The 54,315-nt window shown below is 35.9% G+C and carries 47 protein-coding genes and 1 riboswitch (2 of these 48 cut by a window edge); of the genes, 1 reads left to right on the top strand and 46 read right to left on the bottom strand.

Annotated features, from left to right (window positions below; all coding sequences use genetic code 11):
• From tsaD to ftsH, 23 genes are all read right to left on the bottom strand, one after another.
• Window positions 1–316: the start of a tRNA (adenosine(37)-N6)-threonylcarbamoyltransferase complex transferase subunit TsaD gene (gene tsaD, locus CC92_RS0101305; RefSeq protein WP_242841325.1), read on the bottom strand. It extends 800 nt beyond the left edge of the window; only the first 316 of its 1,116 coding nucleotides appear in the window; it begins with the start codon at window positions 314–316; its stop codon lies off the left edge, out of view.
• Window positions 317–432: 116 nt separating this feature from the next.
• Window positions 433–1,035 carry a DUF6715 family protein gene (locus CC92_RS0101300; protein ID WP_029502199.1) on the bottom strand — a complete coding sequence of 201 codons (603 nt, stop codon included), beginning with the start codon at window positions 1,033–1,035 and terminating at the stop codon, window positions 433–435.
• Window positions 1,036–1,265: 230 nt separating this feature from the next.
• Complete coding sequence (locus tag CC92_RS0101295) at window positions 1,266–2,180, bottom strand: ribonuclease Z (RefSeq protein WP_029502200.1); 915 nt, start codon at window positions 2,178–2,180, stop codon at window positions 1,266–1,268.
• A gap of 186 nt (window positions 2,181–2,366) precedes the next feature.
• The gene (locus CC92_RS0101290) at window positions 2,367–2,609 is read right to left on the bottom strand and encodes a hypothetical protein (protein WP_029502201.1); all 243 of its coding nucleotides are present in this window, start codon (window positions 2,607–2,609) and stop codon (window positions 2,367–2,369) included.
• 113 nt (window positions 2,610–2,722) lie between these two features.
• Window positions 2,723–3,157, bottom strand: a complete 435-nt coding sequence (rimI, locus tag CC92_RS0101285) for a ribosomal protein S18-alanine N-acetyltransferase (RefSeq protein ID WP_155998296.1) — start codon at window positions 3,155–3,157, stop codon at window positions 2,723–2,725.
• Window positions 3,129–3,869: a tRNA (adenosine(37)-N6)-threonylcarbamoyltransferase complex dimerization subunit type 1 TsaB gene (tsaB, locus tag CC92_RS0101280; RefSeq protein ID WP_029502203.1), complete on the bottom strand. Its 741-nt coding sequence runs from the start codon at window positions 3,867–3,869 to the stop codon at window positions 3,129–3,131. Before tsaB ends, rimI begins: the two co-directional genes overlap by 29 nt.
• 109 nt (window positions 3,870–3,978) lie before the next feature.
• Window positions 3,979–4,410 (bottom strand): tRNA (adenosine(37)-N6)-threonylcarbamoyltransferase complex ATPase subunit type 1 TsaE, encoded by a 432-nt coding sequence (tsaE, locus tag CC92_RS0101275; RefSeq protein ID WP_029502204.1) that lies wholly within the window; start codon window positions 4,408–4,410, stop codon window positions 3,979–3,981.
• Window positions 4,411–4,424: 14 nt separating this feature from the next.
• Window positions 4,425–4,931, bottom strand: a complete 507-nt coding sequence (locus tag CC92_RS0101270) for a YcxB family protein (protein ID WP_029502205.1) — start codon at window positions 4,929–4,931, stop codon at window positions 4,425–4,427.
• A gap of 187 nt (window positions 4,932–5,118) precedes the next feature.
• Entirely contained in the window at window positions 5,119–5,868 is a 750-nt protein-coding gene (locus CC92_RS0101265) for an ECF transporter S component (RefSeq protein ID WP_242841326.1), read from the bottom strand.
• 268 nt (window positions 5,869–6,136) lie between these two features.
• Window positions 6,137–6,274: riboswitch (FMN riboswitch) on the bottom strand.
• A gap of 166 nt (window positions 6,275–6,440) precedes the next feature.
• Window positions 6,441–6,551 (bottom strand): hypothetical protein, encoded by a 111-nt coding sequence (locus CC92_RS23560; RefSeq protein WP_420358855.1) that lies wholly within the window; start codon window positions 6,549–6,551, stop codon window positions 6,441–6,443.
• A 127-nt stretch (window positions 6,552–6,678) separates the two neighbouring features.
• Entirely contained in the window at window positions 6,679–9,051 is a 2,373-nt protein-coding gene (locus CC92_RS0101260; RefSeq protein WP_029502207.1) for a Tex family protein, read from the bottom strand.
• A 174-nt stretch (window positions 9,052–9,225) separates the two neighbouring features.
• On the bottom strand, window positions 9,226–10,974 hold the full coding sequence (locus CC92_RS0101255; RefSeq protein WP_029502208.1) for an ABC transporter ATP-binding protein: 1,749 nt from the start codon (window positions 10,972–10,974) through the stop codon (window positions 9,226–9,228).
• Between the two features lie 319 nt (window positions 10,975–11,293).
• Window positions 11,294–12,298, bottom strand: a complete 1,005-nt coding sequence (pfkA, locus tag CC92_RS0101250; protein WP_051650952.1) for a 6-phosphofructokinase — start codon at window positions 12,296–12,298, stop codon at window positions 11,294–11,296.
• Window positions 12,299–12,736: 438 nt separating this feature from the next.
• Entirely contained in the window at window positions 12,737–16,216 is a 3,480-nt protein-coding gene (locus CC92_RS0101240) for a DNA polymerase III subunit alpha (protein ID WP_029502210.1), read from the bottom strand.
• A gap of 91 nt (window positions 16,217–16,307) precedes the next feature.
• Window positions 16,308–17,702 carry a hypothetical protein gene (locus CC92_RS0101235; protein WP_029502211.1) on the bottom strand — a complete coding sequence of 465 codons (1,395 nt, stop codon included), beginning with the start codon at window positions 17,700–17,702 and terminating at the stop codon, window positions 16,308–16,310.
• Between the two features lie 278 nt (window positions 17,703–17,980).
• Window positions 17,981–18,238, bottom strand: coding sequence for an HPr family phosphocarrier protein (locus CC92_RS0101230; protein WP_029502212.1), 258 nt, complete (start codon window positions 18,236–18,238; stop codon window positions 17,981–17,983).
• Window positions 18,239–18,254: 16 nt separating this feature from the next.
• Complete coding sequence (gene whiA / locus CC92_RS0101225) at window positions 18,255–19,196, bottom strand: DNA-binding protein WhiA (protein WP_029502213.1); 942 nt, start codon at window positions 19,194–19,196, stop codon at window positions 18,255–18,257.
• A 6-nt stretch (window positions 19,197–19,202) separates the two neighbouring features.
• A complete protein-coding gene (gene rapZ, locus CC92_RS0101220; protein WP_029502214.1) occupies window positions 19,203–20,060 on the bottom strand; it encodes an RNase adapter RapZ in 858 nt (285 codons plus the stop codon).
• Between the two features lie 87 nt (window positions 20,061–20,147).
• Window positions 20,148–21,083, bottom strand: coding sequence for a UDP-N-acetylmuramate dehydrogenase (gene murB, locus CC92_RS0101215; RefSeq protein WP_029502215.1), 936 nt, complete (start codon window positions 21,081–21,083; stop codon window positions 20,148–20,150).
• A 161-nt stretch (window positions 21,084–21,244) separates the two neighbouring features.
• Window positions 21,245–22,183 carry an ROK family glucokinase gene (locus CC92_RS0101210; RefSeq protein ID WP_029502216.1) on the bottom strand — a complete coding sequence of 313 codons (939 nt, stop codon included), beginning with the start codon at window positions 22,181–22,183 and terminating at the stop codon, window positions 21,245–21,247.
• Between the two features lie 172 nt (window positions 22,184–22,355).
• A complete protein-coding gene (hprK, locus tag CC92_RS0101205) occupies window positions 22,356–23,285 on the bottom strand; it encodes an HPr(Ser) kinase/phosphatase (protein ID WP_029502217.1) in 930 nt (309 codons plus the stop codon).
• Between the two features lie 187 nt (window positions 23,286–23,472).
• Window positions 23,473–25,359, bottom strand: coding sequence for an excinuclease ABC subunit UvrC (gene uvrC / locus CC92_RS0101200; RefSeq protein WP_029502218.1), 1,887 nt, complete (start codon window positions 25,357–25,359; stop codon window positions 23,473–23,475).
• Window positions 25,360–25,490: 131 nt separating this feature from the next.
• The gene (ftsH, locus tag CC92_RS0101195) at window positions 25,491–27,542 is read right to left on the bottom strand and encodes an ATP-dependent zinc metalloprotease FtsH (RefSeq protein ID WP_029502219.1); all 2,052 of its coding nucleotides are present in this window, start codon (window positions 27,540–27,542) and stop codon (window positions 25,491–25,493) included.
• A 518-nt stretch (window positions 27,543–28,060) separates the two neighbouring features.
• Here ftsH and CC92_RS0101190 point away from each other — a divergent pair.
• Window positions 28,061–29,668 carry a CTP synthase gene (locus CC92_RS0101190; RefSeq protein ID WP_029502220.1) on the top strand — a complete coding sequence of 536 codons (1,608 nt, stop codon included), beginning with the start codon at window positions 28,061–28,063 and terminating at the stop codon, window positions 29,666–29,668.
• A gap of 231 nt (window positions 29,669–29,899) precedes the next feature.
• Here the strand turns inward: CC92_RS0101190 and CC92_RS0101185 are convergent, their stop codons facing one another.
• From CC92_RS0101185 to CC92_RS22375, 23 genes are all read right to left on the bottom strand, one after another.
• On the bottom strand, window positions 29,900–30,349 hold the full coding sequence (locus tag CC92_RS0101185; protein ID WP_029502221.1) for a signal peptidase II: 450 nt from the start codon (window positions 30,347–30,349) through the stop codon (window positions 29,900–29,902).
• A gap of 444 nt (window positions 30,350–30,793) precedes the next feature.
• Window positions 30,794–31,819 (bottom strand): glycosyltransferase family 2 protein, encoded by a 1,026-nt coding sequence (locus CC92_RS0101180; protein WP_029502222.1) that lies wholly within the window; start codon window positions 31,817–31,819, stop codon window positions 30,794–30,796.
• Window positions 31,820–31,919: 100 nt separating this feature from the next.
• On the bottom strand, window positions 31,920–32,288 hold the full coding sequence (locus CC92_RS0101175) for a DUF1667 domain-containing protein (RefSeq protein ID WP_029502223.1): 369 nt from the start codon (window positions 32,286–32,288) through the stop codon (window positions 31,920–31,922).
• A gap of 161 nt (window positions 32,289–32,449) precedes the next feature.
• Window positions 32,450–33,709, bottom strand: coding sequence for an NAD(P)/FAD-dependent oxidoreductase (locus CC92_RS0101170; protein ID WP_029502224.1), 1,260 nt, complete (start codon window positions 33,707–33,709; stop codon window positions 32,450–32,452).
• 44 nt (window positions 33,710–33,753) lie between these two features.
• Window positions 33,754–35,214 (bottom strand): NAD(P)/FAD-dependent oxidoreductase, encoded by a 1,461-nt coding sequence (locus CC92_RS0101165; protein WP_029502225.1) that lies wholly within the window; start codon window positions 35,212–35,214, stop codon window positions 33,754–33,756.
• 357 nt (window positions 35,215–35,571) lie between these two features.
• Window positions 35,572–36,138 carry a glycerol-3-phosphate responsive antiterminator gene (locus tag CC92_RS0101160; RefSeq protein WP_029502226.1) on the bottom strand — a complete coding sequence of 189 codons (567 nt, stop codon included), beginning with the start codon at window positions 36,136–36,138 and terminating at the stop codon, window positions 35,572–35,574.
• A 42-nt stretch (window positions 36,139–36,180) separates the two neighbouring features.
• Complete coding sequence (locus tag CC92_RS0101155) at window positions 36,181–37,584, bottom strand: amidophosphoribosyltransferase (RefSeq protein ID WP_029502227.1); 1,404 nt, start codon at window positions 37,582–37,584, stop codon at window positions 36,181–36,183.
• 237 nt (window positions 37,585–37,821) lie between these two features.
• Entirely contained in the window at window positions 37,822–39,612 is a 1,791-nt protein-coding gene (locus CC92_RS0101150; RefSeq protein WP_029502228.1) for a hypothetical protein, read from the bottom strand.
• Window positions 39,613–39,768: 156 nt separating this feature from the next.
• Window positions 39,769–40,842 carry a DUF2920 family protein gene (locus CC92_RS0101145; protein ID WP_029502229.1) on the bottom strand — a complete coding sequence of 358 codons (1,074 nt, stop codon included), beginning with the start codon at window positions 40,840–40,842 and terminating at the stop codon, window positions 39,769–39,771.
• A 120-nt stretch (window positions 40,843–40,962) separates the two neighbouring features.
• Window positions 40,963–42,027 (bottom strand): pseudaminic acid synthase, encoded by a 1,065-nt coding sequence (pseI, locus tag CC92_RS0101140; protein WP_029502230.1) that lies wholly within the window; start codon window positions 42,025–42,027, stop codon window positions 40,963–40,965.
• A gap of 88 nt (window positions 42,028–42,115) precedes the next feature.
• On the bottom strand, window positions 42,116–43,195 hold the full coding sequence (gene pseG / locus CC92_RS0101135; protein ID WP_051650647.1) for a UDP-2,4-diacetamido-2,4,6-trideoxy-beta-L-altropyranose hydrolase: 1,080 nt from the start codon (window positions 43,193–43,195) through the stop codon (window positions 42,116–42,118).
• 15 nt (window positions 43,196–43,210) lie between these two features.
• Window positions 43,211–44,824, bottom strand: coding sequence for a UDP-4-amino-4,6-dideoxy-N-acetyl-beta-L-altrosamine transaminase (pseC, locus tag CC92_RS0101130; RefSeq protein ID WP_162175510.1), 1,614 nt, complete (start codon window positions 44,822–44,824; stop codon window positions 43,211–43,213).
• 15 nt (window positions 44,825–44,839) lie between these two features.
• Window positions 44,840–45,538, bottom strand: coding sequence for a pseudaminic acid cytidylyltransferase (gene pseF, locus CC92_RS0101125; RefSeq protein ID WP_029502233.1), 699 nt, complete (start codon window positions 45,536–45,538; stop codon window positions 44,840–44,842).
• Between the two features lie 98 nt (window positions 45,539–45,636).
• A complete protein-coding gene (gene pseB / locus CC92_RS0101120) occupies window positions 45,637–46,635 on the bottom strand; it encodes a UDP-N-acetylglucosamine 4,6-dehydratase (inverting) (protein ID WP_029502234.1) in 999 nt (332 codons plus the stop codon).
• A 57-nt stretch (window positions 46,636–46,692) separates the two neighbouring features.
• A complete protein-coding gene (locus CC92_RS0101115; protein WP_029502235.1) occupies window positions 46,693–48,519 on the bottom strand; it encodes a motility associated factor glycosyltransferase family protein in 1,827 nt (608 codons plus the stop codon).
• Window positions 48,520–48,531: 12 nt separating this feature from the next.
• Entirely contained in the window at window positions 48,532–48,855 is a 324-nt protein-coding gene (locus CC92_RS0101110) for a hypothetical protein (protein WP_029502236.1), read from the bottom strand.
• A gap of 189 nt (window positions 48,856–49,044) precedes the next feature.
• A complete protein-coding gene (locus CC92_RS0101105; protein WP_029502237.1) occupies window positions 49,045–49,884 on the bottom strand; it encodes a flagellin in 840 nt (279 codons plus the stop codon).
• 191 nt (window positions 49,885–50,075) lie between these two features.
• On the bottom strand, window positions 50,076–50,546 hold the full coding sequence (locus tag CC92_RS0101100) for a flagellar protein FlgN (RefSeq protein WP_029502238.1): 471 nt from the start codon (window positions 50,544–50,546) through the stop codon (window positions 50,076–50,078).
• Between the two features lie 106 nt (window positions 50,547–50,652).
• Window positions 50,653–51,033, bottom strand: coding sequence for a flagellar export chaperone FliS (gene fliS / locus CC92_RS0101095; RefSeq protein WP_029502239.1), 381 nt, complete (start codon window positions 51,031–51,033; stop codon window positions 50,653–50,655).
• Between the two features lie 29 nt (window positions 51,034–51,062).
• Complete coding sequence (fliD, locus tag CC92_RS0101090) at window positions 51,063–53,129, bottom strand: flagellar filament capping protein FliD (RefSeq protein WP_029502240.1); 2,067 nt, start codon at window positions 53,127–53,129, stop codon at window positions 51,063–51,065.
• 14 nt (window positions 53,130–53,143) lie between these two features.
• A complete protein-coding gene (locus tag CC92_RS21320) occupies window positions 53,144–53,527 on the bottom strand; it encodes a flagellar protein FlaG (protein ID WP_051650648.1) in 384 nt (127 codons plus the stop codon).
• A 196-nt stretch (window positions 53,528–53,723) separates the two neighbouring features.
• Complete coding sequence (locus CC92_RS0101080; protein ID WP_029502242.1) at window positions 53,724–54,212, bottom strand: hypothetical protein; 489 nt, start codon at window positions 54,210–54,212, stop codon at window positions 53,724–53,726.
• Window positions 54,213–54,315, bottom strand: partial view of a hypothetical protein gene (locus CC92_RS22375; RefSeq protein ID WP_155998300.1) — the 3' portion only. It continues 47 nt past the right edge of the window; only the last 103 of its 150 coding nucleotides appear in the window; its start codon lies off the right edge, out of view; it ends in the stop codon at window positions 54,213–54,215. It abuts the gene before it with no gap.

Below are 54,315 nucleotides of genomic sequence, written 5' to 3'. Positions count from 1 at the left end.
TTAACTCCATATTTGCTACAGTTAACGCTTCTTCAATTACCTGATTAATTTTTTCCATATGCTTTCTTGAAGCTATCTCAGGAACTACACCACCGTACAAGGTATGCAAATCGATCTGAGATGATATAATATTCGATAAAATATCTCTACCATTTTTTACAACAGCAGCAGCCGTTTCATCACAGGATGACTCAATCGCTAAAATATAAATATCTTCTTTTTCTAAACCATCTTTTACGGTTGCATCTTCTTTTCCAAAACCATCTTTTATGGTTGCATCTTCTTTTATTATTACATTTTTTTGATACTCTTCCATCGAAACCTCCGTCAATTTAAACAATATATCGTATAAGCTAAGCTGTCATAAAGGACTTAATCTATCCTTAATGACAGCTCTATCATAATCTACCTATTATAAAATCATAATCGTAATTATTCGGCGTCTGATTTATCAGCTAATCTCCATCCAAGAATCTTATATAATCCAGCTTCATCCTTACGCAGTAAAAATTCATGACAGACTACATTGTACTCCTTCCCTTCTCTCATAGAGTATGTAGCAAGAAGTCTAGCAAACTCTTCCCCATCTTCTTTCCAAGTAATAATATTATCTCCAGAATCTATCGAATAGCTTTTAATCTCACGTTCCGATTTACGATATTCTGCTACCTCTGTCGCTAAATTCATAAGATACTCCTCCGAGGGATTTGCTTCTAATAACTCTTTGTCATATAAAATTCGAACTTTCTCTCCAAGCTTTTTAAACTCCTCGTCCGTAAGCTCATCATTATGAATACACATTGAAAATCTACTATATAACTTAACTACTTCCCTTGGCGTAGCTGGGTATGTACTCTCCAAATCCTTCTCCAGAAGTTTTTGCGCCTCTGTCTGTACAATTTCTGGCTCTGCTTTTTCTTTATCCTCTCGATTATACAGATAAGCAAACGTTCCAACAATCACACACCCTATCATAATCATCATTATCACTGTCACAACAGAATTTTTCTTTGAACTCTTTTTAGAACCCTTCATATAATCAGATCCTTTCCCAGATGCCACTCTTTGTGGCATAGTATACGAGAAGAAGATGCCCTGCATCACTCTGCATTTTTACAGACATTTCTTCCATTTCATTGATACTTCGTCTATGCTAACACCTAAGAACATTCTTAAAGCAATAGAAAGTTTTATGAAACCTTCTATTGCTTTTCTTTCTATCAACTTTGTTCAAATTCAACGTAATATTCTTTCTATCGCTTTTTCTATTCATTTTTGTCAAATTCTAGAGTAACACTCTTTCTATCCTTACCTGCCTTCGCGTTTGGGAATATTTCTTTTGTCTCTTTCATATATTCTTCCGGCCTTGTCAGGGAAGGACTATAATGAGTCAGCCACAATTCTTTTACTTTTGCTTGCCTTGCAAGCTCTGCTGCTTCATAAAAAGTCATATGTTTATTCTCTAAAGCATTGCTCTGCTTTTCCTTTTCTCCATACATACCCTCACAGATAAACAAATCAGACTCTTTCGCATGCTCTACTATCTGTGGAACTGGCCTGCTATCTGTACAATACGTAAGTTTTATTCCCTTTCGCTGTGGCCCTAATATCATATCCGGTGTGAATATTCGTCCATCCTTCTCTATTGTTTGTCCCTTTTGAAGGCGGCTCCACAACTCTTTTGGCACCTCATTCTCCATTGCCATTTCAGGAATAAATCTTCCTGTTCTCTTTACCTCTATCGTATATCCGTAACATATTACATTATGATTTACACGAAAAGCATGTATCACATAGTCATTAATCCGAATGGTTTCTAGTGGACTTGTAACTTCTATAAAGTTTAGTTCGAATGGTAATTCAGGAGCGATTACTCTAAGAGCACTTACTACTCGTTCAAGCCCTTTCGGACCAATCACAGTGACCGGTTGAGTTCGGTCTGCATTTCCCATTGATAATAATAATCCTGGCAAGCCACTAATGTGGTCTCCATGATAGTGTGTAAAACAAATCACATCAATTGAATGAAAACTCCAGCCTTTTTCACGGATTGCTACTTGTGTTCCTTCTCCACAATCTATCAATAAACTGCTTCCATTTAAACGAGTCATCAATGCTGTAAGCCAACGTCCTGGCAAAGGCATCATACCGCTTGTCCCTAATAAACATACATCAAGCATAATAATTTCTCCATATCAATATCTATTCCAATGCATGTTCTTCTTGCATGCAACATATTTTTAAAATTTTATATTACTAAAAGAAAGGAGTTTTAAACACTTTAAAACTCCTACTTATTTTTAATCTTAGCATATTATATACCCATAAGCAAGAAATAATTCAAGACAAAAGCCCTGTGACATACATCACAAGGCTTCTGACTTCCCAATAACCTCAATCGGTATTTTAAATTGTGCAATCAACTGATCATAGCAGCTTTCACAAATAGTAAACCTGTGGACTTCAAGATCTCTGCTTGAAAAAAAACCCCATTCCTTTGACACTATAAAGGCATCTTCTAGTAATATCCCTCTTTCCATACGCAATGCTCTGCCGCAGACATTACAAATAAGAGCATTTTTCTTTCGTTCCTTATTCAAATGAGCCATAGCACATTCCTCCACTTCCTCATTATACAATGAAACTAAGGTAAAACACAGTGGAAATCACTGTAAATACTCCTTTATTTCTGTTGAAGACTCCCCAAATATTTAGTAGAAATCTAAAAGTTTAGCCACATGATAATGGCATTTTCTATTGGATGTGCATAAAAATCTTTACGCTTACCTACACTATGAAATCCTAATTGCTCGTACAACTGGATTGCAGATTGATTACTTTCACGAACTTCTAAAGTTACCGCTTCTATCTTACATAACTTAGCTTGCTCTAAGAGGGACTCTAGCATTTGCTTTCCTATCCCTTGTCTTCGTTTTTCTTTTTTCACACAGACATTTGTAATATAACCTTCTCCAGCAATATTCCACATTCCACAATAAGCAATCAGATTTCCTGCATCTTCTACTACTAGATAAATATGATCTTTTTCAGTCGCTTCCTTAAAAAAGCTTTCTTCACTCCAAGGATCCGAAAAAGTTTCCTCCTCTATAACAGCCATCGCTTTACTATCACTTGGACGCATTCTGCGAATTATCAACTTGCTCTCCTTTCGAAAGAGCCTCTTCTCTTTCCCTCTCCGCTTGGGATTTTCTAAGATAGGTTGGAATATGTTCCATCGCAGATTCCAACTTTCCTTCCTTTATATAATGAAACGCAAGTGCTCCCAGAGCTCCAGCTCGTTGTTTTGATAGATGTGCTGGTGCAAAATAAAATGGTACCTTCGTATCTTCTATCAATTGCTTTTGATAAGCTTCTACCCCGTCTCCTAAATAAATGACAGGCTTTTGATAATCATTGACCAAATGTATCATCTCTTCTACATCACAAGCAGTTTGTTCTTTTATCACACAAAATTCATCTTGTTTGAAGGAATATAGTCCAGTATATACTTGGTTTCTCCTAGCATCCATCAAAGGACAAATGATAGATTCTGTTGCATACAAATTATAGGCTATTGCATCTACCGTTGGTACTGCTATAATCGGTTTGTTAAGTGCTAGCCCTAACCCCTTAGCAGTTGCGGAACCAATACGAAGTCCTGTAAAAGATCCTGGTCCCTTCGCTACTGCTATTGCATCAATTTCTGATATTTCTAGTCCTAACATTTTCACACATTCATCTAGCATTGGTAACAAAGTCTGTGAATGTGTTTTTTTATAGTTCATAGTATATTCCGCTAATAACGTTTCTTCTGTCATAATCGCAACAGAAGCAACTAATCCAGAACTATCTAGTACTAATATTTTCATACTAACCTCCACTTACACACATGCTTATTCCGTATATAAAATTATGTTGAAATTAAAGCATGCTATTAGGTTTACGACAAAAAAGATTCCTATCACCTTTTCTCCACCATTATAACTGGGTTTCTCCAATCGAAATTTTACGATAGTCAAATCCTTTATCCAAATCTTTTTCTATCGTTATCTGGATATAATCATTCGGTAATAATTCCTTGATACGAACAGCCCATTCTATTAGGCAAACACCGTTACCATAAAAGTAATCCTCATACCCGATCTCCTCCATCTCTTCAATATCCTCGATACGGTACACATCAAAATGATAGAGTGGAAGTTCTCCTTGTTCGTACTCCTGTACAATGGTAAAGGTAGGACTACTGATAGGCTCTGTTATTCCAAGTCCAGCAGCGAACCCTTTGGTAAACACCGTTTTTCCAACGCCTAGGTCCCCGCTCAAACAATATATTTGTCCTTTTTGTGCGTTTTGCCCCATTTGCTTTCCAAGATGGTAGGTATCCTTTTCCGTATAACTTTCGTATATCATACCATTTCTACCCTCTATTTCTTAAACTTTTTTCTCGCTTCAGGTGCATGCTCTATTACTAGTTTTTTTATTTCCTCTGCATGTTCTAAAAGAGCTTCCTTAGGTAAGATATAAGCACCCCGCATTGACAGATAGAAGTAGAAAGCATGCTTTGTTTCAACTGCCTTCCAGATATCTGTCCAATTAATCAGTATTTTCTCTTCTCCCTGAGTAACTAAGATTCCTTCCTCATTGATAAAATAATCAATTGGTTTTTGGAACATCGGCGTAAGTTTTACTTGTTTCGCTGCTTTGTAATAAAGCAAGATAGGATTAATAATAGTAAATAATGATGCAATTAATATGAGCATTAAATTACTAAAAGCTTGTCCACCACCTGCACCCGCAAAAAGAAGAACCAGTGCGCCCGCACTAATAAGCAAATTTATAATTCCGGATACACCAATGTATGCATGATGCATCAGGAAACGATACATATCGCTAACCTTTGTTTGGTATTGAAACATAATCTCTTTTCCCATGCTACCTCCTCGTTTCCTAAGTATTCCGAAAAAAGGGTGCCTTTAAACGTATTGTTCAACCATTTAAGGAGAAGCAATTGTATAAAGACACCCTCTTCCTTGCATTTTATAATGCAATTATAGCAGATTACATCGAAATTTCAAGTCTTAGCAAACGTAAGTTATCCGTTCTAAGACAGAAATCTAACTAATTGTTGTAATCTCCTTTTAGAATTTTACTAATGTTCTTATAAATTAAAATCGTAATTATCGATACCAATGCATATTTTATCAAATTAAACGGTGCAACTGCTAATACTACAAAAGAAAGCATACCCTTGATCGCAGAAATTTTCTCCGTTCCTTGTGCAATAAACGCTTCTATTGGTGTATGAAATGCCTCTGAATACTTTGGCAATAAGACAAAAGCATTTAAGAAACACCCAGCTAACGTCGTTGTTATTGTTCCAGTAAGAAGCCCAATAACTGCATTTTTCTTACTCTTTCTTAAGAAATAAAAGAAAGATGCTGGAATAACAAATGCACAACCCATCAAGAAATTTGCAAACTCCCCAACAAATGCTGTTGTAGTTCCATCCGTTAACAAATTAAGGACAACTTTAATCAACTCAATTGTTATCCCTGCTACCGGACCTAAAGTAAACGCTCCAATAATTACAGGAAGTTCGCTAAAGTCTAGTTTATAAAAGCCAGGGGCAAACCATAGTGGAAACTCAAAGAACATCAAAACGATTGCTATCGTAGACAGTACTGCTATAATAACCATCCTACGTACACTTTGTTTTCCTCTTCTTTTTTCTAATCCGATTTTCTTCCCGATGACACGCTCTGCTGCATAAGCAGATCCAACAATAATAGCTACAATAGCCACGCTTAGTAACAAAAATCCACCATTGGTTTTTGCTACTTCCATCAGTTTCTCCAAATTTTCCATCATATTCGTCTCCTTTTTAATAAAAGGAAGGTTCTAGGAGTAAGATAATGTGTACTGGTTCGCTGCCACTGTTGGCAAAAGCCACTGTATGCTATGTACCAACATAACGTAGTTTTTTATCATAAAAGTTATGATAATTTGCCTTTACATAAAAAAGCCCTGATAGTATCCTATCAGGGCGGCTTAAACTCACGTATCACATTACGTTTTAAGTGTTGTTGTGCTACAAAGAAAAGATTTGGGAATACCCCTAATCTTTCTAATTCATCACAAACTTCTTCTTTCATCCAGACTTTACTGTCGGTTTTGGAATTCAGTAATTTTTCTTTACTGTCACCAAATCAGCGAGATTAACTCGGTCGCGGACTATACCGCCGGTCGGGAACTGCCCCCTGCCCCGAAGAACTTCCTTATTTAATTTGCATAAGTATTCTATCCCTTTAGCCTATCAAATGTCAATAACTTTCTTACAATTAGTAATCTTTTTTATTCCATCCGATCACATAGCACCTAAAGTTTTGTTAGTGTTTCATCGTAAGTCTTTTACATAATCGTATTTTTTGCCAGTACAATCATTACACATACTCCCAATCCATATCCGAAGCAAAATAAAACTTTGGATAGCAGGGCTGATTATAACAATTATTCTGCCATGCAATTCCAGTGCGGTACTGTATGTCATGCATTAATATTATGACGTTAAAAAGCATTGGTATATAGAGAAATATAACAATACGCATTCAAACCATCTGGTATTTTAAATAAAATTAATTAATCTCTTTTTTTGATAACTATTTTGATATTGCATTTTTACTATAAAATCATAGAGAGCTGAATTCTTTTTTTCGCAATTTCGACACTGAGCACTTTTACTTCTACAATATCACCAACGCTGACAATATCAAGCGGGTGTTTTACAAATTTCTGTTTTGACATCTGTGAGATATGCACTAACCCATCCTGATGAACTCCAATATCGACAAATGCTCCAAAATCAATAACATTACGCACAGTTCCCTTTAAGATCATACCTTCTGTTAAATCCTTCATATCAAGGACATCGGTCCTTAAGATTGGTTTTGGCATCTCCTCTCTTGGGTCCCTACTTGGTTTTTCTAATTCCTTAATTATATCAGTTAACGTAATCTCACCAATTCCAAGTTCTTGCGCAACCTTCTTTTTATCTTTAATTTTCTGACTAAGATGAGATATACTTTCTGGTGTACTTACCATGTTAGTATCATTCTTATTCTCTTTCTCCTTAGTTGCATCCGTTACGCCACCTGCGTCCTTTATTGCAGAAAGTAATAGCTGTCCCATTGCTGAGTTCGAATTTTGAAGTTTAATTTTTTTATCTTCACGCTCATTTCTGTTTCTTCGTGGTTGCTTTTGCTCCTTGATCGTTTGTTCTTTCAGAGCATCCGCCTCTTTTGCCTTCGCTTGTAATTCTTTTAAATTATTCACATCATATCCAATCATCGCAAGAAGTTTTTCTGCAGCTTCATAGGACTCTGGATGTACACTCGTTCCATCTAGCGGATTGTTACCATCATTAATTCGTAAAAAACCTGCACATTGTTCAAATGCCTTTGGTCCTAGCTTAGGAACTTTTAACAATTGCTTACGATTCTCAAACTTACCATTTTCCTCGCGGTAAGTAACAATATTTTTTGCAATTGGTTTTGTAATTCCAGAAATATATTCAAGTAAGGATGCTGATGCGGTATTTAAATCAACACCAACTTTATTTACACAATCCTCAACTACACCGCCAAGGGCTTCGCTTAGCTTCTTTTGGTTCATATCATGCTGATACTGGCCAACACCGATTGACTTAGGATCAATTTTTACTAACTCAGCTAATGGATCTTGAATTCTTCTCGCTATAGAAGCGGCACTTCTTTGTCCCACATCAAAGTTCGGAAATTCCTCGGTTGCTAACTTACTTGCAGAATATACTGATGCACCAGCCTCATTAACAATTACATAAGAAATTGGCTCTGGTATTTCTTTTAATAAGTCTACAATAATCTGCTCAGATTCTCTGGATGCAGTGCCGTTACCTACAGAAATTAATGTAATCTGATATTTCTTAATTAATTTCTTTAATGTAGTCTTTGCTTCCTCAACCTTATTTTGTGGTGCTGTCGGATAGATTACTACCGTATCTAAAACTTTTCCAGTTGCATCCACTACAGCAAGCTTACAGCCAGTACGAAATGCTGGATCCCACCCAAGTACCACCTGCCCTGTAATTGGCGGTTGCATTAATAATTGGGTCAAATTCTGTCCAAATACTTTGATTGCACCATCTTCTGCTTTTTCAGTTAAATCATTTCTAATTTCACGTTCTATGGCTGGCGCAATTAATCGGTCATAGCTATCTGCTATCGCAGCAGCAAGATATTCACTCGTATATGGATTATTCTTCGTTATTACTTTACCTTTTAGGTAGTTCATAATTCTTTCTATTGGTGCAGTAATTTTTACTGTAAGAAATTTCTCATTTTCTCCACGGTTTAAAGCTAAGACACGGTGTCCTGCTACCTTGGAAATCTTTTCACTGTATTCATAATAAAGCTCATAAACAGATTCCGCTTCCGCATCTTTTGCAACTGAGGTAATACTTCCTTCTTCAAAGGTAAGCTTACGAATATGAATTCTGTAGTCTGCCTCATCGGAGATACTCTCTGCAATAATATCCAACGCTCCAGCCACAGCCTCTTTCGCAGAACTTACTTCCTTCTCTTCCGATACATAGTTCTCAGCTATTTCTAAAATATCACAAGAAACCTCCTGAGCAAGGATGATTTCTGACAGTGGCTCTAATCCCTTCTCTTTTGCTATCGTCGCTCTGGTTCTTCGTTTTGGTCGATAAGGGCGGTATAAGTCTTCTACTACCACTAAGGTTGCAGCAGCCTCGATCTGTGCCTTTAACTCTTCCGTTAATTTTCCCTGCTCTTCGATACTGGAAAGGACAGAAGCCTTTTTCTCTTCCAAGTTACGCAGATAAGTTAAACGCTCTGAAAGATTTCTCAATACCTCATCATTTAAGGAGCCAGTAACTTCTTTTCGATAACGTGCAATAAATGGTATCGTATTCCCCTCATCAATGAGCTTGACAGTAGCCTCTACTTGTTCTAGTTTAATACCTAACTCGTTTTTTAATTGCTCTAATATATTCATACGGATAACTCCTATTCCTGCACCTGTTTTTTCACTTTCCGCTTGCTCTAATCTTCATAGAAACAAGCTGTCCATAAAGTATTTTAATCTTGTGCAATCATTCGATTTATTTTATCATTCCAATGTTTAGAACGCAAGCTATTCCCCATTTTTTGACTTAATCACGTTGCGCTTTTATGCCTCTTGCTTTTTATAATTTAGGTGATAGAGAGCAGCATAGATACCATCTAAGGATAACAACTGTTCATGAGTACCTTGCTCTTTAATACCTTCTTCTGTTAATACAATAATGTTTCTCGCATTTTTTATCGTTGATAAACGGTGTGCAATAACAAAAGTTGTTCTGTTTTTCGCTAATTTCTCCAAAGATTCCTGAACTATTTTTTCACTCTCATTGTCAAGTGATGATGTCGCCTCATCAAAGATTAGGATAGGTGGATTCTTTAAAAATACTCTTGCAATACTTAATCTTTGTTTTTGTCCACCTGAAAGTTTCACACCTCGTTGTCCAATATAGGTATTATATCCATCTGGAAGATTCATAATGAATTCATGTGCATTCGCATTTTTTGCTGCTGCAATAACCTCCTCCATGGATGCATTTAAATCACCATAACGGATATTATCTGCAACCGTTCCAGCAAAAAGATAAACATCTTGTTGCACGATTCCAATGTTTTTTCTTAAGGATTTTAATGTTAGATTACGAATGTCTTGTCCGTCAATTGTAATTCTACCCGAGCTAACTTCATAGAATCTTGGAATTAAACTGCACATGGTTGTTTTTCCTACACCGGAAGAACCTACAAGTGCAATATATTCTCCAGCTGGTACATGGAGATTAATATTTCGGAACACTTCGCTTGTCGTATCCTTGTATTTAAAGGATACCTCTTCAAAACTAATATCCCCACGAACACTTTTTAAGTCTTTCGCATCCGGAGAATCTACGATGTCTGGATCAGTCTCTAAAATCTCCATAAATCTGCTAAACCCTGTGATACCATTTTGGAACTGCTCTGTAAAGTTAATCAATTTACGAATAGGCTCTATGATGTTATTGACATATAACATAAAGGTCAACATATCACTTAGTAGGATACCACTTGTAGCAATCAATATTCCACCACCGACAATCACAGCCACATTAATAAGATTGGTAAACATAGAAAGTCCGGAATGAAAGGTTGCCATCTGCCAATAAGCATGACTTTTACTGTCTACGAAGCGTCGATTGCCTTCATCAAACTTTTCTAGCTCACACTCTTCATTGGCAAAGGATTTTACTACACGAATACCGGATAGGTTATCCTCAATCTGTGCATTGATATCAGCAATTCGCTCACGATTCTTACGAAAGGCACGATTCATTCGGCTTTTCATAATGTAAGCAAATACAAACATCAGCGGAATGAAAAGGAATAGTAGGATCGTTAATCTCCAGTTAATTCGAACTAAGATAATAAACGCACCAACGAATTTAATTATTGAGATTACAATATCCTCAGGGCCATGGTGACATAGTTCCGTAATATCGAATAAGTCATTGGTGATACGTGTCATTAATTGCCCTGTTTTTTGATTATCATAGAAATTAAAGGACAGCTTTTGGAAATGTCCGAAGATATCATTCCTCATATCATATTCCATCTTTGCTCCCATGATATGGCCTTTATAAGAAATAAAGAAGTTACAGGCAAATTCGAGTAAAGCTAATCCGACTAGCACAGCTGCCAATCGTATGATAATTTGTATTGCTTGATTAATCTCATTATTTACTAAAACATCCTGCGTAATGTAACGAACAATTAACGGATATACCAAGGAAATACCGGCAGCAGTTAATGCACAAATCATATCTGCTAAAAATAGTTTCCTATACGGTTTGTAATAAGATAAGAATTTTTTTGCTCTGGGGTTCATATGTAGAGTCCTTTCTGAAAATGTAGTCCATAATCTACTATATCACAATTCAATCTCCAAATGTAATAGATGGCAAATGTAATAGATAGTAAATCTAATTAAGCAACAAGAAAGCCGTTAATAACGTAATCTGCCAGTGATTAGCATAATTAACATTATTAACAGCTTTTTTATATCTTCACTCTATTCTACTCATCTTTTATTTAAAAATCAATAGTCGAAAAAAACTATCGGTCAAAACTAAGTACTTAGCTTTTTGTTATACGAATAATCTCTTACCATAAATGGAAATGACATTTTACTTTATCAAGGCAAGAGCTTATCTAGATAACTTCTTTGACATCTGGTATAAATACTCATCCAAATCCTTTTTCATCGCAAGTGCTTCGTTAATATCATAGTCTACGAATTCACCATGCTTATAAGCAACCACTCGATTACTACCACCTCTGCATAGGATGTCTACCGCTTTAGCTCCCATAGCAGATGCATATACACGGTCCTTACAAGTCGGACTACCACCTCTTTGAATATGTCCTATAATAGTTGCACGAGTTTCTATACCGGTTGCAGCTTCAATTCTTTTTGCCATACCGTAGGAATCGCCGATTCCTTCTGCATTTACAATGATATGATGTTTCTTGCCAACCTTACGCTTCTCAATTATGTTATTAATAATTCTCTGTTCATCATGGTCATAACGCTCTGTTGTAAGAACATCCTCTGCTCCGTTTGCGATACCACACCATAATGCGATGTATCCAGCATTTCTACCCATAACCTCAATAATGCTGCAACGCTCATGAGAAGTTGATGTATCACGAACTTTATCAATGGATTCCATCGCAGTATTTACTGCTGTATCAAAACCAATCGTATAATCCGTACAAGCAATGTCAAGGTCTATCGTTCCTGGAAGCCCAACTGTGTTGATTCCTCTTGCTGCTAATTGCTTTGCTCCTTGGAAGGAACCGTCACCACCAATAACTACCAACCCATCAATTCCATGCTTTTTACAAATTTCAGCACCTTTATCCTGACCTTCTTTTGTCATAAACTCAGGACAACGTGCTGTATATAAAACTGTACCACCACGTTGGATGATATCAGAAACACTCTTTGCATCCATATCCACAATATCTTCTTCCAGAAGTCCTGTGAATCCTCTGCAAACACCCTTCACCTGTAATCCATTCGCCAATGCAGTACGTACCACTGCACGGATAGCAGCATTCATACCAGGAGCGTCTCCACCACTAGTTAATATACCGATTGTCTTTACCTTGCTTGTAACGTCATTTGAAGCACCCAACTGTTCAAACATTACTTCTTTCGCACTTGTCATAGTATTACCTCCAGAATCTATATGATTTTGTATAAAATTCCTATCCGGGTCAACATACGCTTACATGGTTAATCTTAAAATCCAATTCAAATGCAAAATAACTTCGAATGGAGATAGGATTTCATAGCTACCATCATAGGTAATGTTTACAAGGGAATTCCCTCAAACCTCCCTTGCCATAAATACAAGACAAGGTTCCATTAGGCAATCTTGCCTGGACGCCCTTGTCTTGGATAATTTTTTCCTTTTATCTGCGTATATTGTAATCTATTCATTGCCTTTTTTCAATAGCATTTTCAGCGAAAATGTGCGAAAATATGAGGTTTTTTTGATGCTTTGGCTTTGGTTTTCCAATGAAAGTGCTTACATTTCTTTCAAAAGCTTTCATCCCATTAATTGGGTATTCTTTACAGAAAGTTATAATTTCTGAACGACCTTGATATTCTCCTCTGAAAACTCATTTCTTAGATTCTCAAGAAGTCCCTCTTCAATTATAACACTTTGGCTTTGAGGTAATTTTTTGATTGCTTTTTCCTTCTCACAGTATACTGTAATTCGATCATTCCCATCATAGTTTTTTATGAGTTCATACAAAATCTTTTCCTTGTTAAGAAACGTTTCTTTGTCTGGAAATTTAATCCATAGTTCTTTATTTATCTCCGAAAATGGAATAATCGATTGACAAATCAGTTTCGCAGGCTTATCTTCTTCTACTGCAGCTTTCCCTTTGATAAATACTCGATTGTCAATTTCCAAGGTATACTTATATTTCTCATAATCACGTGGAAAAATAATAACTTCCATCGTACCAAACATATCCTCTAAGGTAATAAACGCCATAACAGAATTTGTTCTGGTTGTCTTTAAGGTACGTGAAGTTATCATACCACCAACAGTTACCGTATTGCCGTCTACAACTTTTACTGTATTCGTCTCCTCATCAATGATAAAATCTGAAGTATTCGCAGTTGCATTTCTTTTTATAAGTTCTTCATATGCCTCTAATGGGTGACCGCTAACATAGATTCCTAGTACTTCTTTCTCAAACGCAAGTAACTCCTCTTTCGTATATTCTCCCACCTCTGGGAAAATAATCTCCTCATTTAAAACCTTAGCATCACCATCAAGATCAAACAAACTCATCTGGCCAGTCATTGCTCTCTTCTTTTCCTGGCTCACTCCATCAAGCACTTGGACATAAATATGCATTAATTGTTTTCTTGTTCCAGGCATGCTATCAAAGGCACCCGATTTGATGAAACTTTCAATGGTTCGTTTATTCACTTCTTTACCAGAAAGCCTTGATGCAAAATCCTTTAAATTAAGAAATGGTCCATTCTCTTCTCTTTCCTGTACCAATGCATCAATTACAGGTCTTCCAAGCCCTTTAATGGCTGATAGTCCGTATCGAATATTTTCACCACTTACTGTAAAGATGGCATATCCTTCATTAATATCTGGCGGTAGAAGTTTAATCCCCATTTGACGGCAAGTATAGATATACTCCGCTACCTTACTTGGATTATCAATCACGGAAGTCATCAGCGCTGCCATGAATTCTACCGGATAATAATATTTTAGATAAGCAGTCTGGTAAGATACAACCGCATATGCAGCCGCATGGGATTTGTTAAAGGCGTATTTTGCAAAGTCTGTCATCTCATCATAGATATGATTGGCAACTGCTTCCGGAATTCCTTTGGAAATACATCCTGGCACCCCTTCTTCTTCATTCCCATATACGAAACTCTGCCTCTCCTTCTCCATAACCGATGCTTTCTTTTTTGACATCGCACGGCGCACCAGGTCGCTTCGTCCAAAGCTATATCCAGCAAGTTCTCGAACAATTTGCATAACCTGTTCCTGATATACGATACAACCATAGGTTGGTGATAAGATTGGTTCTAATTCCTTACATTCATAAAGTATACTCCCTTGATTATTTTTTCCTTGAATATACTTCGGGATAAAGTCCATTGGTCCTGGACGGTATAGAGAAATACCCGCGATAATGTCTTCTAAATTCTGAGGCTTTAATTCCTTCATGAAACTTTTCATTCCAGCACTTTCTAGCTGAAAGATACCTTCTGTTTTTCCAGAAGAAATTAAGTCAAGTACTTTGGAATCATTATAATCTATTTCATCAATGTTAAGAAAATTCTCTTCTTTTTCTCCCATGTTAGCTTTTGCCTGATTTACAAGTAAAACTGCGTTCTGAATCACTGTTAAGGTACGAAGTCCTAAAAAGTCCATTTTCAGCAATCCAAGTTCCTCTAAGGTTGTCATCGTAAACTGAGTGGTAACAGAATCATCCGAAGACCTAGATAACGGAACATATTCATCTGCCGGAGCATTACTAATTACGACACCTGCTGCATGCATGGAAGTATGGCGTGGTAAACCTTCTAAACGCTTTGACATGTCTATTAAGTGTTTCACTTCTGGGTCGGATTCATAAAGCTTTCTTAAATCCGGATTCATAGTAAGTGCTTTTTCTATGGTAATTCCAAGTTCTGTTGGAATCATCTTTGCAACCACGTCGACCGCCGCATATGGCATGTCAAGCGCACGCCCCACGTCACGAATTACTGCTCTTGCCGCCATCGTTCCAAAGGTAACAATCTGAACCACACGATCTTTTCCATACTTAGATACAACGTAATCAATAACTTCCTGTCTGCGCTCAAAACAAAAATCGATATCAATATCCGGCATCGTAAGACGTTCTGGATTAAGAAATCGCTCAAATAATAAGCTATATTTAATGGGATCAATATTCGTAATCTCCAAGCAATAAGAAACAACACTACCAGCAGCACTACCACGTCCAGGCCCTACAATAATATTATTATCTTTTGCATATTTAATAAAATCCCAGACAATTAAGAAATAATCGACAAAACCCATATTCTCAATTGTTTCTAACTCATAGTTCAATCTCTCCCAGAGTTCTTCTTGAGGCTCTTTATATCGACGTACTAATCCATCTTCACATAGTTTTCTTAAATATTCCTTCGCCGTAAAGGTAACAGGGACATCATATTTAGGAAGTTTATAATGTCCAAACTCTATCGTTACATTGCAACGCTTCGCTATCTTTTCTGTGTTTTCCAATGCTTCCGGTGCATATGGGAACAATTCTCTCATCTCTTCTGGAGATTTCATGTAGAATTGTCCACCTTCATAACGCATACGATCTTCGTCTGCTACCTTCTTCTGCGTTTGAATACAAAGTAATATATCATGGGCTGTTTCATCGGTATCGTAAGTATAGTGAATATCATTGGTTGCTACCAACGGAATTCCGGTGTCTTCACTAATTCTTAGTAATCCTTGATTCACTGACTTTTGTTCTGGATAACCATGATCTTGTAATTCCAAAAAGAAATTATTAACACCAAAAATATCTTGCAATTTTAAGGCGGAAGCTTTTGCTTCCTCATAGAAATTTCTACGAAGCATCACCGCTACTTCTCCGGCAAGGCATGCCGACAGTGCTATGATACCTTCGCTATACTCCTTTAATAATTCATAATCTACTCTTGGTTTATAATAAAAACCTTCCGTGAAGCCCCTTGATACAATTTTTATTAGGTTGTGATATCCGATATCATTCTCTGCCAGTAACACCAGATGAAAATATCGTTCTTCACTCGCACTACCTTCTTTATCAAATCTGGAATTTGGTGCAACATATACTTCGCAACCGATAATTGGCTTTATTCCTTCTGCCAAACATGCACGATAAAAATCGATAGCTCCATACATAACTCCATGATCTGTAATTGCTAGTGCATCCATCCCAAGTTTTTTAGCCTGAGCAGCCATTTCCTTTATTTTACCAGAGCCATCCAAAAGACTGAACTCTGTATGCACATGCAAGTGTGTAAAACTCATACTTTCCTCATTTCTGCGCTGCATTATGTCTCCCAAGATTGTTGCAGCAGCGCAAACACAACCTTGCTAAGTGAATGTATTATCCTTTACTTTACTTTAAAGCTGGTCTTGTATCATCCAAAATTGTACTTAGATTAAATATATCTGTGAGTCGATCCGGATACTGAAGCATCGCTTGCCCATCAATAGCTCGACGGCTCATACGAACATAATTATCCTTCACCTGTATCCAAGGCTCCTTAAAGACACCGAAATAATAGTGAAAACCAACACTATCTAAATATTGAAACTTCGCATTTTTGTAAACCCCCGCCCCACTTTGAATATCAATACCATAAGGGAAGATATAAAGATCTGTTTCACCAACCAAGGAACCTACATATTTTAACCAATTATTCGTATCCTTTTTTAAAAACTCTTCCGTACAGGCAGCCATATCACGATGCCCATTACTATGGCAGGCAAATTCCCAGCCATACTGTTTCAAGACATTTGCTACCTGTTTTACTGTTTCTCTATCCTGATCATAGGTCTTAGAATCCTTCGATGCCGGATCCGTTCGATATCCTAATGCACCTTCATACCCAGTCAGTGCAATAACCCCCCTAGCACCACGATAGGAAAAATCAGGGTGCTCCTCAATAAACCGCTCAACAATAGGTACTATGTCATAATCCCCTATTGAAGTAGTTCCATCGTCATTTATCATCAAAGTGGATGGTTTCCCATTTTCATCAATCACCATACGGCTGGCAAATCCATCCCCCTCCATATAATCATAATAATTCACATCATCCTGTGATAACACAAACGGCTTTTTGTTTGGAGGTAATAAAACATCTCCATCTTGATATGCCGTTGTTCCATCTTCGTTTGTCACCTTCGTTACCAAATCATGAATACTGACTAAAACATAGTCATTTTCATATAACTGGTTTAGCATTTCCTTAAATTCTTTCACGGTAACCATATAATAGTTATAACCATTTGAGTCATATTCCCCATCAAATGCTTTGCTAGTATCATAGATTAAGGAATGAAAGAACAAATGACTTACCTCAGTTGACGATTTATATGCCCCAAAAGGAACACATGCCTTTTTATCCTCTTCAAAGGTAGTTATTGCATTCATAAAGGACTCAATATTCTCATAGCCTTCTTCTGATTTTAACAGATTGATTGCTTTATCATAATCATAACCAGCAGCTAGGAGTTTTGCTTCCTTTAATACTTCTTGTTGCTTTGCTTCTTGTTCTTTTTTTAACTCCAGTATTGGATCGGAGGTTGGAGAAATCGTGTTGTTCTTATTATCCCCTGTGTTAACTACTGGTTTTGTATGGTCTAGTGGATCCTCTTTATACTCTGATAGCCGCTTCATAGCTAAACTAATCAAGAGTACCGAAAGGATAAGTCCTTCAGCAATCAATATTTTTGTAATCTTATGAAGCGTAATCTTACCATCTTTTGATTTTTTCTGATTATCCATCCATCTCCTCCGTTCCTAACATATAACTTTACAGAAGATGAAAGCTACTGTAAAGGTGCTCCCAATTGTATCTCGAATTTAATTATAAGAACTTATTCTAGTTATTATAATCTAATACTATTATTATAACACTAGAACACCTGTTTTCTCAATGCTAATCTTAATTGAAGGAAATATGGTATGGTCAATCTATAATAAAACAAGAACTTTTCCTTGTCATGAATTAAGAAAGAGCTTTTGCTCCAGATATCTCTGTTTTGCAAAAGCTCTTGATTATTTTATTTATTTCCACAAAGATACTTTTCAATGTTTTCCATCGCAACTTCCTCATCAGAACCATCTACGATAACATTGACTTCCTCTCCGGCTGGAAGCCCGAGACTCATCATACCCATAATACTCTTCGCATTTACTTTTTTGTCTTCACATTCTACATAGACGTTGCTTTCATACTGGCTGGCTACCTGAACCAATAACGCTACCGGTCTAGCCTCTAATCCTGTTGGTATTTTGATAACAATTTTCTTAGAAATCATCGCTTGTTTCCTCCTTTTATTGCCTAAGACCATCTGCAATACAACACAGTTTTTTTAATCGGTGATTCACGCCTGATTTACCAATCGGCGGATTCAACATTGCCCCCAACTCCTTCAAAGAGCTTTCTGGATAAGATATTCTTAGTTCCGCAATCTCCTCTAACCCTTCGGTTAAGTTGTCAAATCCCATGGTGTCCCTTATAAATAGAATGTCATCAATTTGTTTTGCAGCTGCAGTAACTGTTTTGTTAATATTAGCAGCTTCACAGTTCACTTGTCGATTGATAGAATTCCTCATTTCCTTCAAGATTCGAACATTCTCAAAATCCATCAGACCAGTATGAGCTTCCATAATATTCAATAAATCAACTATTTGTGAGCCCTCCTTCACATAGACAACATAATATTTCTTTCGAAGTACTATCTTTGCCTCGATGAGAAAGGAATTGATAATCTCTTGTAATTGACTAGCACGCTCTAAATCAGGAAATACAATTTCAAAATGATAAGTTTTTTCCGGATCACTCATAGAGCCCGCAGCTAAAAATAAACCTCGTACAAAAGCACGTTTACAACATGTATTCTGTACCACTAATGAATCCATTACCAGAGCCTTATCTTCTAATCCATGATGTAAGGATAGTTTCGTTGCCTGATATAAAAGTGATACTTGCTTTGGTTGCTTAACAATGAGCAAGAAAAGCAAACTGTTTTTACCAACCTTATTTTTTCTAATTAAAATTTCAGTATTAATATTAAATGTTTTTCTCAATAATGTAAAGTATTTTCTTGCAACTATAATATTTTCCGTCTGCAAAACAATGCTTTTTATCTCCCCATTCTTTTGAATGACGTGGCCGCATGCACTAAGTAGCGCCGCAATTTCCGCAAGTCTACAGTGCCTCGCATTGCTGATATGCTTTGCAATTTCTTCCTTAACTTCTTTCGAAAATGACAAATTTCTCTACCCCTTCTCAACATCCCTGTGCTCTGCCTTAACTCCATATTCCGTAGCAGATAATCGTCTTGTAATTTCATTAGTCAATGCAACCGAACGATGTCTACCCCCGGTGCAACCAATGCCGATTACCAATTGATTCTTTCCTTCAGAAATATAATTTGGAATCAGGAACAATAGCATATCCATAAGTTTCGCTAAGAATTCCTCCGTTTGCTTTAACGAAAGTACAAAATCTCTAACTTCTGGTTCATTTCCTGTCTTTGACTTTAGTTTTGGAATATAATATGGATTCTCTAAGAATCGCACGTCAAAGACTAAATCTGCATCATTTGGCAATCCATATTTAAATCCAAAGGATAACACGGTGATAAAGAAATTTCGATAGGTGCCATCCTGTACAAATATATTATCTATCTCTGATTTTAATTCCCGTACAAGTAATCTGCTTGTATCAATAATATAATCTGCTCGTTCCTTTAAAAATTTTAGTTTTTTACGCTCTAATTCAATGCCTTTATCTACACGCCCAGTCCCTGATAATGGATGCATTCTGCGTGTTTCCTTATAGCGTTTCACTAAGATTTCTGTACTGGCCTCAAGAAATAAAATCTCATACTGATAACCTGCTGATCTCACATCCTCCAGTACTTTACCAAGTTCCTCTAATGCCTGGCCACTACGAATATCAATACCGAGTGCAACTTTCGTAATATTTGCACTTTCTTTCACAGCAAGCCTTGCAAATTTCATGATAAAAGGGATTGGTAAATTATCTACGCAAAAATATCCGCTATCTTCTAACATCTTCAATACTGAGCTTTTCCCCGCTCCTGACATGCCTGTGACAATTACAAATCTCATATGTTCATCCACATCCTCCGATATCCCCGGCACCCTAAGTATAAGAGTATCTCTCCTTATTCTTAAGGTTTACTTATTACCCCTAGATTAACTTTCCATAGCTTTCTCACCAATCAAGCGAACCTCAGGTTCCAAAGTTACGCCAAATTTCTCTTTTACAATGCGCCTGATATCATCTATTAGTTGTAATACATCTTTTGCTGTTGCATCCCCTGTATTTATAACAAATCCGCAATGTTTTTCTGACACCATAGCTCCGCCAACTCGGTATCCACGAAGCCCTGCATCCATGATTAGTTTTCCCGCAAAATACCCTTCTGGACGTTTAAATGTACTTCCAGCACTCGGATACTCTAACGGTTGCTTCTCTTTTCTTGCTCGGTTAAGTTCCTCAATCTTACTAAGGATTTCTTCTTTCTCACCCTTTTGAAATAAAAAGGTAGCATCAATAACATAGTACCCTTTTTTTTGTATCATACTGCTTCGGTAAGAAAGTTCCAACTCTTCCCTACTAAGATTTAGGATGTCACCTTCTTTCGATAAGACACGTGCACTACGAATACAATCTTTGATTTCTCCACCATAAGCTCCTGCATTCATATATACAGCTCCACCTAAACTACCTGGTATACCCGCTGCAAATTCAAATCCAGTCAAGCTTTCATTTGCAATCTTCATCGCAAATGCAGAAAGATTCATGCCAGCTCCACCAGTGACCAAATAACCTTCTTCACAAGTGGTTACGATAAATTCCTTTGTATTATCCTCTTGCTTCACTACAACACCGCGAAGCCCTGCATCGGAAATAAGAAGATTACTACCATTCCCAATCATAAGAATAGGTAAGTTACGCTGATTACAGTACTGAATAACAGCAGCAGTTTCCTCCACTTTTTTAGTTATTACGAAGTAATCTGCTGGACCACCAATTTTAAATGTCGTGTGTTTACTTAAAGGTTCTTTGTAAATCACTCTTTCTGGTGAAACTATATTTTTTAAATCTTGTAAAACTATTGTATCCACATAAATCCTCTTGGTTTGTTTGAAGATAGGACGAACAAACCTTACTTTCTAACTATTATTACTACATAATATGCCTAGTGATTTCTTTTATAATTCAATATTAATTAGAAAAACAAGGCTAATATCATTGATACCAAGAAAGAAATCGCATCTATTTGCTATTATTCCAACACTAATTTTGCACAACCAAAGATTCCTGCATCATTTCCTAGCTCTGCAAGACGAAATTCTTTATTTGATAGCGCAAATAAAATATTCTGATTATAATATTTTGAAATTACATCAAGTAGCATGGTACCAGCTCTTGATACACCGCCACCAATTACAAATACTTGCGGGTCAACTGTTGCAGCTACATGAGATAATGCTAATCCAAGATATCTTCCTAACTCTTCTGTGAGCTCCAGAGACACCTTATCTCCTTCTTTTGCATGGTCAAAAATATCTTTCGCGGTAATCGTAGTAAGCTCACGAAGTGAGGTAATAACACTCGTATCTAACAATCTTTTCTTTGCAAGGCGCACAATTCCAGTCGCGGATGCATATTGTTCTAAATGACCATGTCCACCGCATCCGCAGGTTTCAGTCTCCTGAAGATTCACTGTCATATGACCGATTTCACCGCCGCCGCCATTACTTCCTGCAACAATCTTACCATTCAAGATAACTCCACCACCTACACCAGTACCTAGAGTCACCATAACAACGTTTTTATATCCTTTACCACCGCCCATCCACATTTCTCCAAGGGCAGCGACATTTGCGTCATTTGCACTCGCTACTTTAAGACCAGTAAGTGCACTCATTTTTTCATTCACGTTAAAAATATCCCAGCCTAGATTGGCGCACTTTAAGACAGTCCCATCCTCTGTAATTGGACCAGGTACACCAATTCCGACTCCAATAACATCCTTCTTCTCAATGGTAAGTTCTTTCAATTTCACTTCTATTGTATCTGCTACATCTTGAGGAACCTGAATTCCGCCATTCTCTGTTCTGGAGGGAATCTCCCATTTTTCTTTTAACTCGCCATTCTCTGTAAATAAACCGCATTTGATTGTTGTGCCACCAATATCAATTCCAAAGCAAAACTTATCCATGTGACCAATCCCCCTGGTATTTTAATTATAATGAATGTTGTACTGCGCATTTATTCTAGTAGGTCAAAGCGGATATTCGCAATCCGCTTACGCTACTTGCTCATAACCTCATTATGTTTACCAATCAGCTTTCTGACCACCTACTTTAAACGCAGTTCACCCTATCTGTATCTTACTTGCTCTTCTTCATTAAATTGTTTGTAACACGATTATATAATTCCTGAGCTGCATTGTAACCCATCTTCTTTTGACGATAATTTACGGCAGCTGATTCACAAATAACAGCCAGATTACGTCCTGGACGAATTGGTATGTTATGACATACCACCCTGTTACCAAGGAATTCAATATATTGCTCTTCTAAGCCAAGACGATCATATTCTTTATCTCGATTCCATTCTTCTAACTTAATAACTAAATCAATGGATTGTGTATTCTTAACGCTCTCAACACCGAATAACGTCTTTACGTCAATAATACCAATACCGCGTAACTCTATAAAATGACGTGTAATATCTGGTGCAGTACCAATTAACGTATCATCACTAACTTTCTTAATCTCAACTAAGTCATCGGTAACAAGACGATGGCCACGTTTAATTAATTCAAGAGCAGCCTCACTTTTTCCAATCCCGCTCTCTCCCATAATCAAAATACCTTCACCATAGACATCAACCAATACTCCATGTATAGATATTCTTGGGGCTAACTCTACCTTTAGCCAACGAATTACTTCCGCCATAAAAGAGGAGGTTGTCTTCTCTGTACGAAAAATAGGCACTCCTTCTTCCACTGCAACTTCTTTAAAATCTTCTGAAACTTCAATACCACGACAGAAAACAATACACGGCATCTTAAAGCTCATTAGCTTTTTCATAATCCCAAGACCATGATCCTTCTCCATCTTTTGCATATATGCGTGTTCTACATTTCCTATAATCTGAACACGATCAGAATCAAAATAATCAAAAAAACCAGTCAGCTGTAACGCAGGACGATTCACATCAGGCTGTGTTATTTGAATGCTGCTGATATCAATTTCAGGAGTGCAGTTTTCCAGGTTCATCTTTTCCACTAATTTTCCCAATTCAACAGTATACATAACAATCTCCTTTGCGTATTCTATATCATATTATAATTCATAATTTTCTTCTAATGCTAAAGCTCATTCTTCCCACATTCTATCATATTCACCCTTTATTAGCAACCACTCCCAAATGAGTTTTCCATTCAATAACGGTATATTTTATAAACATGTTAAGTAACAAGTTGCCTTATTTCTCATAAAATTAGGTTGTTACATTAGCATTTTCAACAGAAGAATGAAAAAACTCATATACTTTTGTTGCAGAGAGCTTGTTCATGGATGGTACCTTCATTAATTCTTCGATACTTGCTTCTTTTATTGCCTCGATGGAAACAAAATGTTTCATAAGTGCTCTTCTTCTCGTCTGTCCTACCCCATCGATATCATCCAGAATCGAACGAACTTGTGCTTTAGAACGAAGAGAGCGATGATACTCTATTGCAAACCGGTGGGTTTCATCTTGTATTCTCGTGATTAACCGAAACGCTTCACTATGAGTATCGATAGGAATTTCAACATTATTGTAATATAACCCTCTTGTTCTATGATTATCGTCCTTCACCATGCCGCACACTGGAATAGCTAATTTTAGTTCTTCTAAGACCTCAAGGGCTATATTCACCTGTCCCCGACCACCATCCATCAAAATTAAATCCGGATACCTTGTAAAGCTTCCATGACTAATATCAATATTTTTCTTCGCAAGTTCTTCCGCTTCCCTCTTTCCATGGGAAAATCTTCTAGTTAGCACCTCACGCATCGATGCATAGTCGTCTGGGCCTTGTACTGATTTAATTTTAAATTTTCGATAATCATTTCGTTTTGGTTTCCCATTCTCATAAACAACCATAGAACCAACAGATTCAAACCCATTGGTGTTAGAGATATCGAAGGATTCCATACGATATATTCCTGGAAGAGAAAGCATATCTGCAATGTGCCTAACAGCACCAATGGTTTTTGCTTCTTCTCGTTGAATTTTTTCAGAATCTTGTTGTAATACCAGTGATGCATTTTTTTCAGCGAGTTCAACAAGGCGTTCCTTATCTCCCTTTTTCGGTACATGGATTCGAACCTTTTGCCCACGCTTCGTACTTAACCACTCACTGATAAGTTCCTCTTCCTCCAAAGGCTCGGACAGCAATAATTCTCTAGGAATATATGGTGTGCCCGCATAGAATTGCTTCACAAAGTTAGTCATAATACTTGACCTACTCTCATTGGCCACTCCAGTGATATGGTAATGTTCTCTACCAAGCATCTTACCATCCCGAATAAAAAACACCTGGGCAACTGCTTCATCACCAGTACTCGCAAATGCAATGATATCTCGATCGACACCATCTACATCCGATGCTTTTTGCTTCTGACTTAACTTTTCAACGCTTAGTAATAAATCGCGATATCCTGCTGCTTCTTCAAATTCTAAACTTTCAGAAGCCGCCTTCATCTTCGCTTGCAAATCTTTTGTGACTAGCGCATAGTTTCCATTCAGAAATTCAATCACTTCGTCAATCGACTTACGATATTCTTCTTCTGATATATACCCTTGGCATGGTGCCTTACATTGTTTGATATGATAGTATAGACAAGGGCGCTCCATACCGATATCCTTTGGTAAATTTCGATTACAAGTACGAATAAAATAGATGCGGCGCAGAAGGTCGAGTATATCTTTTACTGCACCTAAACTCGTATATGGTCCAAAATACTTTGCCTTATCTTTCTTCTGCTGTCTCGCAAATAATACTCGTGGATAAGCTTCATTTACGGTTACTTTAATATAAGGATAGCTTTTATCGTCCTTAAGCATCGTATTATATTTTGGACGATGTTCTTTAATCAAGTTACACTCAAGTACCAATGCCTCCATCTCAGAGTCCACGATAATATATTCAAAATGGTCGATATGACTCACCATCTGTTGTATCTTTGTTGAAAGATTCCTACTGCTCTGAAAATACTGTCTTACACGATTTTTTAAACTGATTGCCTTGCCTACATAGATAATTTCATCTAACTTATTATGCATTATGTAGACACCTGGTTTTGCTGGGAGTTTCTTCAGTTCTTCTTCTAAATCAAACATAGTTATCCTCATTTCTATTGTGCCCTTGCGGGGCTTGGAATTTGAGATTTTAATTTTGCTATAACTTTTTCTTATTCCAACCGGAAAGAGTTACTAGGGACATGCATCCGTAGTAACTCTTTTCCTTGTCACTATAATACGGTATTCTCTGAGTTACTATTCTTTTCTTCCTCAGTTTCCGTTTTTTCCTTCAGCTCTGCTGCTGTTACTAATGCAGAGTTATCCTCTTGATCTTCCTTGATTATTACAGGTGCTTCTTGAATTTTACCTGTTTCCTCAGATGAGATTAATTCTTTCTTTGTTTCTTCTTCTGGAATTCCCTTTACCTCACGGTAAATCTTCATGAATTCTTTTCCTGTAATCGTTTCTTTATTTACTAGGAAGTCTGCTATCTTATCTAATACATCACGGTTATCTGCCAATAACTCTTTCGCGCGATCATAACACTTCTTAAGAATTAACATTACTTCACTATCAATTTCCGCTGCAGTAGCATCTCCACAGTTAAGTACCGGTCTACCATCTAGATAACGATTTTCTACAGATTCTAATCCTATCAACCCAAATCGATCTGACATACCATACTGTGTTACCATAGCACGAGCAAGGGAGGTTGCTTTCTCAATATCATTGGATGCTCCCGTTGTAATTGATCCAAAGACTAATTCTTCTGCAGCACGTCCACCATATAGGGTAACAATTCGTGCAAGTAACTCATCCTTACTCATCAGATACTTTTCTTCCTCTGGTACTTGCATTACATAACCAAGAGATCCCATCGTACGAGGAACTATGGTAATCTTCTGCACGGGTTCTGCTTTTTTCTCAAGAGCAGTTACTAAGGCATGTCCAACTTCGTGATATGCAACTATCTTCTTTTCTTCTGGTCCAAGAATACGATCCTTTTTCTCTTTACCAGCAATAACAACCTCTACAGATTCAAACAAATCATTCTGAGTAACGACTGTACGCCCTTCCTTTACCGCTAAAATCGCAGCTTCATTAATCATATTGGCTAAATCAGAACCAACCGCACCACTGGTTGCAAGTCCAATCGCTTCTAAATCTACAGAATCATGCATTAATACATTCTTCGCATGAACTTTTAAAATGTCTATACGACCCTTTAGGTCCGGCTTATCTACGATAACTCTTCGATCGAAACGTCCTGGACGAAGAAGTGCCTTATCTAGTACTTCTGGTCGATTCGTAGCTGCTAAGATAACGATACCTTTGGATGTATCAAAACCATCCATCTCGGAGAGTAACTGATTAAGAGTTTGCTCTCGTTCATCATTGCCACCGCCATAATGAGAATCTCTGCTCTTACCTATGGCATCAATCTCATCTATAAATACAATACATGGTGCTTGACTTTGTGCCTGCTTAAACAAGTCACGTACACGGGATGCACCTACACCAACAAACATCTCGACAAAATCAGAACCTGACAGGGAGAAAAACGGAACCTTTGCTTCTCCTGCTACGGCTTTTGCTAATAAAGTTTTACCTGTACCCGGAGGACCCACAAGAAGGGCACCTTTTGGTAGTTTCGCACCAATTCTGGTATACTTTCCAGGATTATGAAGAAAATCCACCAATTCTGTCAAGGATTCCTTCGCCTCTTCCTGACCTGCAACATCCTTAAAGGTTACACCTGTTTCTTTTTCGACATATACCTTTGCATTGCTTTTCCCTACTCCCATCATTCCGCCGCTATTCTTTGAAACCATGCGGAATATGAAAAACATAACTCCATAGATTAAAACAAAAGGCAACACATAAGCTAGCAATATATCTATGATTGATGTTTCATTGATATTACGGCTCGGCTCAAAGGGAATATCTTTTTCTAATAATATTTCACTGATAGCATAGTCATGTGCAATACCAGTCACATAGATTTTCTCTCGTGGATTGGTTTTTAATTGTTCTGTATATACAATATACTGATTTTTGCTATAATCAAATTCCACTCGCTCAATCTTATTTTGGCTATTATTTTCAACCATCGATAGAAACTCATTAAATGTAATTTCTTCGATTCTGCTCTGTTCTAACTGTCTTGACATAAAAGAAAAGAGCATTACCATGATTAAGGCTGCAACAAGACTAAATATCCAACCGCGTTTTCCTGGTCCGGACTTTTTCTTGTCTCCTCCATTTTTATCTCTATTATCCATCGGATCCTCCTAACGAATTCGTTTTAATTTTTTCCATTAAAAACATAGTTTCATTATAATGATACTTAAAATATAAATCAAGTTTTAAGTTCTGAAATTTTTGTGTCCAAACTATGAAAGAAATGTTTAATTACCGCACAATTTGACTATCATTATAACAGATGTTATGCGTAAAACCTATACTAAATACAAGATTTTAATTATTTTAGTATCACTGGTTTGGTTTTGTGCCATAGAAATCTATATTTTTTATATATCTACCTGTTATTAAGTTTTTTCCTAATCAATAAAAAAATACTGGATTTTGTGTCATAATAGTATTATAATATAATTTGTTTTTTTAATACACTAGCGAAGGTGTTAGCGTTTAAAATCTTGATATGTCCGGACATCCGTGACCCTTTTTCTGCAAAAGGCCAAGATTTTGAATGCTTTTTTTGTTTTAACTAATTATCTTGTTTTCTGGGGAGCCGGTCACCCACCGGTGAACTCAGAGCATTTATAGGAGGGAGCTAACTATGGGCGTAAAATATGTTTTTGTAACCGGCGGTGTCGTATCTGGTCTTGGCAAGGGTATCACCGCCGCTTCTCTTGGTCGACTGTTGAAGGCTAGAGGATATCATGTAACAATGCAAAAATTTGATCCGTACATTAATATTGATCCAGGTACCATGAATCCAATCCAGCACGGTGAGGTCTTTGTAACGGATGATGGTGCTGAGACTGATCTTGATCTTGGTCATTATGAACGTTTTATCGACGAAAGTCTGACAAAACAATCTAACGTAACTACTGGTAAGATTTATTGGACCGTATTATCGAAAGAAAGACGAGGAGACTTTGGCGGAGGAACCGTTCAGGTTATCCCACACATCACAAACGAAATCAAGAGTCGCTTTTATCGTAACGATGGTTGTAGCGAAACACACATCGCTATTATCGAGGTCGGTGGAACCGTAGGCGATATTGAAAGCCAGCCTTTTTTAGAAGCAATACGACAATTTCAACATGATGTAGGAAGAGAAAATGCAATTCTCATTCATGTAACATTAATCCCTTACCTAAAAGCTTCAGGAGAAATGAAAACAAAGCCGACCCAAGCAAGTGTAAAGGACCTTCAAGGAATGGGAATTCAGCCAGATATTATAATGTGCCGTACAGAGCTTCCTCTTGAGCCAGGAATTCGTGAAAAAATCGCCCTCTTTTGTAATGTTCCTCGCACTCATGTCCTTCAGAATCTCGATGCGGATACCTTGTACGAAATTCCACTTATGATGGAAGAGGAGCACCTTGCTGATGTTGCCTGTGAATGTCTTCACCTAAACTGTCCGAAACCAGACCTAAAGGATTGGGAGGATATGGTCTATTCTTTAAAAAATCCTACCCGTGATGTTACGGTAGCCTTGGTAGGAAAATACACACAACTTCACGATGCTTACATTAGTGTAGTGGAATCTTTAAAACATGGAGCTGTTGCCCATAATGCTTCCATTCAAATTAAGTGGATTCCTTCGGAATCAGTAACAAAGGAAACAGTAGCAGAACTTTTACAAGAGGTTAGTGGTGTCCTTGTCCCAGGAGGATTCGGTGATCGCGGAATCGAAGGAAAGATTTTAGCGATTCAATATGCAAGGGAGCACAAACTTCCTTACCTTGGACTATGTCTTGGCATGCAGCTTGCAGTAGTAGAATTTTCCCGTCATGTTCTAGGTTTTTCAGACGCACATAGTGTAGAATTAAATCCTGAGACTACCCATCCAGTCATTCACCTTATGCCAGAACAAGATGGTATTGAAGATATTGGCGGAACATTAAGACTTGGCTCTTATCCTTGTATTCTTGATAAAACTAGCAAGGCGTATGAGCTTTATCAGTCCGCAACGATAACGGAACGTCATCGTCATCGCTATGAGGTGAATAACTATTATCGAGAAGAACTAATTCGTCATGGAGTAAAATTGTCTGGTCTTAGCCCGGATGGTAGAATCGTTGAAATGATCGAACTTTTAGATCATCCATGGTTTATCGCAACGCAAGCACATCCAGAATTTAAGTCACGTCCAAATCGCCCTCATCCACTTTTTAGGGGATTTGTAGGAGCTGCTTTAGACAATTCGAATCGATAACTCTAAGCGATTTTACAAAAAAACAATTTTGTGTGCACTAATTAGTTCAACTACCTTTCGAACAAAACTATTTTTCTATGGCTAATTCATTATGAATTTTTGTAAGTTACAAAGAAGTATAAAAGGAGCATAAGAAGTGGCGAATTTGCCATTTTCCTATGCTTCATTTTTTGTTTTGGATGCGCTTATCTCTCTTTTCTGCAAGCAAGCTCACTGTTATTGGTTTTATCTCTACTCTAATCCTTTAAATATAATGCGGACAGCTAAAATAATACTTCCAAGGAAAATAAAAAAGTCTGATATGTTAAATATTACTTTTTTATAAAATGAAAAACTAAAATAATCAACTACATATCCTCTTCTAAGCCTATCATATACATTACTGGCAGCACCACCGGCTAAAAATGCAATGCCTGTCTTAAGAAGTCTTTTTCCCTTTTGAGGAAATATGATTGCCATTAATATTGTAATACCACCAATCATGATACCTGATATCACCAAGAGAATATCTCTTCTCTTTTCCATGAAATTCAAAAAAGCTCCCTGGTTATGATATTTTGTAATAATGATACGATCTTTTAAAATCTTTTCACTTTTACCAATTGTTTTGTTTTTCTCAATATACTGCTTAATAAAAAAGTCTAATGCAAAAATTGCTACTGTAATCATTAAAAAAATCATATCATCACCTCTTATATCATTTTAAAAAGGCAGAAATCATATCAAATCGTACCTATTCTTTATTCTTAACATATCTCTCAGCTGCTTATCCTACCTCATATGCGCTGTTTTGCTAATTCTGCTTCTTAGGCATCCACATACCACTTCGTTGGTTACTATATTAATTTCTAGCTTTATAATAACTCTATCACAAGAAATTAGCAAGCATACATTCGCTCTTAACTCAATATTATTCCTTACTTATTTCTACTTATTTATTATTATTTTTATTACTTATTATTTTATATTTTTTCTAATTTGTTTTATATATTTACTATTTATTATCATTGTTTTGCTATCTGATGATTGCTATTGTTCGTTATCTTCCTTCTATGACTACTTATCGTTACATCTATCTACTTGTATTTTACTTTTTTGCCTCCCTTATCTATTTATAAATAGGATTTACCTCTTTTGCGCTTTCCATTCATCTCGCAACCTTTCATACTTTAATGCTTCTTCTTCATTTCCTAAGTTGTGATAACAAAGTGCGAGTTGGTTTAAAGGATAATCCCCTTGATAATGAAGATTTAATTCTGCTTCTGTTTCGAATGCAGCATTATAGTACCAAAGAACAGCTTCCACATTATCTCCACTTAGACGATAATGTTCCCCTAATTCATAGCATATTTCAGAGGAAGGCTCTCCACAAGCAACATTCTTTAAGCATACTTTAAAAAACTCATGGTCAATTTGTTGTAATCTAGCACCCCTTGCGATTACACACTGACATTGTTTTAATTCTGTTAATCCTAAGGTATTATGGAGTGCAACGTTACAAAAGTATTCAAACGCATCAATAAAATCACGATCCTTACCCGCAATAAATAACTCCCTAGCATACATAGAACGTAGTTTCTCAGAGAGTTTTTCCTCTCGTGCTATAATTTTTTGATAGGTAGCAAAGTCTCTAGGTGCATGATTGGATAGGGGTTTATGAATAATTTCTATTTCACTGTCATAGATCATAGGTTCTAAGCGTACTGCTTCATGTAACGGGTCATAAAAGCGAAACTCTCTTACTCTCTTATAAAGTTTTGGACGATACTCTTTATCATAATTATAGGTTGTATTAAATTCCAACTGATTGCAATAATACATTTGCACAATTTCAATTTCTGGTAATAATGTCTCTTTTAATCTAAGAAAATTATATATCTGTTCTTCTTCTATTATTTCATCTGCATCAGCGACATATAGATAATCCATAGATGCCTTTGAAAAGGAAAAGTTTCTTGCAGCAGAAAAATCATCCACCCATGTAAAGTCATAAATTAAATTCGTATATCGACTGGCAATCTCCTTTGTCCGATCTGTTGAGCCAGTATCCACAATCACGATCTCATCTGCTATCCTCTGTACACAATCTAAGCATCTTGCTAACACTTCTTCCTCATTTCTAGCAATAAGGCAAGCGGATACTGTTATCATAATTGATTCCTCCTATGTTACTTTCTTATGAATTGGTATGTTATCTTATATTCTACATACTTCGTCATTTTTTAGAAAATGCTTTAATAAATAATATTAATTATTCTCTTTTTCTTACAGTTTTTGTAGCAATTACCGCAACCCCTGAATCCACGAGATTTTCGACAACTACTTCACCTATTTGAATCGGTGCTTTTACTTGTATCTGCTTTAACTGTCTTATACCATCCATAATTTTCTCTTTTGGAATTTCCCCCCTTGTTCTCACAGGAACCAGTGCCTGAATTCCTCCGATTACCCGAACTGTAGTAGTCAAAACTCGTAATGGGTTTATCAGTTCCTTTTTTGCATACTGCTCCCCACGAATACAGGCATTTCCCTTTACTGTTATAACACCATGTTCACTTATGCTCGCAGTAAGTTCACAACCCATAGGACATCTGATACACGTAAATACTCTTGTTTCCATTCTACACCTCATTTCTACACATGTAATTAACGCACCTAATTTATCGTTTTATGACCAGTTGAAATATCATAGTCTTACTCCACTTCCATTTTTATTGAATCATAGCTATTATTTATTTTACTTATTTTCCATTGTTATCGTAATCTTAACTATTAACTATTTTACTTATCTTCCATTGTTATCGTAATCTGATTTATCTTTGGATATTTACTGATATCCTTTTTATTTATTATTATCTGCCCCATCTCACCTGGTGTTATATTTCTTTTACTCTTTCGATCCACCCGAATATCATTAAAGTAAATACAAAGATAAGCATTGGAACATGGTTTGTTCACGCGGAAACGGACAATCGTCTGCTCCTCTAATCTTGAGATACGCAATTGATTAGGAACTGTATAGCGGATTCCTTCTCCTGCATATAGAGGAATCACCGCAAGTTCTTCTTCCATTGTACGATTTAAATACTCTGCTGCATATTTCCCTGCAAATCTCGCTTCCGCTGACACATTATCAACTAAATCGTGTACATGTAGTACATTTCCGCAGGCAAATACCCCAGCAACACTTGTCTCAAGATTTTCATATACAATGGCTCCGCCGGTTGATGGATTAAAGGTGACGGAGAGCATTGCAGACAATTCATTTTCCGGTATCAAACCAACGGAAAGCAATAGAGTATCGCAGGAAATATATTCTTCTGTTCCTTTGATTGGTTGTAACCGCTCATCCACTTTCGCTATGGTAACCCCCTTCACCCTATCCTTCCCATCAATCGCTACTACTGTATGGCTTAACCTAAGTGGTATCTGATAATCATCCAGACATTGTACTATATTACGCTTTAACCCACTGGAGTAAGGCAGAATCTCTGCTACTAGCTTAACTTTTGCCCCCTCTAAGGTTAGTCTCCTTGCCATAATTAACCCGATATCACCTGAACCAAGAATTACTACTTCTTTCCCTGGCATTCTACCTTCTACATTCACATATTGCTGTGCGGTTCCAGCAGAATAAATACCGGCTGGCCGATATCCCGGAATATTTAAAGCTCCTCTTGGTCGTTCTCTACAGCCCATAGCAAGCACAATAGCTTTTGCTTCAATGAGAAAGCAGCCTCTCTCTATGTTCATTGCAGTGATCTGTTTCTCTTTTGTTATTTCAATTACCATTGTTTGAAGCATCACCGTAATATTTTTTCCTTCTACTTCTTCTATAAAACGCTGTGTATACTCTGGCCCTGTTAACTCTTCGTTAAATGTTGTCAGTCCAAAACCTGTATGAATACATTGATTTAAGATACCTCCAAGTTCCCTCTCTCGCTCGATAATTAAGATAGAAGCTTTCCCTGATTCTCTTGCTCCAAGAGCTGCTGCTAACCCCGCAGGTCCACCACCGATAATTACAATATCATAGTTCATATCATATCCTCCATTCTATCGCAATGTGTGAAAAGCTTGATCTTTCATACGACATCATCCTTATTAAATCCAGTGATTAGATAGGCTCCTTCTCCTGATTTTGTTATAGCAGAAGGGTCTACCTTTAATTCCCTCGCTAAAATTCCCATAACCTTTGGAGAACAAAAGCCTGATTGACAACGCCCCATCCCTGCTCTAGTTCTACGCTTAATTCCATCCAGTGTTGTCGCTCCAAGTGGTCTATGAATAGCATCCATGATTTCACCTTCCGTAACCATTTCACAACGGCATATCACATTCGCATAAGCTGGATTTTCACTAATGTATTGCTTCCGTTCTTCAAAACTGGCATGAGCAATCGAAATAAACCCTTTCCTGGACGCTTGAAAAGATGATTTTAAGTTGGCCGGCAAATACTGTGACATTATATTAGAGATATATTCCCCTATCGCAGGAGCGCAAGTAAGTCCCGGAGATTCTATTCCTGCGACATCAAAAAAGCCTTTTGCATCCTCACATTCTCCTATGATAAAATCGCCTGATTCTTCATGCGCGCGAAGTCCAGCGAAGGAAGTAATCGCTTGTTTTATAGGGAGATCTGTTACACTCCTCGAGGCTTTTTTAAGAACCTCTTTTAACCCGTCCTCCGATGTACTGATATCTTCTTTATCTAATACATCCTCTGCGGTTGGCCCTACTAAAAGATTACCGTGTACAGTTGGGGTAACCAGTACACCTTTTCCCATCTTAGACGGCAGCTGAAAAACTGTCTTATGAACATAATTTCCGACACATTTATCAAAGAGGCAGTACTCACCTTTTCTTGGTACAATTTTTATCTTATGTTCACTCACCATATTATGAAATAGATCTGCATATACTCCAGCTGCATTTACAACTGTCCTACTTCTTAATATTCCCTGATTGGTTTCTATATGATAAAAATCAAATGGAATCTCCTCCGTGGCTGACACTCTACTGATCTGTAATACCTCTGTATTTAGCATAAATTCAGCCCCATTGAGAAACGCATTCTCAGCCAATGCTATCGTGAAATGAAAAGGACATACAATGCCACCCTGTTTTGCATACAAAGCTCCTATTACTTCTTTTGAAAGATTAGGCTCTAATTCTCTTACGTTCTCACCGGTTATTATCTCTAACTCCCTTACTCCATTTATCTCACCCTGCGATTTTAACTTTTCAAGTTCTATTAAATCCTCTTTCGTAAATCCCAGTACCAATGAGCCATTTCGTTGAAAGGGGAAATCCAACTGTTTTGAGAGTTCCTCCATCATTTGATTTCCAATAATATTGAATTTTGCCTTTAGACTCCCTGGTTTTGCATCAAATCCAGCATGAATAATTCCACTATTCGCTTTCGATGTTCCTTCACAGATATCGCTTGCTTTATCCACAACAAGAATTTTTCTCTCATACTTTGATAACTCTCTTGCTACAGAACACCCTATAACACCCGCTCCAATAATTATGACATCATACATAAAAACACCTTCCTTTCCTTCTTAAACCATGCTTATCGATATACTTATCACTTGCATTGCTTTATAACTTACCATGTATTAATAAAAATATGAAAAGATGCTAATCCTAGAATGATATGAAATCATTTGATTCTAAGGAATAAAAAAAGCCAAGCAAAATGCACTGCCTAGGCAGTATACATTTGCTTGACTCCAATTCTCACGCAATACTATTTAATTGTCTTCGAGTATCTGTTAGTTATTATCAATCATACAGATTCTCAAGATTATCTAACAACATTCGTAAACCTCTTTTATTATATTCATTCTAACACAAAAGGGTTCTATTTGCAAACCAGTCGTAGTGACGAATCATAATCACATAAACCATACCTTCGGGTTGGTCGTTGAAATAGAGACTGCTCCAGCGTCCAAGGCTTGCATAATATCCTCTTTGTCTGATATTAAGCCACCTGCTATTACAGGTATCTCTTGTGTATTACATATTTTTTTAATTACCTTTGGCATAACACCGGGTAGAATCTCTATACAATCTGGTTTTACATTCGCGCATTGTTTTTTAATGTTTTCGTAAGCCATGGAATCAATCACAAAAAGGCGTAAAATTGTGTATAGTGATAATTCTTTTGCCCTCTTGATTAACAGTGGCTTTGTCGATATAACGCCGTCTGCTCTTGTATGTTCTTTAATAAAATCAACACTAACTTCTTTGGAACTTAGCCCTGATATCAAATCAACATGAACCATAGCGAGTTTCCCATGTTCCTTCAAACGACTTACAATATCTGAAATCGTAAGAATATCCCCAAACAGGATAAAAACAATACTGCTATCAGACGAAAGGCAGCTTTCTAACCCTTCAGAATCTTTTATGGCTGCAATAACTGGACAATCTTCTAGATTTTTTGTAAATGTATGCTTCATACTAATACCCGTTATTATCAAATCTGCTTGAAGATTTGATTACTATTCCTTGCCACTCCAACAATAGGTACATAACTTACATGGTGAAATTCCAACTGACTTTATCATATCATCCAAACGATGATAACGCAATGAGGTAAAGTTAAGTTTAGCCCTAATTTGATCGAGCATGTACTGATAACGATCCGACTCTGGGTTTGCATACTCTGGCAACACTTCCTTTGCATGTTCACCCTCCGCTTCTGCGATAACGCGTCTGGTTATCAAATCCATTTCTGAAGTTGATCTAGAAAAGTTTAGATATTTACATCCGTATAGTAGAGGTGGACATGCCGGACGAATATGGACTTCTTTCGCGCCACTTTGATATAAAAACTCTGTTGTCTCGCGAAGTTGTGTCCCTCGGACAATCGAATCATCAATGAGTAGCAAGCTTTTGTCCTTAATTAGATCATGAACCGGAATTAATTTCATCTTAGCAATCAAATCTCTCTGGCTTTGCATTGTTGGCATAAAAGATCGTGGCCAAGTTGGAGTATATTTGATGAACGGACGGGAAAATGGTATTCCAGAGCGATTCGCATATCCAATCGCATGAGCTGTTCCAGAGTCTGGAACACCGGCTACAATATCCGGTCTTACCTGATCTCTTTGTGCAAGTAAATCACCACAACGGTAACGCATCTTCTCAACACTAACACCCTCATAGGAAGAGGATGGATACCCATAGTAAACCCAGAGAAACGTACATATTTTCATATCAGAAGATGGCTCGCTTAACGTCTGTACTCCCTCTGGCGTGATAACGACTATTTCACCCGAACCTAGCTCTTTATACTCCGTATAACCAAGATTCAGATACGCAAAACTTTCGAAGGAAGCACAAAATGCTCCTTCTTTTTCACCGATCGATACCGGAGTTCTCCCCATTCTGTCTCTAGCTGCATAAATCCCCTTCGGTGTCATCAAAAGTAGCGTCATGGAGCCCTCTATGATTTCCTGAGCATAGCGGATTCCTTCTACAAGATGATCTTTTTGATTGATTATAGCTGCTACTAGCTCTGTAGGATTAATATCCCCACCACTCATTTCTAAAAAGTGTGGATTACCAGACTGAAATATCTTATTTACAATTTCTTCACTATTATTTATCTTACCAACTGTTGTAATCGCATAAGTACCATGATGGGAACGAACAATAAGCGGTTGTGGTTCAAAATCAGAGATACAACCTATCCCAATGTTTCCCTTCATCTTATTCACATCTTTCTCAAATTTCGTACGAAATGGGGAATTCTCAATATTGTGTATGGCACGATCATAACCACCTTCCCCGTAAACTGCCATACCACCTCTTCTAGTTCCGAGATGGGAATGATAATCCGTTCCAAAGAATAAGTCAAATACGCAATCAGTCTTAGAAGCTACACCAAAAAATCCGCCCATATTATTCCTCCAGTTAATCAGTATTGTTCTCAATACTAATTATTATATCAGAATATGGGCGGATTACCTAGTTTTCGATTTATTATAAAAATTAATGGAATTAGCAATTATAGCTACTGAATCATAAAGGTATCATGATTTTTCAAAGGATAGTAGCTATCTATCACTATTAAAGTGGTTTTTCTCCAAAGCAGAACCTTCCATATTTGGATGGTTATTCTCAACTATAGTGATATCCTAAGGCGTAGGTGTAGGTGTTGCTGTTGGTGTAGGAGTAGGTGTTGGAGGCTTTTCCTTTATAGTAACTGTATATTCCTTCTTTATTCCTTCCACTGTTACAGTAAACTTATAAGAATCCACTACCTTAGCAGAACTTGAAATCTTCACCGTTATAGTAAACTTTCCATCTGTTTTTACTTTATCTGCTGTAATCGTAAGGCCTGTTGGTTTTTTCGGAGCAGAAATTCTTGGAGTTGCTCCAACAGAAACATTCGTTGTAGAAACTTCAATTTTACCTTCTGCTGATGCTCCTTGTACAAGCTCAACCTTAGATTGTACAGTATCCGTAGCTGTCTGAACTACCTCGGTTGGTAAATTAACTGCGATAGCCTTAGAAGCTATTACTTGTTTTAGTGTTTTCGATTCTTTCACTGGTGCTATACGATAAATTAGAATTGGTTGTTCTACTTCGTTTTTCCCAGTGTACACTGAACTAGGTATCTTAACTGAAGATGGTTTTTCTTTTGTTCCCGCTTTCACTGTGTACCATCTAACATCGGTATAATCCACCTTAGAGTCATCGAAGGAACCTACACCACCGCAGTACTTACTACTAATCAGTGCTACTTGATAGCTGTCTGGATTCGAATTACTAAACATAATTCCGCTTTTTTTGCTATATGGTAATGCATAGGAGATCTCAATTCCTGTAGTTTCTGTTGTCTTCGGAGCTATAACATTAACATCAGAAATATTAGAGGATGGTTTTTTGGAATTAGCAGCAATTCTTACTTCCAAATCAAACTTTTGATATTGGAATGGAAATTTAACATTTTTTGAATTGTCATTAACATCATATTTTTTATATAAAGAATATAAGGATACAGGTTCTACTCTTCCTAATACATTGGCATGTGCATCTACAACATTGATCCATTCACCGTCTGGAAGAACACGATATTCATATCCAGCTCGTAATCCAACGGTTAAGTCACTACCATCCAAAACTACCTTTGGAGCAGTCGTAAGTTTGGTATAATTCAAACGAACTTCTTTACCGGCAGGAGCTCCCTGTGTTACATAAATCCCTTGCTTATCAACAACACTAGTCAGTTTTTCTTCTCCAGAAGACTTAATTCTGAAATACAAGGACGCACCTTTATTAGCATAAAGTGCTGGATTAAATTCTTCAAAATTTCTCCATTCTCCGTCAGAGCCATTTTTCCACTCAATATTACTGTATTCTTCGTAATATCTTGCAAAATAACCGCTACCTGTATAAAAGTAAACATAACCATATTCTTCACATACAGAATTAATGATATAAGTATTTGGATATACAACCTCCAAAGGCTTGTTTACAACTTTATCAATAAGAACTGATTGACCACTTAACCCAACCTTAAGGCTTTCTTCTCTAGGTTGTAAGTTAATTTGAATCATAGCATCATTGGAAGTCTCACTTGCATCCTTGATACCTAAAATAAATTCTTTAGAACGGCTAATCCATGAAATATCAATGACAGCAACAGAATTACTTCCTTCCGTCATCGTGATTGCTTCCATCCAGTCAAGTTTTTTAGCGTCACAATAAAGAATTGTAGCACCAGGTTGTACCACAATTCTTATCTCTTCATTCGTATGGTCAATGGTGATATCATTATATGTAATACTTCTACCTGACTTACCAAAGGCAGTCAAGCTTGCAGTAAATAAGAACACTAATAAAAAACAACCTAGAAACTTAACAATATTAGAGTAAGAAAATAGATTGCTCCATCGCCTACGTGTTTTAACCTCATAATTCATATATTCTCTCCTTTTTATAATTTGTCTCATTATGATACAAAGCGATTGCATGATAAAGAGAATCTTTGATTCCACTATAATGGTTATCGGCAATTAAATTAAAATCTTTATACAAAAATAGGATAAATATAACATACTAATTCTTAAATGTTATTTCTAACTTATTGATATTCTTGGAACTCCTAACCTCATGTCAATTAGATAGCACTTAGTGCTAGTTTTTATAACCTGCTCACTAAAATATAATGTTTCTTTTTTTGTAAGAAATTGCGGATATTGCTTCCAAACATAATCAAAAAATTTAATAAAGTCAGCATCTAGCCCGTGATTACAAGACTTGAATATGTCATTTATTCTATTTTCATCGATAACCTCTAACACTGTATTTGATACTTTATCCAAAAACTCCTTTTTTTCCTGAAATGATAGAAAATTGTCATTAATTCCATGAAATGATATGATATTAGCCTTATTCTCAAACATAGAATACAGCAACTTTAAATCGTAAAACTCAGAATCATACGATAGCTTACGTATTGAATATTGAAATAGGATTTCATACACAAACCCCTTTGAAAATGTCAGCCTTCGGTCATTATTTAGAAACATCGGATAAACATAAGAGCTATTATCTATAAGCATTGAAAATGCATTAGGTTCAAACATATTGCAAAGATATGCAATATAAGCTCCATGCGAATGCCCTGATACTATTATTCTCTTCTTATTACAAATTAATTTGTTGGAGTCTAGTATATCTAACAATATCTTAAGAGCAACTAAGTTATCGAGTGCCTGTATTATCCCTTGATCATTATAATTATCTAGAGACTCTTCAAGATTTTCAATTAGATTTACACCTAACTTTTGATAAAAGATATCAGCAGTTCCTTCCTTTACTTTTCTAAGAAAACTCTCATACATATCCTTGTCCATTTTATCCCGATATGCTTCCAGATTAAGCACTTGCTGCTTGGGTTCTTGCATGAATTCCCAGCCAAAATAATCACATTGTAGAGTCACCAGATTATATTGATCCGCGAATTGGTTCCTTATCTTTTTATAGATATTAGAATTTGAACTACCACCATAACCAGCAATTATCAATAAAATCCCTGTTTCTTCATTCACACCACTCTCTGGCTCAGAAAAATACATTTTTACACTACGTTCCTTCTCTGAATGGAAGCTAGCCTGTCCAATAAACTCAAAGTCATAATTTTTTGCCACGATTTCCTTACCTACTCTTTCGGCTTTCTCAATTAATGATTGTTACCCTTCTTAAATTAGATACAAAAAAATATAACTCAGAACCATATATAAAATTTTATATTAAGAACGTAACAATAATTATTTTGTATCATCCTCCAAAAATAATTCCCACGATACCGGTGTTCCCATATCAACATCTCTGACTACTCTTTTTCCTATTATTTGATCTATATACTTTGGTGAGATTCCATCTGATGGGCGTATACTTTTTACTTTATCCTGTGTAACAATTTCTCCAGCTTTTAAACTTTCCACAAAAAAAAGTGATCTTCTAAAGCGTAAATTATTAACTTCATCCCCGCTTGCCCCATACCTAACATTACCAATAGCTAACTCCGCATTTCTTACTTCTCTAACCATATTTTCGAATTCTTTTGGGCTCATAGAAAATTTAGCATCCGGATTATCACTGTCTTCACCTAATCCTAGATGCTTTTCAATTATATTTGCTCCTAACGAGACTGCAACGACAGCTCCTAAAGATCCCATTGAGTGATCAGATAATCCAATTGGTATATTCAACTTTTCTTTCATGTCTTTTATCGTTATCAAATTCATATCGGACGATATTGCAGGATAAGAACTCGAGCACTTTAGTAAAGCCAAACTATTGTTTCCAGTAGAATAAACTGCTTGAACAGCTTCTCGAATCTCTTCATACGTAGCCATACCAGTTGACATTATGATAGGTTTTCCCTTAGAAGCAACATACTTAATCAATGGAATATCCACAATTTCAAATGAAGCTATTTTATAGAAACAAACGCCTAGTTCCTCTAAGAAATCCGTTGCAGTAACATCAAAAGGAGTGGAAAAGATATCAATTCCTACCTTCTTGGCTTCCTCAAATAACTCTTGATGCCACTCCCATGGAGTATATGCCTTTTGATATAATTGATAAAGGTAATCTCCTTTCCAAGTACCATTGTCTATGAAAAAATATTTATTATCACAGTTAATTGTAATTGTATCTGGTGTGTAAGTTTGTAGCTTTACGCAATCTGCACCACTCTGTTTTGCTATACGAATAATCTCCTTGGCATTTTCTATACTACCACTGTGATTTGCTGACATCTCCGCAATAATATAGGTTGGAAATCCATCTCCTATTATCTTTTCGTTTATTTTAATATTCGATTGCATAATTGATATCTCCTAATTGTTATATCTTATATAAATATTTTAGTCTTTTCATAAGGAATCAAATGCTACACTAAATAAGCTATATCCATTAATAATCCTTTTCGATTAGTTCCAATATGGTAGCAACACAACGTTCTGTTCCTTTACAGTCAACTACCTCTTGTATCTTCTTAACCATTATTTTATTTAATCTTTTACTCATCATTACACTATTCAAGATAGTAAGAAACTTGTCTTCCTCCAGTTCTTCATATCTCCCCAGTGAGTATAGATATCCTAATTCTGAAGCTTTAGTAACTATTTGAACTTGGTTGTCTGCATAAATAAAAGCAAGCACAATTACCCCACACGCAAATAGTTCATAGATAGTACTCCCACCCGCACTGATTGCATAATCTGCCCATTTCATAAGATTACTCATTTTTTTCGGTGCTTCATAAAACTCAATATTAGAGTATCTTTGGTATAAAGATATATTCTTTTCGTTTTGATCCTTTCCAAACGCTTGTCCTAAAACTACTTTAAATTGAAATCTCTCAAATTGTTCCATTTTAACTAAGTAGTTCAGAATATTTCCAGTTATATCTTTAGGATCTGAAGCCCCTGTGGTAATAAGGACTCGGTTCCATGGCTGATGTTCTTTATCACGATTATTAATTTGTTTAAACTCATTTCGAATTAAGTTATAGGATAAGCCTAACAACCTCTTCTGATTTTCCAATATCGGATACTGGAGTGTATGTGCATTGATATTTCCATTAATTATAACATCAACAGGATAATCAGCAACATGTAAATCATCTATATAGATAAGACATTTCGTGTATTCTTTAAGCCCATGAAAAAACCAAGGTTCTACACTATAACTGTCAACAACAATGGCATCAGCAGCTCTATCAGATAGAATTTTTTTTATCTGTACCCAATCTTCCTCTAAAATTTCTGAGCTTCCATAACTGAACTGGTTTTCATTTAGCTCATATTTCGAAACTAAAGGCATTACCTCAAATCCCTCCGACAAGATTATCTGCTGCCCTACAGCGTATTTGGATATAAAAAATACCTTTTTGCCTTTCTGACGAAATTCCTTCGCTAAGGAAAGACAACGAATAACATGTCCCATCCCAACTATTGGACCACCATGTGAAAGAAAAACAATATCCCCCATTTCACTCCTCATTTCTTAACACTCTCTAACTGCTTTTATCACCTGTTCAATAACATAGTCTTGCTCTTCGATTGTCAACTTTGGAAACATTGGAAGGCTAATACACTTATCATATAATTCTTCTGCATTTTTACAACAAACCTCGTCATACCCATTCATTTGATAATACGGATGATGATATACAGGAATATAGTTTACATTAACATAAATGCCAGCATTTCTAAGTTTATCAAATACTTTCTTACGATTCTCTACCTGAATGATAAATAAGTGCCAGCTATTCTCACATCCATCCATTTGATATGGTAATTTTATCTCTGAATAATGCTGAAATGCATCTACATATCTTCTTGCGACTTCTTTACGTCTTTCAATAAACTTTTCTAACTTTTTCATCTGTGAACAACCTAAAGCACTTTGAATATCTGTCATTCTATAGTTAAAACCAAGGTCTAATTGTTGGTAATACCATTCCCCTTCATACTTAGTCATCATATCCTTATTTCTTGTTATACCATGACTTCTGAATAAAAGAAGTTTTTCATATAGATTTTTTTGGTTTGTGGTAATCATCCCACCCTCACCGGTGGTGATATGTTTTACCGGATGGAAACTAAATATAGTCATGTCAGAAATATTGCCTACTTTTTTATTACGATAATTAGCACCTAATGCATGTGCAGCATCTTCAATTACTATCAGATTATTTTCTTTTGCTATTCTATTGATTTCAGCCATCTCACATGGCTGTCCTGTAAAATGAACTGGTATAATAGCTTTCGTCTTATTTGTTATTTTTTTTTGGATTTCTTTTGGATCTATATTATAGGTATCTGCTTTAATATCAGCAAATACAGGTTTTCCACCACAATATAATACACTATTTGCTGTTGCTGCAAAAGTCATCGGTGTTGTAATCACTTCATCATTTTCTGATATTCCAGCTGCGTAACATGCAGCATGTAGCGCTGCAGTGCCATTAGAAACTGCAACCGCATATTTTGCACCAACATAGTCTGCAACCTTTTGTTCAAATTCTCTGACTTTCGGTCCTGTGGTTAGATAGTCTGATTTTAAAACTTCTATTACAGCCTGTATATCATCTTCTTCAATACACTGAGTACCATATGGTATGTTATACTTGATTTGATTATTATTTTCCATAACTATACTTTTATTTAAGTTTTTACTAAACTCCATATAATCCTCCTTCTCTAATACGTCATAATAAAGACTATTAAACGACCGCATTGATGCTAAGTTTCCATATTTAACAATTCCCTGCAAAATATTCACTCTATTCTTTACTTCTGGGACTTCTTCAATTAGTTCAAGAATCTTTTTCCCTAATCCTTGTCCTCGATAATGATAATCAATAGAAAAACTTATTATTCCAACATCGTTCTTTATATCTACACGAATCTGACCTAGTGGAGTATTTTTAAGATAGAAAATATAGAAGAAGCAATCTTTAGATTGCAACTTATTCTCAAACCATTTCACATGTTCGTCGAATGTAATATAGGAAGTATTTAATGAATTTTTTCTACATTCTGTCTCGTTTGACCACATAAAAATCATTTCTCGGTCAGCTAATTTTGCTCTTCTTAAATAAAAGTTTTCCTCCATTCGTATCGCTCCCATTTATTTATCAAAATTTTTGTGTAAATATAAATATTTTTGCTCCGCAAGTATCCAATCATCCTCATTATCAATATCTTGAACTTCTATTTCAGATAATATTATTGGATATGTTTTTTCCATATATATTTTTTTCTGTGCTAAAAAACTCTTACAATTTAAAGTATAGAACTGACCCGCATCATGATAAATTGGTTCAAGATCCTGTGACCTGAACTGAGCAAATTCTGGCCATTTTGCTTCCATCCACTTTCCATTCATAACAAGTCCACGTTGTGGTGGGAATGAAAATTTAAGAACAGGTAGCACACAATCTGCTTGTTTTGATATTAGTAATTCTACTGTCTCTCTTAATCTATCTGACGTAATAAATGGTGCTGTTGGATAAATACAGCATATAACATCAAAGTTTTGTCCTCTATTATCATACTCATTAATTACCTCTGAGATAACATCTGAAGTAGTTGCATAATCATCTGCATTTGCATTACTACGAAGAAAAGGTACGTTAGCACCTGCCTGTATTGCAAGTCTAGCAATTTCTTCATCATCTGTAGACACCATAACTTCATCAAAAATTTTAGAGTTTAGCGCCACCTCTATCGAATATAGCAAGATAGGCTTTCCTACAAATTCCTTTATATTCTTTCTCGGAATACGCTTACTTCCACCTCTTGCTGTAATAATCGCTATATTGGACATTATCATCATCCTTTCCATTCAACTCATTACAAATAATGATAAAGAGCTAAAAAGGCTATTGTCTTACTTTTTAACATAAGTACAAAAGCCTTTTACCTTTATAAATGTAATTTTTCTAACTCGCAGCGTAAATCTTCCACAGAAAGCCATTGTTTATTGTTATTAGAGTTATATTCAAATCCTTCATCTACTCTTTTCCCACCAGGTGTAAAGTAATTTTCATTATTCCACCATTCGAAGTTCGGATATACAATATAATGATTTTCATACTCATAACTTAGTCTTGAATCATCTTTTGTCACCATTACTTCATGTAACTTTTCTCCTTCGCGAATTCCAATTTCCTTTAATTTCGCATTAGGCAGCATTGCATAAGCTAAATCATTAATATGAAAGGATGGTATCTTTGAAATATATGTTTCTCCTCCTTTGGATTCATTGAGCGCTTTGAAAACTAATTCAACACCCTGCTCCAAAGTAATCCAAAAGCGTGTCATTCTAAAATCTGTAATCGGAAGCTCAGAACCACCATGATCAATTATATCTCTAAATATAGGTATAATTGATCCTCTACTTCCTGCAACATTGCCATAACGTACAACAGAAAATGTTGTTCCATCTACTCCTTTATATGCATTAGCAGCAATAAAAAGTTTATCCGATACTAATTTTGTTCCACCGTAAAGATTAATAGGATTTACAGCTTTATCTGTAGATAAAGCCACAACTTTCTTTACCCCACAATCTAGAGCAGCATCGATTACATTCTGTGCTCCATGTATATTCGTTTTAATAGCCTCAAATGGGTTATATTCACAGGTCGGTACCTGTTTCATAGCCGCCGCATGTATTACATAATCAACTCCACGAAAAGCTCGATTTAGACGGTCTTTATCACGAACATCACCAATAAAAAATCGTACTTTTGACATATCAACTTTATTTTGATATTCCATTTTCATGTTAGCTTGCTTAAATTCATCTCTAGAATATATAATCACTTTTTTCGGTTGATATTGATGAAATATCATTTCTAAAAATTTCTTACCAAAGGATCCAGTCCCTCCAGTAATCAAAATCGTTTTATTATTTAACATTGCGCTCTCTCCATATATTAAGTAATCACTATAATAAATCAGTTAATGACGAATTATTTAGCTCAATTTATTCAGAATGTCTAATTGTTTTTCAAAGTTTTCTTTCATATCAGAAACTAGTTGAAGCATCTGGTCGTATATCTCTTGATATATTGTAAATATCTGATGATAAACATCTACTTCATTTTTCAGTTTAGTATTTACTTCCTTATGTTTTTCAACTGTTGTTTTAAATACGGATAAATCAATTAACTGAAAAATAGTAAGTTTTTGTAATGACTCATTTGTCTTCTTAATCTTCTTATGATCAGTTTCAAACTTTTTAAAGTTAATTTGCTTTCTCTTTATCTTTGTTAATGTAGATTTACATAAGTTATTTATATTCCTAGCAATTTCTACTAAAGAATTACATTCGTTTAATCCACAGCTCACATAATCTTTAATAATAGACAACTTTTCATTTGTACATAAATAAGGAATATTTTCTATTTCCTTAGCTACATCAAACTGTTGATTACAATATCTCTCTACTACATCATGTAAAGTCATTACTTTAGTGCCGTGAATTAATGCACCACCTTCAGTAGCATCTATTACTTTAACATCCTCAGGCAAATATTTAATTCTATCTTCATACCATAAACGGAATCTTTCCCAATCAAATCTGGTTTTAACTATTTTACCATCGATACCTTCCACATAGATTTCATCATCAAGGTAAACCTTTTCTTCTTCTCCACCAGCATGGGTGACACTTCCTTTAAATGCCAAATCTTGTCCAACAAATATAATGTTTTTTAATCCAAGATAAAGACAAATTGAAAATGCTGTGGTTGCCACAGACGCTCCAGTGTCAATATAAGGAATAGAGCTACCTAATTTATTTGCCAAATTATTGATGTAATCATAACAGGAAATTAAAAATATCCTGCTCTCATGGTTACTAATAACACCAAGTTTCGAGTGAGCAGTACATATCAAGGGAATTGTTCTGCTTTTCTCGTCAGCAAAACATGCATCTGGCTTATCCGGGTCTACCGTGACAACAAAATCTGGAATAATACAACGCTCTAACAATGCAGGTAATGCACGATCCGTTGCAAATAGAACAGCTTTTCCTTTTGCAGATCTTAGCTCTTCAATATTTTTATCTAAAGAAGGACCCGCTGCTATTATGATTCCAGGAATATCACTTGGTACAATATTTTTACAATCAATCATTGAATTAATTTTAGGATAACTATGTAAACAATCAATCATAGCCTTTACATATTTAGGTCCAAAATGAGCTTCTGTATTACGATCAATTGAAACACTTTCATAGTTTCTTGATATTCTTTCATTAAATATTCGTAATTCATTCTGAAATAGTCGGGAGTAATATGGATGAGTACAGACTATCTGATTATATACATTCTCCCATTTTATTGTCGCGTTCAACAGATAGCTCCAAAATTCGTCATTAACACCCATAACAGTAATAAAAACATTTTTCCTTAGGAGAATATCTGACATATCATACTCATGAATAGCAGATAAAAATATTTCTTTTGACGGTTCTACTATAATTAAATGGGCATCCTCTTTCATCTCATCGATTATTGACCTCACAAATTGGCCATTACCTAACCCAAAGAGAGAAATTACCATATTTTCCTTGCTAAAATCATATTGAGAAACCCAGAATTTCGTTTCTTGAATAGGATTATACAAGCTATTCATCCTATAAATAGAGTTATTATGTTCAATAATCATAATAGGGGTACCATCTTTTGCAACAGCAGAATAAATCTTGTCGTCTAATGGTATCTCATCATCAAAAAGTGCATCTAATTTTATATTACGATTTTGGATGATTTCTTTGTTTTTCGTAAAATAACTCATTCCAACCTCCACTTAATTTGTCATTTCAAGATAGTTTCTCAAATCCAATAATTGAGGCTTTAATTCGTAATATAAAATATCAGCTAACATTATAGTATCTCTATCTTCTAAAGCCTTCACAGCCAATGTTAATTTTTGAAGAAATTCAGTTTCATGAAACATTAATTCATTACTTTGACTTTTTACTACATATATAGTACTTACTAATTGGGACATTTCACCTATTAATTCAGCAAAATCAGAGTATCCCTCTGATTCTTTCATTTGATATAATTTAATAGCTACTGCTTTTAACTTTTTTGCAATGTCCGTTATCGACTTTTTTAATTCTTCCATTTTATCTCCAATTTTATAGTGATTATTGACATACTATAACCAAATGCATTTTTACCTAATATATCGGACAATATCTTATAATCTTAACACTAATGAAATATTTCTGCAATTATAAGCTAAGATAAAGTATAACATCTGCATACATAAAAAAAAAGGTTACATAATGTAACCTTTCTTTTTTGGATTTTATTATCTTAATAAAGATAAAACACCCTGTGTTGATTGATTTGCTTGAGCAAGCATTGACTGAGCAGCCTGCTGAAGGATATTATCCTTAGAGTACTTAACCATCTCTTTTGCCATGTTTACATCACGGATACGAGATTCTGCAGACTGTAAATTCTCTGAAGTGTTATCAGCATTTGCAATAGTATGCTCTAATCTGTTCTGTAATGCACCAAGTGAAGAACGAGAAGTTGAAACAGATTCTAATGCATCATTAACTGTTTTAATAGCTGAAGAAATATTAGCAGCTGTTCCAGTTTCAATAGTATTAGCAATACCAGATACGTCGATTGCATCAGCACCTACAGCAGCAGCAGCGATTTGATCGATATCAAAAGTAATTGTCTGTCCAGCATTAGCGCCTAGCTGAAGCTGCTTATCAGTAAAGTTACCATCGAATAACTTCTGAGTATTGAATTCTGTCTGGCTACCGATACGAGTGATTTCACTAGCAAGTGCTGTGATTTCTGCAGAGATCGCTGCACGGTCAGCTGTTACGTTAGTATCATTGGATGCTTGTACTGTTAACTCTCTCATTCTCTGAAGAACGGAATGTACTTCGTTTAAAGCACCTTCTGCTGTTTGGATTAAAGAAATACCATCCTGAGCGTTTGTAGAAGCCTGATCAAGACCACGGATCTGTCCACGCATTTTTTCAGAAATGGAAAGACCAGCTGCATCATCACCAGCACGGTTAATTCTGTAACCAGAAGATAACTTCTCACTAGATTTTGCTAAATTTCCTGTTGTAATACCTAACTGTCTGTTAGTATTCGCAGATGTCATATTGTGTTGAATAATCATAATTTTTTCCTCCTTGAATTTTCAGCAGCATCCATGCCACCGATTTTTGTTTTTACTATTCAGTAAAAGCATTTGCTTTACTTATCCTATATATCGAATGTTTATGCAATAAAGTTAATAGCATTATTTTATATTTTTTCTGTACTTTTTTAATTTAACTAATCCTCAGAATTTTCCCTGCTTCATCTACTCTATTTTCTTCTATCCATAAAATAAGAGTCGTCTAATTGTCTTCCATTCATATTCTTGTAATAACTCGATGTCATCTGATTATTTAAACGGAAACTTTTAATCTTCTCTCTTTCTTTTCTAACATAAGCTTCAAATTTCACTCTACTCTTCTGCTCCAAAGCTTGTATCTCTTCACTAAGTGATATTATTTCTTGATTTTCTAATTTGGCTTGCTGTTCCATAGTACTATATGGTCTATTAGAACTTACTTCACCTATTTGTTCTATAAACTCTTCATATTCTTGATTTAATTGAGAGAGTGTTATGATCAAATCTTCTTTATCCTCAATATATTCTTCGAATATTTCAAGATCATTTTCTTGAACAAACTCTATTTTTTCTTGTTCTTTCACTACACTCAATATTGCTTTCAGGCACTCTTTTTTCCTATCTAGAATCTCTAATAGTTTAAGAATTTTTTCGTCTTTCATGAAGCCTCCTTCCATAGTATGGCAAGCCAACTCACTGGTAAAATCGCCATAGCCGTTGTAATAAAGAAAAATCACAAATTTCTTTACTACAACGGCCCTAATTTACCTATTGAACATAGATATTATTTTTTTTCATTACTTCTTTCCATGTATCCTTCATCTGACGAATGTAGTCAAGCGCTTCTTCTAAAATCTCAGTATCTTTTTTAATATTTGCGTCAACTAATCTACGATAAATATAATCATATACTGTTTCAAATTCGCTTGCTATCGGATACTTAAAGTCTAATGTAGAACGAAGCTCTGTAATTATTCTTTGAGCTTTTAATAAATTTTCATTTACTTTTGCATAATCATCCTGTTCTAAACCATATAATGCTTTGTTGCAAAACTTAATTGCACCTTCATATAGCATTAATGTTAGCTCTGCCGGTGAAGCCGTATTTATCTTAGTTCCTTGATATATACTTGCCGCATTTTGAGCCATATTAAAATCCTCCTACTTTTCCATATCATTTACAAGCCCAACATACTAGATAACTGGCTAGACTGAGAATTTAGTTTACTCATAGCAGTTTCCATAGCGGAAAACTGCTTATAGTAACGATCTTCCATATTCTTCAATTTCTTTTCTAACGTTGCCAAATCTTTTTTGTAACGGGTTTCTAATTTATCCATTTCTTTGTCGTTATAGATAGTTAAAGCACTACTTAGGGAAGTACTTTTCATCTTATCGGATATATCTTGGTAAAGGTTGTTTGCTAATTTTGTTAGAACCTGAATTACTTCATCAGGGTTTTCTGATAAAGCCTTCTTTAGCTTGTCAGTATCTCCAGCATATAATGAATCCTCACTATCTCCAGCTATATGCAATATACCTTTCTCTGTATAAGCTCCTGTAACTATGCCAAATGTTGAGAGTGATAAATTCTTTCCATTCACAGTTACACTTCCTGCCATATTAGTTCTCATCGTAGATAGAACACCGCTTAACTTATCATCACGACGTAATAAAGAGTCTTTAATTTTTTGCTCCCATTTCTCGATTTGATCATCTGTCATAGCCTCTTTTTCGTCATCAGTCAAAGGATTATAGCCCCTAGAGGAGTTTGCATTATATAGAGTATTCATCTCCTGTAAAAGCTCATTGTATCCTTTCACAAAATTACGAACCATATCATAAACGGCATCTGTATCATTTGCAATCGTTAAGGAAACCGTATCAGACCCTTCTGTTACGCCATGTAATTCAAACGTTACGCCATTCGCGGTTACTTGGTTTGAACTTCCTTCTAATTCAGCGCCATTATATACGATAATACTATTAGCAGCACTTACAACAGATGCACCAGGTACTGTAGATTTACTAACTAATTTATCCCCTTCCATAATATTAGTAATAGTTCCAATTCCAATATTATCTAAGCTATTAGTATTAATTTCTTCTCCTGGAGCAACTTCAGTGGCTGCAGCTCCCTCTAATGCTAAAATCATGTTTGTTTGATTCACATAATAAGGATTTTTCTTTTCCTCTTCTGTTAAAGAAGCTGAGTCTTTGCCTAAAATTTCTTGATACTGATTTTGATAATATTTAACAAATTTATTTCTTTCTGCATTAATTGCACTTTTTACAGCAGCATCTATCGCTTTTTGGTCATCTGGGTCACCAGTATAGTTATTTCTTGCGTCCTGTTCAGCTTCTGTAGCACTCTTTACTCCAGCTGCTGCCAATTCCTCAGCAAGCGCGCTTTCATAACCATTACTTAATTTTGAAGTTGTATTGCTCTTCATATAGTCATTTAACTTCTTAACAGTAGCTTCAAAAGTTTTTTCTTCTTCTGCAGTTCTTGCCCCATCCTTAGATTTCAATTTAACATAGGTATCAATGGCTTTATCCATCTCATACCTTGTTGTCCCAGACGTAGTGGAATTATGATACCCTAATAAATTACGAACATCTTCTCTGTCTGTAGATACATTTACAGTTTTTGTTACTATAGAAAATACATTATCCTCGCCACTTTGCTTAGAACTAAGAAATATTCGTTTCTGTGTATTGTCAAAACTTGCATTTAAACCTGCCTTATTACAAGCTTCAGTAAAATCACTTAAAGTGGTTTCTTTTGTTACATAAAGTTCTGTAACCTTACCACCATTGGTGATTTGAACTACTGATTCTTTGCCATTTAACACATCAAATCCTAGTTCTGACAATTTTGTATTTCCTGTAACATTATCTCCTAGTTTTACTCCAGTCACATATTGAGCACTCGCAAGTTGTTTCACCTGTACATTATGAGAACCAGTTGCTGCTCCTACGCCTGCTTTAACCGTAACCTTACTCTCATTGGAGGATGTAGCTTTTTTTGTTGCATAACTACCTTGTGTTTTTAGCTTTGATAATGGACCAGTATAAAACTTATAAATCTTAGAGTTCATGTCCTTCCAGACATCTTTAGTCCATTGTAATTTTGTAAGCTTATTTTCAACTTTCGTCTTTTTTAAACTCTGAGCATTCATTAACTCTTTTACAATGGCATCTGTATCCATATTTGATGCAATTCCCGATAAACGTATTGGCATATTATGAAACCTCCTTATCTTTTTTCGTCAACGAGTATCCCTGCCATCTCCCACATCTTCTCGATCATATCAAGAATTTTTTCTGGTGGGACCTCTCGCAATACCTCATCTGTTTGAGTATCAATTATCTTAATTGATATACTCCTTGTAGGTTCATGATAGGAAAACTCACATCTCGTTTGTGTATGTTTCATTGCTTTATTAGCTTTATCCACAGCTGACTTTATCTGCTGTTCATTTGATTGATTGTTAGTGCCGTTATTTGACATGCTCATGCCTTCAGCTGATGATTTTTTCTGAACTGGTAATCCTGTTGCAGCTCCCGATTTTCCCATTGTAGGGGATACTCCCGGTGACTCTGCGTAATTTGCTATTCCATTTATGGGCTTTAATTCCATAACTCCACCTCCATGTGAACTATATAAAATATCCTTTTTTATGCAAATTTACTCTGTCTTATGTATATATCGTCACCTTTTCAATTTAGTAAAGAGTAATCGATAAAAATATCTACTTATCTTTACAATTTCATCCTTCAAACATCAACTTACAACACTTCCACTAGATAGAATTACACTGATTTATTTATCCAAATTACTTCTTTTGGTCAAGACAAGACTTATTATCTTTCAAACTATGAATTGCTCGATAGTAATCTGCTACCGACTTGCTACTCTTTTTCATATTAACAGCTTCATGCCCCTTGGTAGCTGATATTAGCTCCAGTTTCATTTTGTTGTGCTGCTCTAATCCTCGCAACGTAACTCCAAGTTCTACAACGATAGGTATCATTTTTTGCATTTTTTGAATTTCCATAGTAAATTCTGAAATTTCATTTCTGACATAACCTATTACCTTTTGATACAAAGATTCAAATTGCACATCTAGCTCTTTAATTTCTTTAATCAGTTCTTCTTTTTTGGATACTTCTGATTTAAATTGCTCTACACTTGGTGGTTGAGATTCTAAGGCTATCTTTTGCTTTTTTGTAATTGATATTAGGTTAGTTAGTACTTGCTCTTTCTTTTCCAAACTAATAACTAATGCTCTTAAATATGTCTTCATTATTTCATTTGTTTCCACTCAATAACCTCGCTTCTGGCGCTTTTGCACCTTTTCATAATGATTGCAATTCTTTGTTTCAGCACAATTATCAAAATGAACATCTTCTTTCATTCTTATCTCT

The organism is Lachnoclostridium phytofermentans (assembly GCF_000733755.1).
Classification (GTDB): Bacteria; Bacillota; Clostridia; order Lachnospirales; family Lachnospiraceae; genus Lachnoclostridium; species Lachnoclostridium phytofermentans_A.
The sequence above is the reverse complement of the archived record's forward strand: the minus strand, read 5'-3'. Positions and strand labels throughout refer to the sequence as shown.

Bases quoted from the DNA above. Each gene is read 5' to 3' on its own strand.
- CC92_RS0101270 (WP_029502205.1), bottom strand. From the start codon at position 4,931: ATGGGAAAAGAGATTATGTTTCAATACCAAACAAAGGTTAGCGATATG.
- CC92_RS0101295 (WP_029502200.1), bottom strand. From the start codon at position 2,180: ATGCTTGATGTATGTTTATTAGGGACAAGCGGTATGATGCCTTTGCCA.
- CC92_RS0101290 (WP_029502201.1), bottom strand. From the start codon at position 2,609: ATGGCTCATTTGAATAAGGAACGAAAGAAAAATGCTCTTATTTGTAAT.
- CC92_RS0101155 (WP_029502227.1), bottom strand. From the start codon at position 37,584: ATGGGCGGATTTTTTGGTGTAGCTTCTAAGACTGATTGCGTATTTGAC.
- pseI (WP_029502230.1), bottom strand. From the start codon at position 42,027: ATGCAATCGAATATTAAAATAAACGAAAAGATAATAGGAGATGGATTT.
- CC92_RS0101150 (WP_029502228.1), bottom strand. From the start codon at position 39,612: ATGAATTATGAGGTTAAAACACGTAGGCGATGGAGCAATCTATTTTCT.
- hprK (WP_029502217.1), bottom strand. From the start codon at position 23,285: ATGTATACTGTTGAATTGGGAAAATTAGTGGAAAAGATGAACCTGGAA.
- CC92_RS0101255 (WP_029502208.1), bottom strand. From the start codon at position 10,974: ATGAACCCCAGAGCAAAAAAATTCTTATCTTATTACAAACCGTATAGG.
- CC92_RS0101265 (WP_242841326.1), bottom strand. From the start codon at position 5,868: ATGATGGAAAATTTGGAGAAACTGATGGAAGTAGCAAAAACCAATGGT.
- tsaB (WP_029502203.1), bottom strand. From the start codon at position 3,869: ATGAAAATATTAGTACTAGATAGTTCTGGATTAGTTGCTTCTGTTGCG.
- CC92_RS0101185 (WP_029502221.1), bottom strand. From the start codon at position 30,349: ATGATTTTTTTAATGATTACAGTAGCAATTTTTGCATTAGACTTTTTT.
- pseF (WP_029502233.1), bottom strand. From the start codon at position 45,538: ATGTCCAATATAGCGATTATTACAGCAAGAGGTGGAAGTAAGCGTATT.
- pseB (WP_029502234.1), bottom strand. From the start codon at position 46,635: ATGTTAAATAATAAAACGATTTTGATTACTGGAGGGACTGGATCCTTT.
- CC92_RS21320 (WP_051650648.1), bottom strand. From the start codon at position 53,527: ATGGAATTAAAGCCCATAAATGGAATAGCAAATTACGCAGAGTCACCG.
- pseC (WP_162175510.1), bottom strand. From the start codon at position 44,824: ATGGAGGAAAACTTTTATTTAAGAAGAGCAAAATTAGCTGACCGAGAA.
- uvrC (WP_029502218.1), bottom strand. From the start codon at position 25,359: ATGTTTGATTTAGAAGAAGAACTGAAGAAACTCCCAGCAAAACCAGGT.
- pfkA (WP_051650952.1), bottom strand. From the start codon at position 12,298: ATGTTTGAACAGTTGGGTGCTTCAAATGACGTTACAAGCAAGGTAAAG.
- CC92_RS0101110 (WP_029502236.1), bottom strand. From the start codon at position 48,855: ATGGAAGAATTAAAAAAGTCGATAACGGACATTGCAAAAAAGTTAAAA.
- tsaE (WP_029502204.1), bottom strand. From the start codon at position 4,410: ATGATATACGAAAGTTATACGGAAAAGGATACCTACCATCTTGGAAAG.
- CC92_RS0101235 (WP_029502211.1), bottom strand. From the start codon at position 17,702: ATGGATAATCAGAAAAAATCAAAAGATGGTAAGATTACGCTTCATAAG.
- pseG (WP_051650647.1), bottom strand. From the start codon at position 43,195: ATGGGGGATATTGTTTTTCTTTCACATGGTGGTCCAATAGTTGGGATG.
- CC92_RS0101100 (WP_029502238.1), bottom strand. From the start codon at position 50,546: ATGAAAGACGAAAAAATTCTTAAACTATTAGAGATTCTAGATAGGAAA.
- CC92_RS0101230 (WP_029502212.1), bottom strand. From the start codon at position 18,238: ATGATTTCTAAGAAAATTGTTATCAAAATACCAACAGGATTAGAGGCT.
- CC92_RS0101165 (WP_029502225.1), bottom strand. From the start codon at position 35,214: ATGTATGATGTCATAATTATTGGAGCGGGTGTTATAGGGTGTTCTGTA.
- CC92_RS23560 (WP_420358855.1), bottom strand. From the start codon at position 6,551: ATGCATGACATACAGTACCGCACTGGAATTGCATGGCAGAATAATTGT.
- CC92_RS0101260 (WP_029502207.1), bottom strand. From the start codon at position 9,051: ATGAATATATTAGAGCAATTAAAAAACGAGTTAGGTATTAAACTAGAA.
- CC92_RS0101115 (WP_029502235.1), bottom strand. From the start codon at position 48,519: ATGAGTTATTTTACGAAAAACAAAGAAATCATCCAAAATCGTAATATA.
- rapZ (WP_029502214.1), bottom strand. From the start codon at position 20,060: ATGAGATTTGTAATTGTCACAGGCATGTCAGGAGCGGGGAAAAGCTCA.
- CC92_RS0101160 (WP_029502226.1), bottom strand. From the start codon at position 36,138: ATGAAGCATACATTTACAAAAAATCTAGAAGATTGTCCAGTTATTGCA.
- CC92_RS0101180 (WP_029502222.1), bottom strand. From the start codon at position 31,819: ATGATAACAGTATCCGCTTGCCTTATTGCTAGAAATGAGGAAGAAGTG.
- CC92_RS0101240 (WP_029502210.1), bottom strand. From the start codon at position 16,216: ATGAGTTTTACACACTTGCATGTGCATACAGAGTTCAGTCTTTTGGAT.
- CC92_RS0101190 (WP_029502220.1), top strand. From the start codon at position 28,061: ATGGGCGTAAAATATGTTTTTGTAACCGGCGGTGTCGTATCTGGTCTT.
- fliS (WP_029502239.1), bottom strand. From the start codon at position 51,033: ATGGCTCAAAATGCGGCAAGTATATATCAAGGAACTAAGATAAATACG.
- CC92_RS0101105 (WP_029502237.1), bottom strand. From the start codon at position 49,884: ATGATTATTCAACACAATATGACATCTGCGAATACTAACAGACAGTTA.
- fliD (WP_029502240.1), bottom strand. From the start codon at position 53,129: ATGCCAATACGTTTATCGGGAATTGCATCAAATATGGATACAGATGCC.
- CC92_RS0101210 (WP_029502216.1), bottom strand. From the start codon at position 22,183: ATGGATAAGTTTTGCTTTGGAATTGATATTGGTGGCACAACAATCAAA.
- CC92_RS0101300 (WP_029502199.1), bottom strand. From the start codon at position 1,035: ATGAAGGGTTCTAAAAAGAGTTCAAAGAAAAATTCTGTTGTGACAGTG.
- CC92_RS0101170 (WP_029502224.1), bottom strand. From the start codon at position 33,709: ATGAACTATGATATTGTAATTATCGGTGGTGGACCTGCGGGGTTAGCA.
- ftsH (WP_029502219.1), bottom strand. From the start codon at position 27,542: ATGGATAATAGAGATAAAAATGGAGGAGACAAGAAAAAGTCCGGACCA.
- CC92_RS0101175 (WP_029502223.1), bottom strand. From the start codon at position 32,288: ATGGAAACAAGAGTATTTACGTGTATCAGATGTCCTATGGGTTGTGAA.